This is a genomic window from Ruegeria sp. AH3, from assembly GCF_056536265.1.
The window spans coordinates 1-54,954 of the sequence record NZ_JBQFJL010000003.1; the positions used below are offsets into that span (position 1 = coordinate 1).

The following is a 54,954-nucleotide window of genomic DNA, read 5'->3' on the forward strand; positions in this document are numbered from 1 at the left end:
CAGCCGTTTGATCTACCGCTATTGGGCGGCTCGAAACATCGGAAACAGGGGTGGGGCTTGGTCGGCTTTGATTAGACCCATCTCTTGGAAACCATAGCGCTTATACAGCGATAGATTTGTAGGGTTTGTCGACTCTAAGTAAGCAGGTCTTCCATCTTCATCACAACGTTTGAGGCAGCATTCAAGCAACGCGGACCCCAATCCTTTTCCTTGGCGAATGGATCGACCGCAATAAATGCTAAATGCCAGCAATCCTCATCGGGATGATAATTGTCCATCTGCCCGAAGGTTTCGAACAACGCATCATGCTTTTCTGGTGAGACCGTCTGCTCAAAACAGGCGACAAGCCGTTCTTCGTCAGGGTGAATGCTTGGCGGAAGCCAAAGTGCGCCAGCAGTGAAATCATCGTTCCGAAACGCGCTACCCTGTTCAAATGCACGCCCGCCAAAGAAATCCATTACTCGCGGGAAGTGGGTAAGGAAATCGGCAGGTTCAGGATACAGCCAACGCATGAACGGGTCCGCAGAAAATCCAAGAGCAAGTCCGCTTAACAAACTTTCTGCTTCACTTCGGGTTGATGATCTAAACATGAAATTACCTTTGGTCGTTACACCTCGATTTTCACGTTTCAGCATGTGGGCCGCAAATACTTGTTGTCAAATGCGCAATTTATTGTCCTGCTCAAGCAACGATGGATGGCTACGTCGAGCTCCCAGCAGGCCTCTGAGGCGACGCAGCATCCTGTAATATTGTTTCTCGTCAATGTCGGGTTGTCGTTGTGGGAGGGCATGGCGGATCGGAGGATCAGTCATGGAAACCCAAACATACCTGCCGTTCGCGCGCTTCGCCCAACTGGAACAAAGGACGTATCGTCGGTCAGAAGCGGCCGCCAAAACCCAAGCATGTCTGGGCGACCCGAGTTCGACTTGAACTGGCCGAAAACCACCGCGATTTCGCGTTGTTCAACATGGCATGTCTTACGGGCGAGGGCATCGATGACGATTGACGGCCTGCACATCATCGAAAGCTTTTTCAGTTACTTTTAGATTGTCTCTCCCATAAAGTTCGTTGAAATCAGAGTTGGCGGTGATCGAATGAATGGCGCAGAATCGTTAGTCAAAACCTTTCTTCACAATGGTGTGGATACGGTTTTCGCCAATCCAGCACTTCTGAAATGCACTTTGTTGCGGCTCTTGATAGACATCCCGAGATGAACTGTGTTCTGTGCCTGTTCGAAGGTGGAACGACGGGCGCCGCTGATGGCTATTACCGCATGAAACGGGACGTCGCCGGCACTCTGCTGCATCTTGCACCGGGGCTAGGCAACGCATTTGCCAATCTACACAACGCCCGAAAATCAGGGTCCGGGATCGTGAATGTGGTGGGAGATCACGCAACACATCACCTGCGCTATGAAAGCCCACTCAGAGGCGACATTATTGGCGTAAGTCAGGCCATAAGCCATTGGACACGAGTTTCTGATCAGGCCACAAGCGTCGCATCGGACGGGGCCGCAGCCATCCAGGCCGCCCGATCTCAAAACGGCCAGATCGCCACTCTTGTTCTTCCCGCCGATACTGCTTGGGATGCAGCGACTGGCCCTGCGACGAATAGCATTCTGGCCCAACCACTTCATCGCCCGTCCTTGGAAGGCATCGAGGCCGCAGCCATGCGTCTGAAGACTGCAAACGCGGCTTTGATGATAGGTGGTTCCGCGCTTTTTGGTCCACTTCGTGTACTGGCTGGAAAAATTTCCGTCAAAACCGGATGCCGCCTGTTGGCGGATACTCTAATCCCTCGAATTTCGAAGGGGGCCGGGGCTGCCAAATTGGATCAACTTGTGTATCCAATTGCACCCAAGATCGCTCAGCTTGAACAGACATCGTCAATCACTTTGATCGGCGCCGACCAACCCGTTGCCTTCTTTGCATACCCGGGCAAACCGAGCACACCCGAGCCCGCCGGTTGCACGGTTTCAAGCCTGTGTGCTCCGACGGATGATATTGCCTGGACTCTTCAAACACTGGCAGATGCGGTTGGTGTTTCGAGCAAGACACAGCTGAACACATACGCTCTCGACCTGCCTCCAATCCCAACCGGAGATCTCACCCTAGCGAAAGTCGGCCAAGCGTTAGCGGCCCTCATTCCCGAGAATGCTATCGTTTGCAATGAATCCGTGACGTCCGGGTTTCACGTCATTCCTCCGACTGCAACCGCGCGACCACATGACTTGCTTGGGGGAACCGGTGGTGCGATAGGGCTTTGCCTACCGTGCGCAACCGGCGCAGCAATTGCATGTCCAGATAGAAAAGTAATTGCTCTAACAGGCGATGGATCAGCCATGTATACGTTGCAATCTTTGTGGACGATGGCACGCGAAAGCCTGGACGTTACGGTGATTGTTTTTGCAAACCGCGGCTATCAAATCCTTCGAGATGAGCTGGCAAATGTCGGTGTTGAGAGTTTTGGCAAGAATGCGGAGGCAATGTTTGATGTGGAAAACCCAACGCTTGATTGGGTTGCGCTCGCTAAAGGGCATGGGGTTCCCGGAATACGAATTGAAGACACCGATAGCTTTGCAAAAGCCCTTTCCGCGGGGCTATCACGTGACGGCCCTTCCTTGATCGAAGTCATGTGCCCGCCAGCATCTTGAACACAAATTTTTTGAAACGGGCGGCCCAAAGCCGCCTTTCGTTACCCAAAGCAAAGCTACATTTTGGCACTGAAAGCAGACTGTCACGAGCGCTCAAACAACATGCAAAAAAATGTCATTGGCGTGCCAGAAGAGAACTCATGACAATGTCCTCCACACAGCCAATTTTCGCGATGACCATAATTGCGAAATGATAGTTGGTCGCACCTTAAACGTCACCGATAATCCGGCAGGACGGAAACCGGCTTCACTTCACTACGCCGAAACACGCCGGTGCGCCTGGCTCGCTCCATCGAAATAAAGTTATGTGCCAAAGACCCGGACGCCTTCGCGAAGGGTCAATCAACCCGATATGCCGATCTGTTCTGAGCCGATCAGCAGCGAGCCATGAAGACGGCTCTCCGCCCGCAGCTAAGAGTTTGCGCCAGGGCTGACTGGCGAGTGCATAGATATCCGCGGCTTCGGGGCTGCGCAGATCGAATAACGCACATCGTTCCACCTCGAAGGTCAGCACAACCCGCGGGCGATCATCCTTCCTAACGTCCTGACCAATAGCGACTTTTGCGCTTTCGACATCAGGGCTCAGATACAAAGCGTCCTGCCCCCGGCGATTGAACCGGGCGGGTGGGCGATCCGGTGCGCCGCGCATGAGGTGAACGTCTGGGTCATCGGCCCAAACAATCTTTACGAATTCTCCGGAAACTTCTGTCAGCATAACGGGTGGCACTGATCGTTTGCGCGTCGCGTTATAGGAAAGACGCAAGGCGGCAGTGGTTTTCCTAGAACAGAGAAGACGCATGATATCTTGATTGAAATCACCTACTCATGTTTCCTCGCACTGTGTTGCATTTCCAAAGGCCTCTCGCATGACGGCTCCAAAGATCGCCCTCCTTGGCGCAATTCTCGAGTCAAATCGCTTTGCACCCCCGGCTGATTTGTCAGACTTTAAGTCTCTGACATGGCTTACAAGCGATGCTTTGATGTCTGAAGCCAGATCCGCGACACCAAAGCTGGCAATAGAATTTGCGGCCTTTGTCCGGGCGATGGATGCTACGGGCGACTGGACGCCGGTACCCTGTATCTTGGCAGCCAGCCATCCCGCAGGTCCAGTACGAAAAACCGTGATCGAAGAGATCATGGTGACTTCGGAAGACATGCTTCGCTCAGCTGGCCCTGTCGACGCAGTCTACATCTGCAATCACGGCGCGATGGTTGCCGAGCACGACCACGACCCCGACGGTTTGTTGATGTCACGCATTCGGAGAGTTGTCGGACCGGACGTACCTGTCATCGCGACACTCGATTTGCATGCAAATATCTCACAACGGATGGTCGATGCCTGTGACCTGATCGTCGGCTATCGGACCAATCCTCACGTCGATCAAATAGAACGTGGCGAGGAAGCCGCCTTTTCGCTGCACCGGGTTTTGGCGTCGGGCGTCCGGCCCCAAACCGCGCATGTTAAACTGCCTCTTGTTCCGGCATCCGTGACCCTGCTAAGTGCCGAGCACCCGTATGGCGCGCTGATCGACCATGGTCAGCGACGACAAGCCGAAGGTCGAGGTGAGATTCTAAACGTATCGATCTTCGGTAATTTTCTTTTCTCCGACACGCCCGACAACGGTCTGAGCATCGTTGTCACCGCGCGTGAGGACCAGAAGGCGGCCAATGCACTGGCGGAAGAATTGGCAGACATGGCCTGGTCATTGAGGAAGGATTTCGTTCGGAAACTGACATCCGTGACGGAAGCGATCTCAATTTCCGCTGACCAAGCGCGCACGCCTGTGATTTTCTCCGATGCCGGTGACAATCCTGGTGGCGGCGGCAGTGGCAGGACGACGGAACTGATAGCCGCTCTTCATGCGGCAAAAGTCGAAGAATGCCTATTCGGTTCCTTTTGTGATCCGGAACTTGCGAACGAAGCCCATGGCATCGGTGTCGGCGGCAAATTCAGGGCACGATTCAACCGGTCTTCCGATTCCAGCGCTTTCTGGGCGCAATGGGATGTGCCTTTTGAGGTGGATGCAGAGGTCTTGGGTCTCCATAATGGAGATGTGGTAGGTGAACTGGGCATGACGGCTGGTCGGAGATTGGCCCTAGGGCCATCCGCTGCGCTTCGTATTGGTGGTATCACCGTGGTGGTGATCACCGATCGCACACAGACTGCCGACCCCGTGTTCTTTCATATGTTCGGGCTGGATATTGCGTCTGCCCGGACTGTTGTGAAATCCCGAGGCCACTTTCGGGCCGGGTTTTCCAACTGGTTTGGGCCAAACCAGGTATTTGAGGTCGACACGGGCGGGCTTACGTCGCCAGTTCACGACCGCTGGCCGTTTGCGAATTTGCCACGACCGAACTTTCCGATGGACGTCGACACCTCGTGGTCGGCTAAGATGCTGCGCTAGACGGGCTCTGAGTATTTGTCCTGCGGCGTCGTCAACTTGACAAATCGCATGAACTGGCGGGCAAGCTGAGAAGGTGGCCTGCCTGATGGAAGTACAAAGCTCGTGTCATAAAAAATGGCGGCGTCAAATGGCCTGACGACGACACCTTCCATCCCTGACGACAACAACGGGAAGGGATTGATCAGCGTCACGCCCAAACCCTCGCGGACGAGCTCCAGTGCGGCCATGTTCGTTGCCGTTTCTGCGACTTGTTTCGGCCGAATTCCAGCGCGCGCAAAGATCTTTTCGGTGATCGCTCGCGTCCCCAGCCTTCGCAGAAACTCGATCAGCGCGACGCCTTCAAGGTCGTGCGGCGTCACCACTCGTTTTTCCGATAGCGGATGGTTGCTCGGCATGGCGCAGACCACCTGACTGCGGCGCCAAGGCATGAGATGAACACCCGTTCGTTGGATCATCGCACTCGTCAAACCAAGATCATAGCGGAGGTCGAGAATGCCGGCGACCAGCACGTCCGTGGCCTGAATATCCAATTGAAGCTGCTTTCCTTCATTCTTCTTGAGAAAACTGGCCACCCTGGAGATGACAAAGTGATGTGCCAGAGTCGGCGGCACGATCAGGCGTAACGGCTCGTTATCCGGAGTAGCCCATTCTGCGCCCTCAATGTCCGCCAGCGTCTCGAAAATTGGGTCCAGTTTTTCGTTGAGACGCAAGGCTTCGTCTGTTGGGTCGATACGTCCCGATCGCCGGAGAAAGAGCGATCGCCCAACACGGGCCTCGAGTTGTGACAAGGACCGGCTCACGGCAGACTGCGAAATCCCGAGACGCCGCGCGGCGCCGATGGTTGTCCCAGTCGTGATCACGGCTCTTAGCGACTCGAACTCGCGCAGTCTGTGTCTGTGTTCCGTCATGCTACATTACTCCCCCGGTACGAGCGGCTGAACATCCAAACTCTTGGATTGGTCTATGCAAAGTCGCATAGCAATAAGTATTGGCAATGATTTTTGCGGTAGCTAGTTTTTTTTATAGGGCGCGGGATCGGCCAAAGATTCGCCCATTTACAAGCGCCAAACAAACAGGGAGTCTTTTTGATGAGGAAACTCACATCTGCGACAGCCGTCGCTGTCAGCATTTTGGCTTTCGGCGCCGGTGCTGTTTCGGCCGAAAAACTAACGATCGGCCTCGCTTCGGAGCCGACGTCACTCGATCCGCATTTTCACAACCTGGGTCCGAACAACGCGATGTCCGTGCACATCTTTGACCGGCTGATCGCGCAGGATGAGAAGCAGCGCCTATCGCCGGGTCTTGCCGTGTCATGGGAGCCGATTGATGAATTGACTTGGGAGTTCAAGCTGCGTGAGGGCGTAAAGTTTCACGACGGAAGTGACTTTACGGCGGACGATGTAGTCTGCACCATGGCGCGCGCGCCGGACGTACCGAACTCTCCATCGGGATACGGCACCTATCTAAAGGGTAAGGAAGTCATCAAGATCGATGACTACACGGTGCACTTCAAAACGGCCGCACCTTATCCGTTGATGGGCAATGACATTTCCACGATCCCTGTGATCTCAGAAGTGGGCTGCGAAGCAACGACGGAAGACTTCAACGCGGGTACGGCCGCCATCGGCACAGGGCCGTTCAAGTTCCAAAGTTACACACCGGGTGAAAGCATCGTACTGGTGCGGAACGACGACTACTGGGGTGACGCGCCGATCTGGTCCGAGGTGGAATTCCGCCCAATCACGTCCGGTCCGAGCCGTGTTGCATCGCTTCTTGCCGGTGACGTCGACATGATATCGGGCGTACCAACGACCGATATCACAACACTTCAGGGCAATGATGGTATCCAGCTGAGCCAGGGCGTGTCCAACCGAGTGATCTATCTTCACATGGACCAATTCCGCGAGGATTCACCCTTTGTGAAGGCCAACGGTGGCGGCGATATCAAGAACCCCCTCATGGACGTCCGCGTCCGCAAGGCGATCAGCATGGCGATCAACCGCGATGCAATCGTTGAGCGTGTCATGGAGGGGGTTGCCCTGCCCGCCGGCCAGCTTCTGCCCGAGGGGTTCTTTGGCGTGTCCGACAATCTGGACGTCGTGGCTTATGACCCGGACGGTGCTAAAGCGCTTCTGGCTGAAGCCGGTTATCCCGATGGATTTGAAATGACAATCCATGGGCCGAATGACCGTTACATCAACGACGCCAAAATTGCCGAGGCAATTGCGCAAATGTTGACCCGTGTTGGCATCAAGACAGCCGTCGAAACAATGCCGCGTTCGGTATACTTTGGACGCGCGTCCAAAGGCAGCCCAGAGGGTCTGCCGGAGTTCAGCTTTATCCTCGTCGGATGGGGCGCGGGGTCCGGCGAAGCGTCCTCGCCTCTCAAATCGCTGATCCACACCCATGACAAGGATGCGGGCTTTGGATCATCGAACCGTGGCCGGCACTCGGATGCTGAAACCGACGCACTGATCGAAGAAGCCCTGCGAACAGTCGATGACGCAAAGCGGCAGGAACTGCTCGCCGCGGCGACAGAGCGCGCGATCGAGAACGTGGCGATCATTCCGACGCACTTCCAGGTCAACACCTGGGCGGCCAAAAAAGGTCTGAGCTACATCCCTCGGACCGACGAATACACTCTCGCGACAGGCGTCGTGAAAGAGTAATCGCAATGCATCCGGGCCGCCTTCGCAGCGGCCCGGAGCCTTTGCCGGGAATGTCCTCATGACCGTTTTTGTCATTCGCCGATTGCAGCAAGCAATGCTTGTTGTCTTCCTGATGTCGGTGATTGTCTTTTTCGGCGTCAATATCGTTGGTGACCCGGTCTACATGCTGGTCAGCCCCGACGCGGATCAGGCTGACATCGAAGCTGCAATTCGACGGCTTGGATTGGATCGGCCTATTTGGGAACAGTACTGGTTGTTCCTCAAAGGTGCTGCACAGGGTGACCTCGGCGACAGTTTCGTCTTCGGTGAGCCCGCGCTCAAACTGATCCTGCACCATATGCCTGCCACGATGGAACTGGCCTTCAGTGCACTCTTTCTTGCTATCGTGATCGGTATTCCATTGGGTCTTTATGCCGGGCTCTATCCCGACAGCCCGCTGTCCAAGGGCATTATGGCTGGCTCAATCCTTGGGTTTCGCTGCCGACCTTCTGGGTCGGGCTTATGCTCATCATGCTGTTTGCCGTAGAACTTAGATGGCTCCCAGCGACAGGGCGCGGCGATATCGGCTCGTTTCTTGGGATTCACAGCAGCCTTTTACGCTCGATGGGTTGAGCCACATCTTCCTGCCTGCTCTCAACCTAGCGCTTCTTAAGATTTCACTGGCAATCCGCCTTACCCGAGCGGGTGTCCGGGAAGCGATGGGACAGGATTACGTGAAGTATGCCCGGGCCAAAGGGCTTTCGACCCGACGCATCATTCTGGTGCATGTAATGAAAAACATCATGATCCCGGTAGTGACCGTCATGGGCCTCGAATTCGGTAGTTTGATCGGGTTCTCGGTGGTGACTGAATCAATCTTCGCGTGGCCGGGAATGGGCAAACTGCTGATCGACGCAATACTGCAATTGGATCGGCCTGTCGTCGTCGCCTATCTGATGATCATCGTACTGTTCTTCGTGCTGATCAATCTGATCGTCGACATACTCTACTCGATCCTCGATCCGAGGGTTCGTTTGCAGGATCAGGGCGCATGACCGACACCGTCACAGATCATTCTCTGACCCCCGCCAAGTCCCCTAAAGTCGAGACGCCGTTCCAGCGATTTCGGGCCGAGTTCTTCGAAAGCAGGATCGCAACAGCGGCGCTCGGCATATTCCTGATCATCGTTCTGCTGGCCATCCTGGCACCCTGGATCACGCCGCAGAACCCCTACGATCTTGGCCAGGTCAGCGTCATGGATGGGCGCTTGCCTCCAGGTTCCGAAGCATTCGACGGATACACGATGTGGCTCGGTTCGGACGGGTCTGGACGCGATCTCTACTCGGCAATTCTCTATGGCTTGCGTATTTCTCTGACCGTTGGACTTGCATCTGGGGTGATTGCCCTTCTGATCGGTATGGCGATCGGTCTGGTCGCGGCCTACGCCGGAGGCCGGACCGAAGCGTTCATCATGCGCATCGTGGATCTTCAACTGTCGTTCCCGGCATCGCTTGTTGCGCTGATGATGGTTGCGGCACTTGGTAAGGGTGTCGACAAGATCATCCTCGCCCTCGTGATCGCGCAATGGGCTTATTACGCCCGCACGGTTCGCGCGACCGCGCTTGTCGAGCGTGGCAAGGAATATGTCGAAGCCGCGCAATGCCTTGGAATATCGCGACCCCGGATCGTCTTTCGCCATATCCTTCCGAATTGCATGGCGCCTCTGATCGTCGTTGGCACGGTGCAAACCGCCAGCGCAATCTCATTGGAAGCGACGCTTTCGTTTCTTGGCGTAGGCCTTCCACAGACTGAACCGTCGATTGGGGTGCTGATCGCAAATGGCTTCGAGTACATGCTGTCCGGGCGCTACTGGATATCCGTTTTCCCCGGCATCGCGCTCTTGCTGACGGTCGTGTCCATCAACCTTGTGGGCGACCATTTGCGCGATGTTTTGAACCCGAGGTTGAAGAAATGACGGCAGTACTCGAAGTCAGCGGGCTAAAGACCCACTTCTTCACGCACGCGGGTGTGGTCAAGGCCGTAGATGGTGTGGATTTCACCGTCTCCAAGGGCGAGGTAATGGGTCTGGTGGGTGAGTCCGGGTCGGGCAAGTCGATCACCGGGTTTTCCATCCTTGGGCTGATCGATCCTCCCGGGCGCATCGTCGATGGGTCAATCCGTTTTAATGGTGACGAGATCGCGAACGCACCGGAAGAGCGACTCAAGACCTTGCGTGGCAACCGAATCTCGATGATCTTTCAGGATCCGATGATGACTCTCAACCCGGTCCTGCGCGTCGATACGCAGATGATCGAGGCCATTCTCGCCCATGAAAACGTAAGCCGCCAAACCGCCTGGGAAAGAAGCCGTGATGCGCTTGGTTTGGTTGGCATCCCATCGCCGGAAGAGCGATTGCAAGCCTATCCGCATCAGCTTTCCGGTGGGATGCGGCAGCGCGTGGCGATTGCGACAGCCTTCTTGAACCAGCCGGACCTCATTATTGCCGACGAGCCGACGACAGCGCTCGACGTGACAATTCAGGCGCAGATCATCCACGAGGCACAGAAGCTGACGAAACGCACGGGAACCGCGATGATCTGGATCACGCATGACCTTGCCGTTGTGGCAGGGCTCGCGGACCGGATTTCGGTGATGTACGCAGGACGGATCGTTGAGCAAGGCAGTATCGACGATGTTATCGACCGTCCGTTGCATCCCTATACGGTCGGGCTTCTCGGATCGGTTCCGACGGCGAACCGGCGCGGGCAGCGTTTGTTCCAGATCGAAGGGATGACGCCAAACATGCTCGCCCTGCCTGAAGGATGCGCCTTTGGACCGCGTTGTCAGGCCCGAACGGCAGCGTGTTCCAAGCGCCCCCCGATTAAGGACGTGGATGGCCGCAGCCTTCGCTGTTTCAATCCGCAACGCACCAAGGAGACGACGCTTTGAGTGAGCCGCTCGTTGAAATCCGAGGCGTTTCGAAGCGCTTCACCAAACGTTTGGACGTCGCGGGAAAATCGCACAGCGACTTGGCGCAAACATCCGGGAAGAAACGGTCCATGCTGTCGATAACGTGAACCTGTCGATTCAAAAGGGTGAGGTTCTGGGATTGGTCGGCGAATCCGGCTGCGGCAAGTCCACTTTGGGACGTGTTGTTGCCGCATTCACCCTGCAAGTGACGGACAGATGTTCTACGGAGGCAAAGATGTTGCGACGTTGAACGGCACCGACAAACGCGCGGCGACCCTCGCAATTCAGATGATCTTCCAGGACCCCTTTGCCAGCCTAAATCCGCGAATGCGCGTCGAAGATATCATCGGCGAAGCACCGCGTATGCATGGGATCGTCCGCAAGGCAGAGAGTGCGGAATACGTGGACGACGTGATGCGCAAGGTCGGCCTCGACCCGTCGCTCAAGCGGCGTTACGCGCATCAGTTTTCCGGCGGTCAGAGGCAACGGATTGGAATTGCACGTGCGCTCGCCGTGAAGCCGAAGTTCCTTGTCTGCGACGAAGCCATCGCTGCGCTGGACGTGTCGATCCAGGCGCAGGTTATCAACTTGTTCATGGATCTGCGCGAAGAGCTGGGCCTGACCTATCTGTTCATCAGCCATGACCTGAGCGTCGTCGAACACATCGCCGACCGCGTGGCGATCATGTATCTGGGCCGCATTGTCGAGAGCGCATCGACTGAGGAAATTTTTTCGGACCCACGCCATCCCTACACGAAAGCGCTGCTTGCAGAGGCTCCGCGCCTTGATCAGCGCCGGCGTGAGTTTGCCCCGATTGAGGGGGAAATTCCGTCGCCGCTCGATCCGCCATCTGGATGTACCTTCCACCCGCGTTGCCCGGTGGCGACCGCTGAGTGCCGCACCACTGTTCCTGAACTGAAAGCGGGGCGCGGCGGGCGCGAAACGGCTTGCCTGCTGGAACACGCCGAAACCGTTTGAACGAGAAGCTGGAGAGCCCCTTGAAAAACGCCGATCCGATCTGGGACCACGTCGACCGCCATCGTGATGATTTTATCGCCTTGTCAGATCGAGTCTTTGACACGCCCGAGACGCTTTATGCCGAGTACAAGTCCGTCGCCGAACATGTGCAGATGTTACGCGCTCAGGGCTTCAAGATAACAGAGAACGCAGCTGGCATTCCTACGGCCGTGATTGGCGAAGCAGGAGACGAGGGTCCGGTGATTGCCATCCTCGGCGAGTTCGATGCGCTGCCATATCTGAGCCAGGCGCCAGGTGTGGCTGAACATCAGCCGCTTGAAGAGGGCGGCAACGGGCATGGGTGTGGTCACAATCTTTTAGGGGCCGCCGCACTCTTGGCCGCGACGGCGGTGAAAGACTGGCTGGCCGAAAACGGCATCAAGGGCCGTGTGCGATACTATGGCTGCCCCGCTGAAGAAGGGGGCGCGGCCAAGACATACATGGTGCGCGAAGGACTGTTCGATGATGTCGACGCAGCCATCTCGTGGCATCCAGCGACCTTCACAGGCGTGAATGAGGCCAGATCGCTCGCGAACACCCGGATCGATTTCACTTTTCATGGAAAAGCTGCCCATGCGGCGGGTGCACCGGAATTGGGTAGGTCGGCGCTTGATGCGGTTGAACTGATGAACATCGGTGTAAATTACCTGCGCGAGCACATGCCCGACAGCGCCCGGGTTCACTACGCCTATCTCGATGCAGGTGGTGTTGCGCCGAACGTGGTGCAGGCCAAGGCCACAGTGCGCCAACTCGTCCGCGCCAGCTCGCTACCGGACCTCGCCGATTTGGTTACGCGCGTCCGAAAGATTGCGGACGGCGCGGCGCTGATGACAGGAACGCAAGTTACCAGCCAGGTCTTTTCCGGCGTTTCAAACCTGCTTGGCAACCGTCCTTTGGAAGAAACCATGCAGCACGAGCTAGAGAAACTTGGACCCGTCGCCTTTGACGAGGCAGATCTCAGTTTTGCCCGCGACATTCAGACCACATTAACCGCCGCTGACATCAATACGACCTTCAAGCGGATCGGTGCTAAGCCCAAAAAAAATCTCGCACTCTGCGACTTCATCGCACCTCTTGATCGCCACAGCGATGGCGGCGAAGGCTCGACAGATGTTGGCGACGTGAGTTGGGCAGTCCCAACCGTTCAGGCACGAGTTGCCACCTGTGCTATAGGAACGCCGTTTCATACGTGGCAAACAGTGGCACAAGGCAAGGCGCCCGCGGCTCACAAAGGCATGGTCTACGCGGCAAAAGCAATGGCCGCGACAGCTTGTCGACTGGTTGAGGATCCCTCGCGCATCGAAGCTGCATGCGCGACGCATCAAGACCATCTGGGCCAAACACCTTACACATGTCCGATCCCGGACGACGTGCGTCCACCTGTCTGAGGCAAAACAACCGTGACCCGCGCCTCTGCAATAGACAACGCCGCCCAGTTTTTCGACACCGGTCAATTTGCAACAGAACTTAGCGAACTGGTTGCCCATGAGACGGAGAGCCAGACACAAGAAAAAGCCGCGGAGCTTCCGCGCTATCTTGAGGAAGCCCTCGTTCCGCGCCTGAGCAGACTCGGGTTCTCCTGTGAAATCTACCCGAACCCTGTGCACGATGCCGGACCGATCTTGGTTGCAGAGCGCATCGAGGACGACACGCGTCCGACAATCCTGTCCTACGGGCATGGCGACGTGATCCGCGCGCAAACGGATCAATGGCGCGACGGGCTTCACCCATTTCGACTGGTTGATGAGTGCGACCGCCTCTATGGACGCGGAACAGCCGACAATAAGGGGCAGCATCTCATCAATTTGGCGGCGCTGAGCGCTGTCATTGAGGCCCGTGGAGCGCTCGGCTTCAACATGCGCATTCTCATTGAAATGGGCGAAGAAATGGGATCACCGGGGTTGTCGGAGTTTTGCGCCAAGCACAAGGACAACCTAGCCGCAGACGTCCTGATCGCATCGGACGGGCCGCGCCTTCAGTCCGACACGCCCACGTTGTTCATGGGGGCAAGGGGCGGCAATTCGTTCGACCTCATCGTTGATCTAAGAGACGGCGCGCACCATTCGGGTAACTGGGGCGGTTTGCTTGCCGACCCCGCGATGATCCTTGCACAAGCCCTCTCGACGATCACCGATGTGCGGGGCCAAATCCAAATACCAGAATGGCGGCCGACCAGCCTGACTGAAGACATCCGGGACACCCTGCGCAACTTGCCGGTTGGCGGGGATGGTGGTCCGAAGATTGACGAGAATTGGGGAGAGGAAGGCCTGACACCGGCCGAACGCGTCTTCGGCTGGAACAGTTTTGCGGTCCTCGCAATGAAAAGCGGTGTCCCCGAGGCACCGGTCAACGCGATCTCGGGATTTGCCATAGCCGCCTGCCAGCTCCGCTTCGTTGTTGGCACTAACCAATCCGATATCCTGCCCGCCCTTCGACGCCACCTTGATGCGAGAGGTTTTGAGATCGTTCAGATCAAGCCTCATGACCGCAGCTTCTTTGATGCAACGCGAACGTCGCCCAACCATCCGTGGGTGTCTTTTGTCGCGCGTTCGCTTGAAAAAACGTGTGGGAAGCCACCCCATGTCCTGCCAAATCTCGCCGGTTCCTTGCCCAACGAGGTCTTTTCCGATTTGCTCGGTCTCCCAACGGTTTGGGTGCCGCACTCCTATCGCGGCTGTTCGCAGCACGCGCCAAACGAGCACGTGTTAAAGTCAGTTTCGCGTGATGCATTGCGCGCAATGGCCGGGCTTTTTTGGGATATTGGCGACCTTGCCAGGTCGCTCTGATCCCGCGCCACAAAGGACTTCATCCGTACCTGGATCGGGCGTGTATCGCATATCTGACTGTAAATGACCGCTTTCACAGATTGGTAGAGTTGCTCTCGCATATGCAGCGAAAGTCAGCTGTCCGCCCTCTGTGCAGAAGCTAGAGGTCGAATAGCAGAATAAGTTCGATTTCTTACCCCCTACGCTGCCTGGCTGATGCCGCCAGTTTAGACTCCGGGTTTTAATAGTCTGCGCCCTGCCGGGTATCCCAGAGACGCAGAATTTCTATCTGAGTGGGCATTACACGATAGATTAGCGTAAATGGGGTTCGCGGTACTGAAAGCTCCCGTACGTCTTGGCGTGTGTCACTTGGGTGACCTGCATACGGGTTTGCTGCAAGAGTAAGCTGAATGGCTTTGAGCTGTGCTCGTGCCTTTTCGCTGCCTTCAGGAAAAACAGACGTGTAGTAGTAGCGGAACCATTGAATGTCCCGGGCCGTATCTTCGAGAAATACAATTTTCATTGGCTATTGGATTGCCCGCTTGCGACCGGAGCAGAGAGCTCATTCTCGGTATCCCAGCTGTCTATCCAGGCATTCATTTCGTCTGCCGTGATGAACTTACCTAGATCTGCTTTTTCGACAGCTGCATCAATGGCTGCTCGCTTTGCGGCCTTGGATTCCAACATCATTCTAATTGCTCGTACAGCGAGTTGCGCAGGCGGCCGATCTTCTATCGCAGCTTCTCGTTCCAGAGACTTTCTCAAGTCTTCATCAAGACGGATTGAATATGGGCTGGTTCTCATCGCAATCACCTGTTTCCGCTGTGTAGTACAATGTAATACATCCGCATTCTATTCACAATAGATCGATGGGATGAACTTCATCTGTTGCTCTGAACTCATAAGCGAGATGGGAATTCATAAGTACAGCCTGCTCGTCCGCGGTTATTTCGAGTTTTGCGCCAACAATGCGGTTGGCTGCATGTCTCCCCGATCGATCTTTGACATCAGAGAAATCAGATAAGCCCCTGGAGACTGTATGTTCTCAGCACGCTGAAAGATGTACCCGAGAACGATGAAGCGAATAGCTGGGCCAAACGTTGATTTCATTGCATACCAGGTTTGGCCAAGCCGTAGATACTCGGCGATATCATCCATAAGCCGATCACAGTGGTGCTGATCTTTTGCAAAGCGTAGCTCTGAGCATAGCCGTGGAAAACTGCGCTCCATTTGGTCTGGAGAAACTTGAATCTGATAAAGTTTTTCTTTCTTAACTTCCGGATTCAAAGAGTCCTCTTTGTGCCCCTCAATTTCATTGTCACTGTCCCTCAAATTTTCTGTATCTGTCTGTGTTACTTCTGAGATTTCCACAGAGATTTCTGCCAATAGCTCGCAGAGTACATTCGCATCTGGTTTGCGACGCAGAGCATTGCGGACGGTGGTCATCAAATCAGAGATCGCGGTGTCATTTGCTACGAGGTCCCTAAGGCGCGCCAGAGCGGCGGAAACCTTGTCGCGGAGTACAGTGAACTCGAGAACGCGATCAGCATGCCGCTGGGCTTCTTGGATGAACTCAGCGTGCCGTTCACACAAAGGCATTAAGGAGAGCCCAGTTGCAGTGACCACCCTGCCCTGTCGATCCCGGCGCGCCCATCTCTTGCCGTTTGCGCTCATTACGCGGCGGATAAGTCCAAGCTCAACCAGCGTCGAGATATGACGCTCAACTGTCTGCACGCTGACATGGGTTCGTTTGGCGATCGCCGCGTTGGAAGCGAAGCAGATGTGATGATCATCTTGGTCCGCAGTAATCTGATCACCGCCCACAAAAGAAATCATGGCTCTCAGGACATTGAGAGTTGTGGATTTCAACCCAAGAGGTTCTCTGGCCTCTTCAACGGCGCGAAGAAGTATCCATTTTTTGGGCGTACTACTCCCCTGCCCTGCCGTCCCCGACAAGTTTGCTCCATTTGGAGCCAATGCTGCTACTGTTTTCATGATTATCTATCGGCAGACAAAAATTACCCGTTCGCTCAAGAGCGTTTTTTCTTGTGTGGCGATTCGGGTGCTGCTAGATTCTAGGTGTCTAATCTAAGAATTGCGCTTTGCGCAGCAGCCCTCGAAGCTCCGGTTTCGGGGGTTTTGTTTGTTTGCCTTCCTCCTTTCTGCTCGTCCTCAGTTCTTTTTCTCGGCGTTTACAGCTGCAAACTCAGCGTGTGAGCGCTTGATGATTTCAGCCATGTTTTTGTCCAACCAGCTAGCGAAGTCAGCGTTAGCTCCGGTCCTTTTGACCGAAACAGTTAGTGATCCGTTGGTGGATTTGATTGTAACTCCTTCAATTGGGCTGACTTCGGCTGCACTTTCTCTTTGTCGTGCACCACGTTTGGCAGCTGCTTTTAGGAGCATTTCCAGCCGATCATCTGACGACATTGATGGCTCAATGGTTGCAAGCAGGTTTGCCGCTTCATCTCCCGCCAGCTTGCCTGCAACGAAGTGTTCTGCAAGCATGGTCCATTTTGGGCGGCCTGATTTTGGGGCTGCGCCGATCATGTCACCAATCTTTGCAGGAACATGTTGCGTAACTTTTGTCAGGTGAGACAGCCCTGATTTCGAAAGGTTCAATACTTGCCGCACCGTTGCAGAGTCATGCCCGGAAGTCAGGATCGCCTCGGCGAAACGTGCTTTCTCGTAGAAGGAAAGATTGCGCCTCGCAGCATTCTCAAGCCCCTTGGCGAGTAGCGCCGAGGCATCGTCGATATCCTGAACATTGGCGCGGACCTTAATGCCAAGTTCACGACAGGCTTTCAGCCGCCTCCTCCCATAGATTGCCTCGTATCGACCGTCGGATTTCGATTTTCTGACAAGAATGGGAACTTGTTGGCCGCCGTCTCGGATACTCGATATCAAGCTTTCAAAGCTATCGTCTTCTTCGTCAGTGTTTACAGCTGTAAACTCACCAAGCCTATCGGCTGGCCCCCAATCGTCGATCAGGGCAGGGTCAATTTCCCTGATTGCAGCCAGAGAGCCTTGAAGCGCACCAAGTGCAGGGGCATTGGGTTTTGGGGTTTTGTCGATGGCCTTGGGGCTAGAGCGCGCGATGGTGTTTGCGATCCCTGACATCTCCTGAAGCGATTTTCTAGCCATTAGCTGCGTCCCCACGCTTGATGGATCATTTGCTCTACCTCGGAGCCGATCGCATCCATTGAGTTCTTTGCCCGATCATAAGTTGCGCGTGTCATTTCCGACCGCACGACCTCGTAAATTGATTGTTTGAGCATTGTGGCGTCACTGATTGCAGTGCTTTTGAGGGCCGTAGCTGACATAACGCGATCCTGAAACAGTGCTCGCATGAACGAAGCCAGTTGTTGAGACGGCACGTCTGTCGGCTCGTCACGCGTTATCAGGAACTTGAAGTTATCGTATTCGAGCGTAGCGCCAGCATCTTCAATGACTGCCATGTAAGCACCAGCGAGTTCGAGGAATTGAGCCGTCGAAGACACGTCCAGCATCGAAGGTGTCAGTGGCACAAGCAATGAACTAGCGGCGGCCATCCCGGCTATTGTCAAGAATCCGAGTTGAGGTGGGCTATCAATCAGAACTAGGTCAAAATCGCCTTCTACCTGGGCCAAGGCATTCCGTATTCTCGTAAAGAACGGATGGTCCGGGTTGGAGTGAACGGCAGATTCTGTCTCAAACTCGGAAAGAACAAGCCGAGACGGTGCCACAGACAGACCGGGGAAGTATGTCGGAAGCACAACGTCCGCCATATCTACCGGATCTTCATACCGAATAGCATCGTAGATCGTCAGTCCGTCAAACTCAATTTCCGGGCTGATGCCGCACATGGATGTAAGCGAGCCTTGTGGATCCAGGTCAACGGCCAATACACGGTAACCGCGAAGCGCAAAATAATGGGCCAGGTGAATTGTTGTGGTGCTTTTGCTGCTGCCACCTTTGAAGTTCATCAACTGCCAGACTTGGAGTTTCTCTCCTTCAGTCCGACGAGGGATATAGCGCCCCTTTTTGCGAGAGGTTTTCTCAAGCGTTTCGCGAGCCTCCCAAAGCTCATGGGCGGTATAGTAGCGTCGACCGCTTCGCACGTCTTTTGGTTCAGGAATCGTTCCTTCTGCGTGGACCTTACGCATGAATTGACCTGAGACACCTAAGAGTTCGGCCGCTTCTGGGGCTGCAAAGTTGCGTAGTGATTTGGTGTTGTCAGGGGCAAATGCCGCAAGAAGATGTTCCCGGATGGCCGAGTTTAATCTCTCAGAAATTTCCGTGGCGAGAGCCGATGGTCGTTCTGCCGTAAGTGGTGTCACGGGAATCATGTAGTTGCCTCAAATTAAAGAATGTGGTCATTTTTGCGCCACTTGAGACAAACAGGCGTGATTCATTGTCCTAAGTCAAGGATTTTCGCTTATATTGTGGGTTCTACAAAGCTGTGAACTACATACGCTTTGCATCAAAGCAAAGTGGTTTACAGCTGTAAACCTCGTTGAAGCGGTTCCCGGGCTTTTATAGCTGATGAAGTTCTGCTGTGCAAAAAGTAGGCATACACACAAAACTCTTCCGAATGCTCCGCCTCGAGTTGAGCTTTTCATAACGAGCAGTTGGCACAAAAGAAGAAACGGCTTGCGCACCAAGACAAGAAATAGGGAAGGGCAGGGGGCCAATTGAGCTGATTGCGTATTTCCTCACCCCAACAGGTCCGTTGCCGGGTTTTCTGCGATATCGACGTCGTCATAGTACTTCTGCGCCTGGGCCATGGAGCGGTGTAGCGAGAGGCGCATGGCAGCTTGGATTGGTGCGCCGTCCAGTGCGGCTTGGGTTAGGAACCCAGAACGCAGACCGTGCGGCGAGGCGAAGTCCTCCGGCAACCCCGCCAACTGGAGGCGATGTTTGACGATCTGATAGATAGCGTCCGGCGAAAGCCGACGTTTCAGCACACGATCCGCTTTTGAGACTGGTCTGAACAGTGGCCCGTTCTTAATCTGTCCAACCTCCATCCAATGGACCAGCGCCTGGGCCGCGCGGCCTTTCAGCACCAGCCGCGGCGTTTCACCTTTGGTTGTCGTCTTGGTCTCCAGAAGTGAAATCCAAACCAGGCTTTTCTCGTCGAACTCCTTCAGCGAGACGTCTTCAAACATCAACCCGGTGATCTCCGAGCGCCGTCTACCACCAGAAGCCCAACCCAGCATCAAGATGGCGCGGTCGCGGCAATCCCGCCGGGACCCCCGACAGGTGGACAGCAACTGCTCGAGCACATCGCGGGTAATCGGGTGCTGCGATTTTGGGGCAGGGGGCCGGGCTGCAGCCCGGCGCGCCTTGGCACGGGCCTGCTTCACCTGCGGCGCCCCGAAAGGGCTGGTCAGGTTCTTCATTCGATGAAAGGCAAGCCAGGAGGCGATGCGCCGGTCCAGCGTCGAAGGGGCAGGGCAGGCGAGGGACTTGCGCAGCCCCTGAGCAATTAGCGCTTCTGCGGTTTCGCGCGCCACATCCGTTTCTGGTGCGTCATTCAGATCGCGGGCGTGATCGAGAATGAAGGCGAGGGCGGTGGCCTCAGATTCTGGCCAGTCCAGCGTCGCTGCGAACCGCGCGGACTTCCAGGCGGTGACATAAAGCAGATCCCGTTCATATGCCCGCAGCGTGTTTTCCGGTGTGCCGCGCATATAAAGATCAGTGAGCGCCTCTTGATCTGTGTCCGAGAGGGCAGGAGCGGCGGCGGGGAGGTACGGGGCAGGGGGCTTCATGTACCCATTCTGTGTCAATTTGGGTCAGATTTCAAATAACATGATAAGGGATACTTATCGGATATAATTTGCCTCCGGAGATCTCCGAAAGGTAAAATGCAAAACTAACACTTTATGCGCACTGTGGGCGCACCGGCTCGAATACCTGGCACACTTGGATATATGCAGAACTCCGGCTACGCTGAATGAAAATTCAGAGGTACAGCGTGCGGCGATTCATCCTTCAGATAGCAGCGATCCTGATTTTCGCCGGGGAGCTTCATGCCGAGAAGCAGGATTACCTTGAGCTTGCCCGGCGCGGCTGGGGATACGAGCTTCGCGCCACGATGCTGGGTCGCGACATGGCCATTCCGGTACATATCAATGGGCGGGACCTTGCCGGAGCCTCGTTGTGCGTGGTCGGGGAACGGCCGCATCCGCAGACGCTGGCGGTACTGAACACCTTTCGGGACCTGCTGAAGCACAGCTATGGCCATCCCACGCCGATGCGTTATGCGGGGCGGTCCGCCAGCAATTGCGGCACCGGGCGGACTGTGGTTCTGCGCTTGTACTCGGGATATCCTCCGGAACGGGAACTGTCTTCGGATCTGGACTGGCTGAGCGAGACCCATCAACTTGGCCTGCCTGCCGGGCGCAGATATCTGGTGACATCTCCGGCGATGGCGCAAACCTTCTTTGGCCATCGCGGTCAGGGGACACATATCGTGGTCAGGCAACCGGCGCGCGGCCGGCCCGACCTGTTGGAGACCGCGTTCCACAAGTCGATCCTGCTGGAAGAGCTTTTCCAGTCTTACACGTTCGGAATGGACATTCTGCTGAGCGACAGGACAGCCGGGTTTTTGTCGAAGCTGCAGGAAACGCCGGTGAACCTGCACCGGTTTCCATGGAACTCGCACGCTTTCATGCGGGCATTGCTGAATTCCAACCCCGGCGGGCTATGCGCCTTTGATGTGTTCATGCTGCACGCGGTAGCTCAGTCGCCGGTGGATCAGACCATAGATCCGGGGTTCATCGAATATATCGACGACGAATATGATCGCCTTTGGGCGCAAACCGACAAAACGTTGACGGACCCGCAGTTTGCGTCTCTGTTCGACGAGGGCTGCACCCGCGCCGTTCAGGTTTCCAGGTAATACCATCGGGTGTATTTTGCGGGGCAGGGGACTCCGGTTAGCCTGTATTTGGGTCCAGTACCATCGGAACCCAGGGGAGGTCATATGGACACACGGCCTGAAAACCCGCCGCGCGCGATTGCGGGGGTATCGGGGTATCTGTCGCAAGGGCTTGTCGGGCACGCGCATCTGGTCGAAAGCCTGCTAATTGCGCTGCTCGAAGGGGGCCACCTGTTGGTCGAGGGCGCACCCGGTCTGGCCAAGACCCGCGCTGTCAAATGGTTGGCGAACGCTGTCGAAGGCAGCTTTGCCCGCATACAATGCACACCCGACCTGATGCCATCCGACGTGACCGGGACGCCGGTCTATCAGCCGCAGGAGGGCCGGTTCGAATTTGTTCCCGGGCCGGTTTTTCACACTCTGGTGCTGGTCGATGAGATCAACCGGGCCCCGCCCAAGGTCCAGTCCGCTTTGCTGGAGTCGATGGCAGAACATCAGGTGACCGTCGGGAATGAAACCCACGCTTTGCCCGATCCGTTTCTGGTCATAGCCACCCAGAACCCGATCGAACATGATGGGACTTTTCCCTTGCCCGAGGCGCAGTTGGACAGGTTCCTGCTGCATGTGGTCCTGTCGCTTCCGGATGTGGAGACCGAGCGGCAGATACTTGATCTGGTCATCTCCGAAACGCAGGACGGCCCGCCCGGCGTGCAGCGCATGACGCTTGAGGAATTGCGGGCCGCACGGGCCGAGGCGCGCGCGGTGCACGTGGCCCCGGAATTGCGCGACTACATCGTGCGCCTTGTATCCGCAACACGCCAGGGGCCACTGGCCGAACACATAGAACATGCGGTCTCGCCGCGCGGCTCGCTGGCGCTGGCGTCGGCGGCACGGGCGCGCGCCTATCTGCGCGGCCGTGACTTTGCCTTGCCCGAGGACGTGACGGCAGTGGCCCCTGACGCGCTGGCCCATCGGATGGTTCTGACCTGGCGCGCGGTTGCGGATGGTCGCAAGCCGCGCGGATTGGTTGCGGATATTCTGAACACGGTCGAACCGTTGTGACCGCCGTTCTGTCTCATGCCGGTGTGACTTTGACCTCGGACGCATTGATCGCATTGCGGCGCGTGGCTTTGACGACCCAGGCCGATCCGCCTGTGGTTGCCTTGCCCGGAGGGTTCCTGACGCGAAAGCGCGGGCAGGGCGTTGAGGTGGCAGATGCGCGGGAATACGTGGCCGGTGACGACATCCGCCATCTGGACCGGGGCACAACCGCGCGCACCGGGCGGCTGCATGTGCGCCAGTTTCAGGAAGAACGCGACCGGGTCTCACTGCTGGTGGCCGATTTTCGGGCGCCGATGTTCTGGGGGTTACGGCGGGCCTTTCTATCTGTTGCCGCCGCCGAGGCGCTGGTTCTGATCGGCTGGCACCTGATTGAAAGCGGCGGGCGCGTTGGTCTGTTGGCCATTACGGCCGGGGCGCCGGTCATCATTCCGCCGCGCGGCAGAACGCGCGGCATGCTGGATGTGATCGGCGGACTGGTGCAGGCCCATGGGCGCAGCCTGACAGCGCTACAAAGCGCTCGGGATGACGCGCGATCACTGGAACAGGCGCTGGAAGGTGTGGAACGCCTGACCCGATCCGGGTCAGAGGTCATTATCGCCTCGGGCTTTGATACGCCGGATGCCGCTTTGGCGGATCGGCTGGACCGGATCGCCCATCGGCGCAGCCTGCGGCTTATTCTGATCACCGAAAGCAAGACCCATGACATGCCGCGCGGCTGGTATCCCATGCGCCTGCCCGACGGGCGACAGAAACGCGTCTATCTGACCGGAACCGAAACCGGGGGTGATCTGCTGTATCAGAACATCGGCACCCATCAGGCGCTTGTTCTGAACGCAAGCGATCCGGTGGAAGAGACCGGTCAACGCATTGCGATTGCGTTTTCGGAAAGGATTGCCGCATGAGCGAAACGGTGATGTCCGACAGCACAATGCTGGCCAGCCTGCGGGACATACGTTTGCCTGCGGAAGCCGCAGGTGGCGTTTGGGCGGACTATGCGGTGGTCATGGGCCTGTCGGCCCTTACTGCCATCTGCGTCGTATTTGTGTTGCGGGTGTTAAGCACCCGGCGGCCCGCGACCCGGGTGGGCCGCGAGGTTGAAGACGTCACAGGCTGGTCGGAAGACCGGCTCAGGGTGGCGCTGCTGCACCAGCTTCGCGAGCAGAACCCCCAACGATATTCGGAACTCTCAGAGGGTCTCTATCGCCCGGACGGCGGGCCAAGTCTAGCAACCTTGAAGGATGAGGTGGCGCGCTGTGTTTGAGCTTGCCGATCCTTGGGTGTTGCTTCTACTGCCTGCCCCGTTGCTGATCGCGCGTGTTCTCAACTCGCGGCCCATGCTGGATCGCGGCTTCCCGGTTCCCGAACGTATCGGCGCGATGCTTGATGCTGCAAACGCAGGCGATGATCCCGGCAGGCACAGGTTCGCAGATCAGGCGGTATTGTGGGCCATCTGGGTCCTGCTGGTTTTTGGGCTATCCGGCCCGCGTGAACTGACACCGGTGAGCGCGCTGAAAGTCTCGGGCCGTGATCTTGCGATTGTTCTGGATCTGTCCGGATCAATGGTGCGGGACGATTTTTTTTTGGATGACCGTCAGATCACACGGCTTGAGGCGGTCACGACTGTGGGTGCCGATTTCGCCAGACGTCGGGCAGGGGACCGGGTCGCGCTGATTGTCTTTGGGTCCGAGGCGTATTTCGCCACCCCGTTCACCTTCGATACCGAAGCTGTGGCCAACCGGATCGAAGCAGCCAGCATTGGCATTTCGGGGCGGGCGACGAACATCTCGGACGGTCTTGGACTGGCGTTGAAACGGCTGGCAGACAGTCAGGCGGCATCTCGGGTCGTCATTCTGCTGTCGGACGGCGTGAACAATGCCGGTGCCACCAATCCGCGCGGTGTCGCGGAACTGGCCGCCGGGATGGGGGTGCGTGTCCACACCATTGCCTTGGGGCCGAAAGATCTGGAAAGCGCTGCAGTAGGTGAGCGGGGCGTTGTCGACGCGGCAACCTTGCGCGCCATTGCGCAGGTGTCGGGCGGAGAAAGCTTTCGCGTCAAAACCACCGATGATCTGATTGAGGTCACACAGGCGCTGGATCGACTGGAAGCCACCGACAGCGCGGGCCTGACCGCCGAGGTCTATCGAGACTACTGGACCTGGCCCGCCGCGCTGGCCGCAGCCTTGGCGCTTTTGGCAGCGTGGAGGCAGTCGGGATGACGGAAACGGATTTCAGTCTGCTCAGACCATATTGGATGCTCGCTGTTCCGGTTGTCGCGGGCCTGGCCTGGTGGGTGCTGTCAAGCGCCCGTGGATTTGGCACGTGGGACAAGGTCGCTGACGCCGCGTTGATGCAGGCGATGGCGGTTATTGGCCGGATCGAAGGGGCGTCCATGCCCCTGACGCGGATGGCGCAGCTTTCGGTTGCCGGGCTCTGCGTGATTGCCCTGACCAGCCCGGCGGTCGAACGGCGCGGCGCCGAGACCTATCGAAACCTGGACGGGGTTTTGTTTCTGGTCGATGCGTCGGCAAGTGTGTCAGGCAACGCCGGCTGGCCGCAAATGCTGACCATGGGGCGATTTGGCGTCAGTGCGCTGGAGTCACGGCCCGGCGGGATCATCGTTTTTGCCGGCGACGCCTATGTCGCGACCGACATGACAACCGATCACCGGCAATTGGGCCAGACCTTTTCTCTGATTGATGCCGATACCGTGCCGGACAAAGGCTCGCGTCCCGAACGCGCGCTGGCATTGGCTGCGCAACGGATGGATGAGGCCGGTATTCTGGCCGGTGATGTGGTTCTGTTCACCGATGGCGAAGGTCTGGGGTTGGCTTCGCTGCAGGCCGCCGCAGCGCTGGCTGATCGCGGTGTCAGAGTGTCCGTGGTTTCGCTAGAGGAGCCCTCTGCGCAGATTCAGACCCATGCCAGCGTCGGCAGCGGCGCGGTTTTCACATTGGATCAGACCGATGATCTGGGGGGGTGGTTGTCGGAAGACGCTGCGACACGGCTCGAGAAGTCGGATTTCCCCGTGCTCTTCTGGCACGATCTGGGGCGGTATCTGCTGTTCCTCGCGCTGTTCCCGATGCTGCTGCTGTTCTGGAGGGAACGGGCATGAAGTGGCTCGCGGTCTTCAGTGCGGCCCTTATTGCCTTTGCGATTGCACTGGGTGGCGCGGCCCCGTTTGGCCGGGTCGCCTTGGCGCTTGGGATGAATACGGTTGCCGCCCGGCTGTTTGAAGACCCGGATTGGCAGGGTGTGGCCTTGTACCGGGCGGGCGAATTCGATGCGGCGGCGCAGGCCTTTGAGGATGCGGGGTCGTTGTATAACCTCGGGAATGCTCAGGTTCATGGCGGTCGCATTGCCGCCGCGCTGGAGGCTTATGATCAGGCGATTGTGACGGGCGATGCGGATGCGCAGGCCAATTTCGATGTTGTCGCCGCCTTTTATGCAGGTCTGCAGATCGACCCCGAAGCGCTTGGCCTGTTTCCCGAGCGAAAAACCGGGCCTCAGGCGGACAGCTTCATAGCGCGCGGTGATGCGCGTGCGGCAGGCACCGGCAGCGAGGTCACCAATTCCAACACGATGCTCGGGCTGGCGGAACTGGACAGTCGCGGGCGACTTGGGGTGCGGCGTATCTTTGACGACAAGTTCATGGTGGCGGATGAACGGTGGCTCAACCAATTGTCCGACGTCCCGGGGGAATTTATGGCCGCCCGGATCGCGCAGGAACACAAACGCCGCGGAAAACTGGGGCTTTCACCGCCGGAACCGGAGGACCCGCAATGAAGTGGTTGGTTCTTGTCTGGCTGTTTTTCCCTTTTCCGGCCCTGGCGCAATCGAAAACCGTGTTGCCATCGGAACTGTCGATTGAGGTGACGGTCGAGGACAGCAGCGTTGTGCCGTTCACACGCGAAATGATCCTGATTACCATTCGTGGAGTGTATCGGCGTCATATTACGCGGGAAAAGCTGATACAGCCGGATTTCGATGGTTTCAGCTGGGCGCAGCTTGGACCGGATCACTGGACCGAGGAACGGATCAACGGGCGAAACTTCAAGGTTTTCACCCGGCGCATGGCGGTCTACCCGGTCAGGTCCGGTGAACTGACCATTGGCCGGTTCACCCATAGTCTGACGCTGACGGATGAAAGTGACGACTGGTTCGAACATGACATCCAGTCCGAACCGCTGACCATCGAGGTCGCCGAAGCGCCGGTCGTGGCGGACTGGTGGTTTCCTGTGCGTAACCTGCAAATCTCGGACCAATGGTCGAACGCACCGGATCAGCTGTCGCCGGGTGAGGGCGTTCTGCGTGTGATCCGGATTGAGGCGCTGGGGGCGACGCCCGAGATGGTCCCCCCTATGCCCGACCTGCGCTCGCCTTCCGCCATGATCTTTGCCCATCCGGAAAAACGGCTGGTGGAACTGACACCGGAAGGTCCGGTGACCTATGCCTTCTGGCGCTGGACCATTCGGCCCGGCAACGACACGTCGGGCATCGTGGAACCCCTGCAACTCAGTTACTTTGACACCGTCGCGCGCAAGGCGCGCGAAGTCACAATCTCGGCGCAGCGTGTGGCCTATGGTGTCGTCGCAAACAGTGGAAACGCGGAGGCACCCCTCCTGCTCCCACCGCCGCCCGGTTGCCAGGTTGGCCGGCGCTTGTTCTGGCTTTAATCGTGTTCGCAGCCGCTGTGGGGGTGGGCATGTCTGGTCACAAGCTGACCGGTTTACAGGCGTTGCAGCGCTTTGCGGCCTTTGATCCTCTGGCGCGGGATCTCAGGGCCTGTGCCAGAAACGGAAGTGCCCATGGTGTGCGTCAGGCTGCGGCTTCAATCCTGCGACGCGATGGGCCGTCACCGGCGCGGGTTGCGCAGTTGCAGGACTTTGACCATTGCTGTTTTGATCCAAAATCTCCTGCGCCCGATTTGCAGGGGTTTGCCGGGAAGTTCCTGCGCAATTGACTGTGATGAACAGCAAGGTTCTGTTTATTGGTGCATTTTTTCCAGTATCATTCTGAAACAGTTGAACTGATCCGGATTTGCTGTACCTTTCCCAGCGGAGGAGAGATAATGCATACGGTGGGGTACCCCAAAGCGGTGGACCAGGTGTCCAACGTTTTAATTGTGGATGATCATCCGCTTTTTAGTGATGCGCTGGCTGCAGCATTGCAGCTGAGTTTCGACGACTGCAGTATCAAAAAAGCAAGCACGCTGAAACAGACGTTCGAGGTGCTCGGCGGCGGCTTCAAAGCCGACCTGATCATGTTCGACCTGAAGCTGCCGGATGTGACTGGAATTTCGGGGTTCCAGCAGTTGCGCGCCCGGTGGCCCTCGGCTCCGGTTCTGGTGATCTCGGCGCTTGCGTCGGGCGAACTTGTCCGGTCTCTGCTGGACTATGGAGCCATGGGGTTTCTGCCCAAAGACACCTCGGCGCAGACGCTGAAATTCGCCATTCAGGAAGTTGCCGCAGGTCGCAGATACATTCCGGCAGAGTACAACCTTGCGGAAGAACCGAAATCGCCGGAAAGCTCGGTGTATCAGTCAAGCCCCGAACTTTCGACGCTGACGCCGCAACAGGTGCGCATTCTCAAGCTCATCTGCGTTGGCAAATCGAACAAGCAGATCGCATATGAACTGTCGCTGGCCGAAGCCACCGTCAAGGCGCATATCACGGCATTGCTGCGCCGTCTGGGTGTCCGTAACCGCACGCAGGCCGCTGTTCTGGTCGACTCTGTCATGGCCCGGCAAACACGGCATCAGCCGGAGGTAAAATCGTTTCTGCAATACTGAGGATCTCAAATGCGGGACATGAAGCTGGGACCAAACTTCATCGCGATTGGCCGGTCGCTTGCCTCGGATCCACATGCCGCCGTTGAAGAGGCATGTGCGGAAATCGACAGCCAGAAATCCTGCTTTGTGCTGGCTTTTATTCCAAACGGGTTGGACCCGTTCGAGGTGTCGCGCAGCCTGAACCGAAAACTGTCCGGCGTGCCGGTTTTGGGTGCACCACCGCCGGGCAGATAACCGAGCTTGGGTATGAATCCAACGCCCTGCTTCTGCTGTCCTTTCCAAAATCGAACTTCCGCTGCTCGTCCATTCTGTTCGAAGAACTCAGACCGCTGAACTCCACGGAAATCGCCGCTGTTGCGCAACGCCAGGCCGAGCGTTTCCGGCACACTGCAGGCTGGAACAGGCTGGCGCTGGTGTTTTCAGACGGGCTGTCAAAACAGGAGGACCTGCTGGTCTCGACGCTTGAGGCCGTTATGGATGGCCTGCCGATTTTTGGCGGATCGGCGGGCGACGGTCTGCAATATGAAGAAACGTTTGTTCTGCACAGCGGCAGGGCTTACAGCAATGCCGCTGTCCTGCTGCTGATTGAAACCAACCTTAGTTTCCAGGGCATTGGGTTTGATCACTTTCTGCCTATAGGGTCTGAGATTATCATAACCGATGCCGACCCGGACGAACGCGTGGTTTATGAAATAAACGGCGCACCTGCGGCGCAGGAATATGCTCGGCTGGTCGGGTGTGCGGCGTCGAATCTGTCACCGCTGGTTTTCGCCGAAAACCCGCTCTTGCTGCGGCAGGACCTGAACTATTATGTCCGCGCCATACGCGAGGCGACGGATGCGCAGGCCCTGTCATTTCTGGCGGCCATTGACGATGGCCTTATCATGACACTGGGACGCGGCAAAGAGATCATCAAGACGCTGGAAGCTGGGTTGGACATTCGCGACAACGCGGGAAACGCACCGGATTTCATCCTTGGGTTCGATTGCGTCCTGCGCAAACTGGAAATCGAACAAAAACAACTGGGCAAACAGGTCTCGGACGTGTTGCAAACCCGTCGGGTGGTTGGATTCAACACCTATGGGGAGCAACAGTCCGGTGTACATATGAACCAAACCTTCGTGGGTGTGGCCTTTTTCAAACCCGAGAAACGTGAACTGAGCTGACCATGCTGAACCCCGACGATCCGCTGGAACTTCAGGTCGTCAAGCAGGCGAAAATCATCGATGCGCTGATGCGCCGCGCCAATCGCCAGAAGGATGTGGGCCCATCTGCATTCCGCGCCTTTCAGTCCGCGATCGAGCTTCAGCAACGTGTGGTCGAGCAAAGCCGGGATCTGGAACGCGCAACCACCGAACTGGAAAGCGCCCGGTACGAGCGTGAACAGACGCGAAAAACGCTGGTCAAAGCCCTGTCTTCGATGGAAGAAGGGTTTGCCCTGTTCACCGATGGTGAGTTGAACCTGTGTAACGAGCTGTTTCAGGCCGTGTTTCTGGATGTGTCCGAACTTGTCAGACCGGGACTTCGCCTAAGGCGGTTCTTTTCGCTGGTGAAGGACAGCGAGCAGTTTGTTTCCTCGGACCGGGGCGTGTCGAACATGATGGATACGCTGGAGCGAAATTCTCATTCCGGCATGGTATCCAGTGAGGTGATCGAACTGCGTGGGGACCGCTGGTACAAGCTGAGCGCGCAATATACCTCACCCGAGAATGTGGTCATTCTGCTGACCGATATCACGTCGGTTGTGCGCCGAAATCGCGACGAAAAAGAAACCCTCATCGACCGGCAGGAGGATTATCTTCAGGCGGTTTTTCAGAACATGAGTTCGGGCGTGTGCACATTTTCGGCCAACGGCGACATCATGATGCACAACGCGCGGTTTCGGGACCTTCTGAATGTGCCAAGCTCGCTGCTGCAGGGCAATGTGCCGGTGCAGACACTTTTGGATTTGTTGCGCGCGCGCGGGCTGATCAGAGCCGATGATCAACTGAAGATCGCAAGGTGGCAGCTTGAGCTGAACAGCCGGGGCTGGCTGCGCAAACGCGTGCGCGACGGGGCGGACCGGGTTCTGGACATTCAGGCCAACCAGTTGCCGGATGGCGGGTTCCTGGTTGAACTCAAGGACGTGACGCTTGAGGCGCGCGCCACAGAGATGCTGGAAAACCGCGTCATGGAACGCACCGCCGAACTGACCCGCGCCAATGAAAAACTAACCCGCGAATATGAAGAAAAGGCCAATGTAGAAGAGGCGCTGCGGATCGCCAAAGAACGCGCCGAGGCTGCGGTGTCGTCCAAGACCCGTTTTCTGGCGGCCGCCAGCCATGACCTTCTGCAGCCAATCAATGCCGCCAAGCTGATGATTTCGACCCTGACCGAAATTTCACGCAACACCGAGCTTTACGAGATGGTCGAGCGTCTGGACGGTGCCTTTGGATCAGCCGAGCAGCTGCTGCATTCGCTGCTCGATATCTCGCGGCTTGAAACGGCCGATCCGGACACGGTGTCGCCAACCAACGTCAGTCTGGCGTCGGTCATTGCCGGTATTCAGGGCGATCAGTCGCTGGTGGCCGAGAACAAGAACATCCGGCTGGACGTGGTGACTTGTTCGGGCTTTGTGTATTCCGACCCGGTCTATCTGTTGCGGTCGATCCAGAATCTGGTCGTAAATGCCATTCAGTACACCGAACCTGGCGGCAGGGTTTTGGTGGGGTGCCGCAACCGCGGTGACAAAATCGTGCTGCAGGTGTGGGACACCGGGATAGGCATCGCGCGAAAGGATCAGGCGCGCGTGTTCGAGGAATTCGCCCGGGCGGACAACGTGCCTTTGGGCTCGGGCATGGGTCTGGGTCTGTCCGTGGTCGACCGGGCCTGCCGCCTGTTGGGGCACAAATTATCCCTGCGGTCCAAGCCGGGCGTCGGTTCGGTGTTCAGCATCGAAATGGACCGGGTCGAGGCGGAGCGCGGTGCAAGCGAGCCCCTTGATTTGCTGCCAAACTCCGGGGACGTGCCGCTGGATTACATCGCGCTTGTCATCGAGAATGATCGCGATGTTCTTTTTGGCACAACCCAGTGGCTGGAACAGAATGGTGCCAGCGTCCTGCCCGCCGGATCTCCGCAAGAAGCCATTCAGTTTGTCACCGATATCGGGATGCCGCCCGACATCATACTGGCGGATTATCAGCTTGATGACGGCGAAACCGGCGTGGACGCGATCCGTCAGATCCGCGAAATGAGCCAAACGCGCGTTCCCGCCATTCTGATCACCGCAGATCGCAGCGAAGCCGTGCGCAAAGCCGGTCTGCGGCATGAGATCTCGGTGATGACGAAACCGGTGAAACTGTCGCGATTGCGGCCATTGATTATATGGAAAATCCAGCGCAGCGCGGTGACCCAGGCGCTGGACACCGACAAAAGTCGGCAATGACACGACAGCTGAAGGCCATACTCTCAACTGTGGGAGGAGATTGACTCATGAGGATGATTTTATTCGGGCTGGCGATGGTCGGCCTAAGTTTCAATCCGGCCCATGCGGCACCTGTTGAGGCGGAGCAGGCCTATGATCTTCTGTTTCAGGGGGGTGTTCTGGATACGATCGGCCGGGACAAAGAGCTTGTTTACCAGCGCACTGTGACAAACCGGCTGAAACCCGAAGCCGCCGAGCGCGATACCGGGGACATCGCGCTTAGTTTCACCGAGGACGGAACAGAGATGGCTCAGCTGGAGTTCCGTCAGGACGAAAAGCACCGTGCGATGGGGGTTTTTCCGGCCAGTGTCGGCAACCCAATGATCATGGTGTTCTATGAAAGCACCATCCGGGACATGGCGGAATCCGCCGGTGGCAGCCCGTTCTACATTCGCAACCGGGTCAAGGACGCCTTGGTGCAACCGGCCGAAATGGTTGAAGGCGAGGCTGTTGTCGACGGCAAAACCGTGCCCGTCCAGACCATTCGAATGCGCCCCTTTGCACAGGACCCGAACAGGGATCGGATGCAAGGGTTTGGGGATCTGGTCCTTAGCGTCACTGTTTCGGAGGAAGTGCCGGGGTGGTATCTGCGACTTGTAGCCGAGACCGAACCCGCAGACGGCAGCAACACGGTTTACCGGTCGGAAATGCAGTTCGAAGGGGTGCAGGAGGGGCGGCAATGATCACAACAGTGCGGCCAGCAGCTTTTGCCGCTGCGCTCTGCGCCGCGATCCCATCCGTATCCGGGGCGCAAAGCGTTGCGGAGCGGTTGAACGACTATCCCACCGCTGCGCGGGCCGATTATGTGTTCGCCTGTATGGTCACGAATGGTCAGTCCCGCGAAATGCTGGACCGGTGTTCGTGTTCGATTGATCTGATTGCGTCGATTTTGCCCTATGAGAGATACGAACAGGCCGAAACGGTCCTGTCGATGCGCCGGGTTGGCGGCGAGCGCATGGCGTTTTTCAAAAGCGCGGTTATGGCAGAAACGATGGTGGCCGACCTGCGCCGGGCACAGGCTGAAGCCGAAGTGGTCTGTTTCTGAACCCGGCCCGCCCGCTGATTAACTAGACGTAGATTTCGGCAGGTCGGCTTGGAAACTGTTGCCTTCAGTATCGGTTGCCTTGACCGTCAGCGTGGTTGTTCCGTTGTCGTTATACGCAAAGCGGAAGGCCGGGTTTTCCGAAATGGAAATGCCGCCTTCCATGGTGAACAGCAACTCGTCGCCCTGCCAGACCTCCAGATGATCAATGAAATGCGCCGGGATAAACAGCTGGGTGATCTGATCGCGTTGCAGACCGGAATAGTTCGGATGCCGGATCATGATCTGGGCTTCGCGGCGCGGGGTCGAGATTTGGGCCTGTTCCCCAAAGCTGCGCAGCTTCATCTTGCCCATCGACGCCAGCGCCACCTCGGGGTCGCGGCTGGCCGGAGCGGAACATCCACCAGATGCTTTTACAAAGCGGCCCGACATATGCAGACCCTCTTGCGTCTCGGCAATCACGCGGATGTTCGAATACTGGTCAACGCGCACCCGCATTTCGAAATCCAGCTCCCCCATGGCCGGGGAAAAGGTGAAAACTCCGGCAATCGGGGCTGGGTTTTCATCAATCACGACGGTCGCGGATTTGATTTGCGCGTTTGGATCGAGCTGTTTCAACAGGATTGGAACCGTGGCCGCATCATGGGCGCGGTAGGGCGCGTTCACGGACAGAAACGTGTCGGCACTGCCAAGCTCGGCATCACCGACAACATCGTAGCGCAAATCCTGCCAGGTCTCGCTTTGGACCAGCGGATTCTTGGCGGATTGTTCGGCCCAAACAGGCAGCGACAGTGCAAGCGAAAGGACCATTGATGGTCCGATAAGTCTGGCCATGTTGTCTCCTCCGGCAACCGGTGTCGCAAATTATGCCATAAAACCCCAATAAAATATACGCCGACAAAAGGCTGTGTGGCTTCCACGGCGAGTTGTGCGAAAGTTCCGGGCGGAGGATTGCAATGTTTGAAGCTGTTTTCATTTTGTGTCTGGAAGCGTCAGACGGGCTGTGCCGAAATCAGCTTCTGCCGGGATACGAAGCCTCATCTCAGGAGGCGTGCGAGCAAATGCTGGCCGCGGACCCTCCATTTGACGATCCCGAACAGAATGCGGACGCCTTTTGCCAACCCGTTGGCATTTCGCTGGAATTTGACGAGATTGCGCCCGGTCTGTTTGTCCATCGCGGTCGGATCGAAGAACCGAATGCCGACAATCTTGGGGACGTGTCCAATATCGGATTTGTCATCGGTGAGGACAGTGTCGCTGTGGTGGACACCGGCACCGCCCCCTGGATGGGAGAGGCCATCTGGCGCGCCATTCGGCAGCGAACGGACAAACCCGTCAGTCACGTAATTTTGACCCATATGCACCCGGATCACGTCCTTGGAACCGCGCCTTTGGCGCGATCCGGCGCGCAAGTGGTGGCCCATGCCGGGTTGGAAAGGGCGCTGTTGGACAGGCAAACCAACTATGTCGAAAGCCTGAGCACCTTGATCGGCCCTACGCAATACATCGGTGCCGATCCGATAGTGGTCGATATGCCAGTCAGCGGGGACGGCGAGATTGATCTGGGGAAACGCAAACTGGCCCTGCGCGGCTGGCCGTCTGCGCATACCAACAACGATCTGACGGTGTTGGATCAAGGGTCGGGCATTCTGTTCACCGGTGATCTGGTTTTCCACATGCACACGCCAGCGCTGGATGGGCGGCTGGTCGGGTGGCGGCGTGTGTTGAATGAGTTGTCAGATATGGAAGTCACCCGGATCGTGCCGGGGCATGGCGGTCCGGTGCTGGCATGGCCCGAGGGTGGGGAAGCTATGCAGCGGTATCTGGACGTGCTGGAAACCGACACGCGGGCCGCGATTGACAGCGGCCAGCGGCTTGGCGAAGCGGTGGAAACCATTGCGCAGGGTGAGGCCGGAAAATGGGAGTTGTTCGAGGCCTATAACCCCCGCAATGCAACCGTCGCCTTTACCGAGCTTGAATGGGAATAATCCCGCTCAGCCCTGATCCGACTCGAGTTGCTGCAACATCTGGGAAATGGCGAACAGGCGGCGTTCGATGATCTGCGGGGTTTCGCACAGATAGGTGATCGAGCGCTGGCGGTCGGAATAGATCAACTGATCCCAGTCCAACTGCTCTTCCAGCGCATCGACCCTGTCATAGTCCGGGGGATCGGCGGTCAAGGCCTGATCCATATCGGCGCGGGCCAGATCGATCTTGTTTGCCAGATCGATCTGTTTAAGCGAGAACTCTCCGATGCCACCGATGATACGGGCACGCCGCTTGGACAGCGTGTCAAACACCCGCTGAAAGACCCGGCCCAGCACATCCGTATCGCCGTTGTGGCGCGCGGCGAAGGCTGCGACGCTGGGCTGCAGCTCTTCCAACTCGATGCGCCGCAAGGCCAGAAGGCCTGCCAGTTCGTCGATCTCGGGCTGAAGGTCGGTTGCCGCGTCATCAATCTGATGCGGCCACATCAGGCCCAGTGACAGGTTTTCGACCTTGCGTTGAATGCAGGGCCAGGTCGGGTCGGAAAAGTCCGCCGCAAAACCGGGGCCCGCCACACCGATCAAGGCCAGGGCCGCCATGGTCTGCTTGTTCAACATCGCAGGTCTCCTTCCCCCGGACACTATGCCCGAAGCCTGCGCGCTGAGTCTACCAAACCCAATACACACCATTGTCTTAATTGTTTGAGTGACATGCCAGCCGTCATACTCGAACCAAGCACCCGGTGTCTGAATGATTCCGGTGCAAGGGAGGACAGACACATATGAGAACGCGCGCGGCAGTTGCTTTGGCGGCAGGTCAGCCTTTGGAAATCATGGAGGTTGAGCTTGCTGGCCCCAAGGCGGGCGAAGTTCTGATCGAGGTCAAGGCAACGGGGCTTTGCCACACCGATGAATTCACCCGGTCCGGTGACGATCCCGAGGGTATCTTTCCGGCCATCCTCGGCCACGAGGGCGCGGGCGTTGTTCTGGAGGTGGGCGAAGGCGTCACCAGCCTGGAAGTCGGCGATCACGTGATCCCGCTTTACACGCCCGAATGCCGTGAATGCGAGTATTGCCTGAACCCCAAAACAAACCTCTGCCAGAAAGTGCGGGCCACGCAGGGGGCGGGCTTGCTGCCGGATTGCACCACCCGATTCAGCATGCTGGATGGAACGCCGATCCATCACTACATGGGCTGCTCGACCTTTGCCAATCATACGGTGGTGCCCGAGATTGCACTGGCCAAGGTCCGCAAGGACGCCCCGTTCGACAAGATTTGTTATATCGGCTGCGGCGTCACCACCGGCATCGGCGCGGTGATCAACACCGCCAAGGTCGAGATCGGGTCTCGCGGCGTTGTGTTCGGCCTGGGCGGTATAGGACTGAACGTGATCCAGGGTCTGCGCATGGCGGGTGCGGATCAGATCGTTGGTGTCGATCTGAATGACGGCAAGGCTGAAATGGCAACGCATTTCGGCATGACCGACTTCGTGAACCCGTCGAAAGTCAGCGGCGATTTGGTGGCGCATCTGGTCGACCTGACCGGCGGCGGCGCGGATTACACCTTTGACGCAACGGGCAATGTGGGCGTGATGCGGACCGCGCTGGAATGCGCGCACAAAGGGTGGGGCGAAAGCATCATCATCGGCGTGGCCCCTGCGGGTGCAGAAATCTCGACCCGCCCGTTCCAGCTGGTCACGGGCCGGTCGTGGCGCGGAACGGCGTTTGGCGGTGCAAAGGGCCGCACCGATGTGCCCAAAATCGTCGACTGGTACATGGACGGAAAGATCGAGATCGACCCGATGATCACCCACAAGCTTAAGCTTGAAGAGATCAATCACGGGTTCGATCTGATGCACGAAGGCAAATCGATCCGGGCGGTAGTGGAGTACTGACATGGATCTCAAGGTCATCTCACAAAACCGCAGTTTCGGAGGGGAGCAGACAGTCTATTCCCACCAGTCCGAAACCTGCGATTGTGAGATGACCTTTGCAGTTTATCTGCCACCTCAATCGAGGACCGGTCCGGTCCCGGTTTTGTGGTATCTGTCCGGACTGACCTGCACCCATGAAAACGCGATGACCAAAGGCGGGTTTCAGGAGGCGGCGGCGGACTATGGTGTCGCTGTGGTGTTTCCCGATACGTCTCCGCGTGGCGACAACGTCGCGGATGATGACGCCTATGATCTGGGGCAGGGGGCAGGGTTTTATGTCAACGCCACCCGCGATCCGTGGCGGTCGCATTTCAGGATGTATGATTACATCGTAGACGAGTTGCGCGACATTGTGGTCAAGAACTTCCCGGTTCAGGATCGTCATGGGATAACAGGCCATTCCATGGGGGGCCACGGCGCGATTACGATCGCGATACGGAACGCCGACAAATTCGGATCTCTTTCAGCATTTGCGCCGATTGCGCACCCGACGCGCTCGGATTGGGGGCGAAAACAGCTCAGCAGCTATCTGGGTGACGACGAGAACACCTGGGTCGAGCATGACGCGACATTGCTTCTTGAGGAGCACGGCTGGAAAGGCGATCTGCTGATTGATCAGGGCGCGGATGATCAGTTTCTCGACCTGCTCAAACCCGAAGCTCTGGCCAACATGATGGCCAAGCGGCGCCAGCCCGGACAGATCAGAATTCAGCAGGGGTATGACCACTCGTACTTCTTCGTGAACAGCTTTGCGCGGGACCATGTGGAATGGCACGCCGAGCGGCTCAGCCAATGAAAACAGCAAGGAAAGATCAGTAGTGTTCAGAACAGTGATATCAGCGGCCTGCCTCATGATTGTGCCGATTGTTGCAAGCGCCGAAGGCGACCCGGATGCAGGGGCCAAGGTGTTCCGCAAGTGCAAGGCCTGCCATGCGGTCGGCGAGGGGGCGGAAAACAAGGTCGGTCCGGCGCTGAACGGCATTGTTGGCCGACAGGCCGCCACGGTCGCGGATTTCGGCTATTCCCCCGCCCTGATCGAACTGTCCGAGGGCGGTCTGGTCTGGTCGCCCGAGGAGCTGGACGCGTTCCTGACCAAGCCGCGTGACTATGCCAAGGGCATCAAGATGACATTTGCTGGTCTGCGCAAGGAAGAGGACCGGGTCAACATCATCGCCTATCTTGCGACCTTCCCCGACGAAGGATCGTAGGACGCGAAATCGCTCGCCCCCCGAACTTGGCCAGAGAAGAGGCCGCCCGGGTGAGCAAACTACGGCACCGTAGTCCAACCTGGGTGAGGTGTTTCATTGCAGCGGTATCGCTGCACATAAGGGAGGAGATTTAATGAAAAAGTTATCGCTTTGGACCTCCGGGATTGCCATTGCCATGGCCAGCACGGCTTATGCCAATGACGACCTGATTGCCCAGATGGATAACCCGAAACAATGGGCGATCCAGACGGGTGACTACAAGAACCAGCGCTATTCGGAACTGGATCAGATTACTGCGGACAATGTTGGTGATCTGCAGGTTGCGTGGACATTCTCGACCGGCGTTCTGCGCGGGCACGAAGGTTCCCCGCTGGTTATCGGCGATATGATGTATGTCCACACGCCGTTCCCCAATATCGTTTACGCGCTGGATCTGGCCAACGAGGGCAAGATCGTCTGGAAGTACGAGCCCAAGCAGGACCCGGACGTCATTCCGGTGATGTGCTGTGACACCGTGAACCGCGGTGTGGCTTATGCGGACGGTAAGATCTTCCTGCATCAGGCGGACACCAAGGTTGTGGCGCTGGACGCCAAATCCGGTGACGTGGTCTGGGAAGTGCAAAACGGCGACCCGGCGATTGGTGAAACCAACACGGCCACTGTGCTGCCGGTCAAGGACAAGGTCATTGTCGGCATTTCGGGTGGCGAGTTCGGTGTGCGCGGGTCGGTTACGGCCTATGACATGAACACGGGCGAGCAAGTCTGGCGCGCCTATTCCATGGGACCGGATTCCGACATTCTGGCCGATCCGGAAAAGACCACCCATCTGGGTAAACCGGTCGGCGCGGACTCGGGCACCAATACCTGGGAAGGCGATCAGTGGAAGATCGGTGGCGGCACCACTTGGGGCTGGTACTCGGTCGATCTGGACGAGAACCTGATGTACTACGGCACCGGGAACCCGTCGACATGGAACCCGGCGCAGCGCCCGGGCGACAACCGCTGGTCGATGACCATCATGGCCCGCGATATCGACACCGGTATGGCACGCTGGTTCTACCAGATGACACCGCATGACGAATGGGATTATGACGGCATCAATGAAATGATCCTGACGGAGCAGGAAATTGATGGTACCGAGCGCAAGTTGTTGACCCATTTCGACCGCAACGGTCTTGGATACACGATGGACCGTATCACGGGTGAACTGCTGGTGGCCGAAAAGTTCGACCCGGTTGTAAACTGGACAACGGGCGTCGACATGGACCCCAACAGCGAAACCTATGGTCGTCCGGCTGTGGTTGCCCAGTATTCAACGGAACAGAACGGTGAGGACGTAAACTCGACCGGTATCTGCCCGGCGGCTCTGGGCACCAAAGACCAACAGCCTGCAGCCTATTCGCCGAAGACCCAGCTGATGTACGTGCCGACCAACCACGTCTGCATGGACTATGAGCCGTTCCGTGTGTCCTACACCGCTGGTCAGCCATATGTGGGTGCGACTCTGGCGATGTATCCGGCACCGGATAGCCATGGTGGCATGGGTAACTTCATCGCGTGGGACAACACCGACGGAAGCATCAAGTGGTCTCTGCCCGAGCAGTTCTCGGTCTGGTCCGGTGCTCTGGCAACTGCGGGTGACGTCGTGTTCTACGGCACGCTTGAAGGGTATCTGAAGGCTGTTCATGCTGAAACAGGTGAAGAACTTTACAAGTTCAAGACACCCTCTGGCATCATCGGCAATGTGATGACCTATGAGCAAGGTGGCAAGCAGTACATCGGCATCTTGTCGGGTGTTGGTGGCTGGGCCGGTATCGGTCTGGCGGCTGGTCTGACCAACCCGAATGACGGTCTGGGTGCCGTGGGTGGCTATGCCGCGCTCAGCGACTATACCGCGCTGGGTGGCCAGCTGACGGTGTTCGCCCTGCCGAACTAAGCCAAGGATCCGACCGGCGCGACCCAAACGGACCGCGCCGGTTTTCACCTGCAAAGAAACGAGCTTTCCATGAACCACTCTGTACGTCTTCTGGCATCTGTTCTTTTGTCCTGCCTTCCCGTGACTGCGATTGCCGACAATCTGGCGGTCTCGTATTCCGAGGATGGGCGGTACTACACCGAAGACGATATCCCGACGTTCAACATCGCCGAAGACGGAACGGTGGACTGGATGACATTCTCGGGCTTTCGGCGCTATCACGCGGAATGCCATGTCTGTCACGGCCCGGATGGTGAGGGATCAACCTATGCGCCCGCTTTGAAAGAGTCGGCGCTGGATATGGATTATTACGACTTTGTCGACATCGTTACCAACGGTCGCCAAGTGGTGAACGCTGCCGAAAATTCGGTGATGCCGGGATTTGGCGACAACCCGAATGTGATGTGCTTTCTGGATGACATTTATGTATACCTGAAAGCGCATGGATCGGGCGCGATCCCGCGTGGTCGCCCGCCGAAGAAAGAGGCGAAATCCGACGTGATCCGCGAGGATGAAGATGCGTGTATGGGTTAAGGCCTGTCTTGCTGTGACGGGGCTTGTTATCTGGCTTGGTCAGGCTCTGCCCGCGCTGGCGCAAACGTCTGATCTAGTCTCCAAGACAGCCTTTCGCGTTTGTGCAGATCCTGCCAACTTTCCCATGTCGTCCGAGGATGGATCGGGATTTGAGAACCAGCTTGCCGAGTTGATTGCCGCCAAACTGGAGCTTCCCGTGCAATATGTCTGGTTCCCTCAAGCGACGGGTTTCATTCGCAACACGCTGACCGCCAAGCGCTGTGATGTCGTGATCGGATATGCGCAGGGTCACGAGTTGGTGCAGAACACCAATCACTACTATACCTCGGCCTATGCGCTGATCGTGCCCAATGACAGTGACCTGGCCCAGGTCGATACGCTGGCCGATCCGGCGCTTCAGGGGCGGAAGATCGGCGTCGTGGCCGGCACCCCGCCGGCGGCCCATATGGCGCGTAATGGCCTGATCGGAAAAGCCAAGCCCTACAACCTTTTTGTTGACCGCCGTGTGGAAAGCCCCGCCATCGATATGCTGGACGACCTGCAATCCAGCGAGATCGACGCCGCGATCCTGTGGGGTCCTTTGGGCGGTCCTCTGGTCAAAGTGGATTATCCAGACTTAAAGGTGATCCCTCTGGTCAAGGAAGACCTGCCGCCGCGTTTGTTCTACCGCATCACCATGGGCGTCCGCCAGGGCGAGAAAGTGTGGCAGCGGCAGCTGAATTCACTGATCCGGCGCAATCAGGATGAGATCAACGCGGTTCTGGCCGAAGCAGGTGTTCCGCTGGTTAACGATCTGGGAACCGAGGTGCTGGAGCTGTCGCAATGATCCGCGCCCTTGTGGCGTTTGTGGTATGCGCAAGCGCTGCGGCGGCCCAAACCGTTCCTGAGCCACCCGACTATCGCACGGATCATTACCGGGCACCGGTGCCGGACTGGATCACCGGCGGCATCACCATAGGTCCGGAAGAGGCGCACGCGCTGTGGCAGGACAAGAGCGCGGCTTTCATTGACGTGCTCCCCCAGGCCCCCAAGCCCGCCAATCTGCCCAAGGGCACGATCTGGCGCGACAAGCCGCGCAACAGCATTCCCGGCGCGGTCTGGCTGCCCAATGTGGGCTACGGTGCCATTGCCGACGTCACGGCGGATTATTTTCGCAGCGGGCTGGAAACGGCCACGTCAGGGAACGCTGAACAGGCCGTTGTTTTCTTCTGCCTTGAAGATTGCTGGATGAGCTGGAACGCCGCCCGCCGTGCCATCGAGTGGGGATATACCAACGTCTATTGGTTCCCCGAAGGCACCGACGGCTGGGCGCTTTGGGACTACCCGATGGAACGGGTCAAACCGGCCCCCGGTCAGCCCGTTACCGGAGACGGTTAAGCTAGAAGCCCGCCAGTTTCTTGTGCAGATGGCTTACCGTGCCGTCGGTATCCGTCATGGTCACATCAACCGCTTGCGCACGGCTGGGAACTGAGATTCCGACCCTTGGATTCTCGGACAGGGAAATCGAGCCGGTCATTTGAATGTAACCTGCGCCGTCGAGGTCGATATCCACGGTTTCCACATAGCGCATCGGGATGAACAGAAGCGAAATCTGATCCATCTGCATCCCGGAATGCGACGGGTGGTCGATGTTAAGATCCATCTTGTTTGCGCGACCCGTACCGAGTTGGGACAACCGGGTCAGTGTGTTCAACGCCGGAACGCGACCGACCAGTTCGGCCTCCATCGTTCCCAGGTTTTCAAGGGCCAGTTTCGGGTCGGTTCCCGGTGGCGCGGCGCATGCACCGAGGCCCGAGGTTTTGACATAGGTCTCCGAAACCCAAAGGCGTCCGTCCGTCATTTCCGCGATCACATGCATGGGCGTGGGCCCGTTCACCCGCACGGTCACATCGAAATAGAAGCTGGGCAGCGGTTCCTCTAGTTCGAACACGGCAGACACCGGCATCGGGTTTTCATCCAGCACCAACGTCACTTTTGCGACTTCGGTTCCCTGTGGCGCAACCACCTGCGCGGCCAGTTCCGCCCGCGCATCGTCAGGGGTCCGATAGGGGGCATCAATGGCGATCAACGCGTCCCCGTTCTGCATGGGGCGATCACCGTAAAGCAAGGCGCGCACGTTTTCCCAGGCTTCGCTAGCCGCCATGACCGGGGCCGCTGACACCCAGATCAAAGCTGCCACTAGGTGAGAAGTCTTCATTGCATTCCTCCTCCCAGAAACCTGCCGAAGGCGCGCGGGCCGTCACAGGTTTCCAAAGTTTCTACCACAGTCAAAGTCTCGGGGTCCACGATGCTGACTGTGTTGTCGAACCAGTTTGCAACAACCAAAAGGTCCTGTTCTGCGGTCGCGTCGATGCCTTCGGGGTATTCCCCAACGTCGATCAGGGCTTGCGGTTCGAGGGTCTCAAGCGAAATCACGCTGAGTGTATTTGCATATTGGTTTGTCACAAATACCCGTCCTTGGGCGAAAGCAATGCCGTAAGGGCGTTCGCCGACCGGAACGGTTGCGGTGACGGCAGCAGCATCAAGGTCGACAACGCTGACATCATTGCTTCCGACATTGCCGACAAACAGCCGCCCGTCCGGCGCAAAGCGCAGTCCAAAAGGGCGTGTGCCAACCGGAATGTGGTGCAGGGATTGCAGGGTTTCGGCGTCAAATACCGAGACCTGATTGGCATCCTTGTCCGCCGACGCCACAAATCGCCCATCATCTGATACCGCAATGCCCGCCGGTGCCAGCCCTGTTGGCAGGTGGGCCTGAACCGACAAGGTTTTGCTGTCCAAAACCCAAATGCGGGCATTGTACCAATCGGTGACAAACACCCGCCCGCGCTTTGGGTCCAATGCGATCCCGATCGGGCCACCATCCAGCGTGATCTGAGCAATCGTTTCCCCTGTCTCCGCCGAAATTCGCCGCACGTGTTTGCTGTCGGGGGAGACTGTGAACACAACTCCGTCCCCGCCGACCGCCACACCGGCGGGTTTGCCGGGCAGGGGCCAACGGGCGGTTTCGCGCAGGTCCGTAAGCTCGATCCGGCTGAGTTCTGCGCCATTCTGACAGGTGACAAAGGCCGTTTCGGCCGAAACGGGAGCAGCAAGCAGGGACATCAGCAGGATCAGCCCGCGATCAGCTCGCCGCACCGAAGCGCTCGACCAGTGCATCCAAACCTGCCTGATACACACCGGTCACAGCGGCAATCGCGGCCTCGTCGTTCAGTTCAGGCGGGGGATCATTGTTCGGATAGCCGCGATAAAACGCACCGCGCCATTCGACAATCGACCCGCCCCCATCGCGCGGTTTAACTGTCAGGTGCGACGAGTAGTTGGTGACCGGCAAAACCTCGACCGCAACCTCGGTGATCCGGTAGGAATAGCTCATCTTCTCGTTGCTGAACTTATACAGGACCTCGGCAATGGTCGGCCCGCCCTCTTGCCCAAGGGTCAGCAGGCGGGTGGCGTCGATTGCATTGCCGCCATTTCCTTCGGTCGAGAACACCGCCGGGTGCCAGGACATATCGTCGAAATTGCCGATGGCGGCCCAGACCTCGTCCGGCGGGGCTGCAACTTCGGTGGTCAGGGCTACTTTTTGCCGGGTCGGGCCGTGGGCCCGGACAACGGCCGGAACCACAGCGGCGGCGGTTGCCGCAAGAAAGGTTCGTCGCTTCATTCGGTATCCTCCCTAGCTGCGCTGATGGCTGGCCCAGGCGGGTTGCACAGTCAGCGCGGATCGGCACACAACCAGACCTGCTCTGCCCTTCCCGAATACCGGTCGTTTTGACGAGCGCGGCGGGAAACAGAAGCAAGTTCAATCGCATACGTGCATTCTTATAAAATAAGAATCGAGGTTAATGATGAAGCTGATAGGCTTGAGATCACAACACGGCCAAAAGTATCGGTTCCGTTTTGCTGCGCATCGCGCTGAAGAATAAGAGCCTGCCAAAAAACCTGGCAGGGACCGGGAGGACATCTTGAACATGAACGTGCTGCCGCTTTTTGCGGCACTCTTTTGGTGTGTTTCTGCGATGGACGCAGTGGCGATTGATGTGAAAGCAGCGGTCCTGAGGATCGACTATCCCAGCCTGCTGCCGATCTCTCGCTACGATTTGAAACCCGATGATCTGGGCTTTGCCGGTGCATCGCTTGGGACCGAAGACAACAGCACCACAGGTGGCTTTCTGGGCCACACATACGAAACGACCACGGTGGCCGCTCTGCCCGAACAGGCCGACGAAGCGATGGATCAGATTCTGGCCGATGGGGCCAGGCTGATCATCCTTCTGGCCGATGCGCCGGATGTCCTGCGCCTGACGGACAAGGCGGCCGAGGCCGGTGCTCTTGTGTTCAACGCCTCGGCTCCGGATGTCGATCTGCGGGATGCGAACTGCCGTGGCAACCTGCTGCATATCGCGCCATCGCGGGCGATGAAGGCGGACGCGGTTGCGCAGTTTGCGGTCTGGAAGAAATGGGGCGATTGGTTCCTGCTGGCAGGGTCAAACCCCGACGATACGAAGCTGGCCGATGCCTATCGCCGCGCCGCGACCAAATTCGGCGCGAAGCTTGTCGAGGATCGCGTTTTTGAGGATACCGGCGGCTCTCGTCGCACGGATTCGGGGCATGTTCTTGTGCAGCGGCAATTGCCCTTGGACACGCAGGACGTTCGGGACCATGACGTGGTGATCGCTGCGGATGAAAGCGATTATTTCGGGCGCTATCTGTCCTATCACCTCTGGACCCCGCGCCCGGTGATGGGGTCGGGCGGTCTGCGCCCGGTGACGATCCATGGCGCGCACGAGGCCTGGGGTGCCACGCAGTTCCAGACCCGTTTCGAAGACCTGACCGGGCGCTATGTGCGACCCGAGGATTACAATGTCTGGCTTGCCCTGCGCGTTATCGGCGAAGCGGTTACACGCGCGAACACCGCCGAACCCGACGGGGTTCGGGACTATGCCCTGTCGGATGAGTTCGAACTGGCGGCGTTCAAGGGCCAGAAGGTGACATTTCGTGACTGGAACGGACAACTGCGCCAGCCGATCCTTCTGTATGACGGCTCGATCACCGTCAGCGTCAGCCCGCAGGACGGGTTCCTGCATCAGACATCGCCGCTCGACACGATGGGATTGGACCGCCCGGAATCCAACTGTCAGGCATTTGAGTAACCGGAGGATTTGATGAAACGATTATTGCTGACCGCTGCTCTTGCCGCCCTGACTGCAGGCCCCGCGCTGGCCGGTAAGGCCTTTGTGTCGAACGAGCGGAGCAACACCATCACCGTGGTCGACACCGAGACATGGGAGGTGTTGACCGAGTTTCCCGGTGGCAACCGGCCGCGCGGCATCACCGTCAGCCCGGATGGCAAAATGCTTTATGTCTGCGCCTCGGATGACAACATCATCCGGGTTTTTGATACGACGACCTACGAAGAACTGCCCAGCCTGCCCTCTGGCCCGGACCCGGAACTGTTCATCCTGGAACCTTCGGGCAAACGGCTCTACATCGCCAATGAGGACGACAATCTGGTGACGGTCACGGATACCGAAACCCGCACAATTCTGGCCGAGGTTCCCGTAGGGGTCGAGCCCGAAGGCATGGGAATGAGCCCGGATGCCAAATTCGTGGTCAACACGTCCGAGACCACCAATATGGCCCATTTCATCTCGACCGAGGATTATACAATCAAGCACAACGTGCTGGTCGATCAGCGCCCGCGCTACGCGCAATATACGGCAGACGGGACGCGGCTGTTCGTGACTTCGGAAATCGGCGGCACGGTGTCGGTGATGGATATTGCCGAAGACGGCACCCCCACGGTTGTCGGCAAGTTCGGGTTCGAAGTGCCCGGCGTTCAGCCCGAATGGCTGCAACCGGTGGGGGCCAAGGTTACCTCGGATGGCAAGCGTCTGTTTGTTGCGCTTGGACCGGCAAACCGGGTTGCGGTTGTGGATGCACAAAGCCTTGAGGTGCTGGATTACATCCTTGTGGGACAGCGTGTCTGGCAGTTGGATTTCACGCCGGATGAAAAATACCTGCTGACCACAAACGGCAATTCCAACGACATCACGATCATCGACGTGGCTGCAGAAAAGGCCATCAAATCGGTTCAGGTCGGCCAGCAGCCTTGGGGCGTGGTGACAATCGACTGAGGTTCTGGGAGGGACGGGAATGAAAAAACTGGCAATCGCAGCGATGGTTGCAATGTTGGGCGGACCGGTGACCGCAGCTCCGCTCTGCGACGACCTTGGGTTCGCCGGGCTATTAGCCAAGTGCAATCGCGGCGACACCATCAAGCTGACGCTGGCCTCTGGCCAGCCTCTGGGCGAGGATGTGGTGCTGCAATCCGGTGCCTATTACAAGCTTGAGATCACGGCGGACGGCTCGGCGGAACTGGCGATCGAGGGGCCCTCCTTCTTTCGGGCAATCTGGATGAACGAGATTGTCATCAACAAGATCGAAATCCGCCCCATGGCCGTGGACAGTATCGAGTTTGACAAGGCAGGCGTCGCCGAACTGTCCTTCATCGCCATCAAACCCGGCAGCCATGAAATACGCATTCCAGGCTCCACCGGAGAGTCGCAACGCATCACGGTCAGCATTCAATAACGAAAGGACAGAAGATGAAGAAACTTGGCATAGTGGTTTTCGCCGGTTTTCTAGCGACCCCGGCGTTGGCAGAAAAGTTGGATGCCGAAATCGTAAGCAAGATCGAAGCCTATCTGGCGTCGATTGAATGTCAGATGGACCCTGATGACATCGAGGTTGAGGATGACGGCTACGATCTGGATGATGTGATCTGCAAAGGCGGCAATCAGTTCGACATCAAGCTGGACAAGGACCTGAACGAGGTCAGCCGCAGGGCTGAGTGACGCGGGGGCGTGATGACAAAGCTGTTCGCGATCTGCGCTGCGCTGGTTCTGATGTCGGGGACGGCTTTGGCCGAAACCCTGCCGACCATTCGCGCCGCCGTCCTGAAGATCGGCACCGTGAATTGGGAGCTTGAGACCATCCGGCAAAATGGTCTGGACAGGAAACACGGTTTTGTCCTCGACGTGCAGCCCTTTGCCGACAACGGCGCGACCCGCATCGCCGTGGAAGGGGATGAGGCCGATCTGGCCGTGGCAGACTGGATCTGGGTGGCCCGGCAACGGGCCGCTGGCAAGGATTACGTGTTTATCCCCTATTCCAAAGCTGTCGGCGGTGTGGTCGTGCCAGCCGACAGCCCTGCGCGAACTCTCAAGGACCTGTCTGGGGGCAAGATCGGAATTGCCGGTGGGCCGCTGGACAAATCCTGGTTGATCCTGCGCGCCTATGCGGCGCAGGAATACGGCATGGATCTGAAAGCTGACACCGAACAGGTTTTTGGTGCGCCGCCGCTGATCTTCAAATCCGCACTTGGCGGCGACTATGCAGGCGCGATCAACTTCTGGCATTTTCTGGCCAAGATGAAAGCGTCTGGCATGCGGGAACTGATTTCCGTTGAAGACGCGGGGCAGGCGCTTGGTCTGGATACCGATACGCCTTTGCTGGGGTATTATCTGAAAGAAAGCTTTCTGGCAGATCATCCCGATCTGGCACAGAGCCTGTTTTCAGCCAGCCGCGAGGCCAAGGACTTGCTCGCAACCTCTCCTGACGCGTGGGAGGCGATCAGGCCACGCATGAACGCCAAATCGGATACGCAATTCGAACAGCTGAGATCCGATTGGATTGCGGGCATTCCCAACCGGGGCCCGGTGGACACCGAAGCGGCCAACAGGATGCTGGCGTTGATGGCAGAACTGGGCGGTGCTGAACTGGTGGGTGACGCCACAGCGGTACCACAGGGCCTGTTTGCGGACGTGGACTAGCCATCAATGCCGGACCCGCGCCTCGCACCGCTGCTGTCTATCGGGTGTCTGGTGCTGCTCTGGGTAGCCGCCGCCTTTCTGACCGCGGAACCGCAAATACTGCCACAACCCTGGGATCTGATCCCCCGGTTCCAACAGGAACTTGCCACCGGAGAGTTGCAGCGCAGTATCGGGGCGACCCTGCTGCGCGTGATCTGGGCCTTTGCGCTGGCCATGGTTTTGGGCGGTCTCATCGGCGTTTCCATGGGCCGGTCGCCCGCCGTCAACCGCTGGCTGGATCCATGGCTGGTGATTTTTCTGAACCTGCCTGCACTGGTTCTGATCGTGCTGTGTTACCTGTGGATCGGGCTGACCGAGGCCGCTGCGATCACGGCAGTGACGCTGAACAAAGTTCCCAATGTCGCAACCATCCTGCGCGAAGGGGGCCGGGCGCTGAACCCGGACCTCGACGCGATGGCGCAGGTCTACCGGGTGCCAAGGTGGACACGTCTGCGGCACGTGATCCTGCCGCAGCTTGCGCCCTTCATCGCCGCCGCCGCCCGGTCGGGCCTGTCGCTGATCTGGAAAATCGTGCTGGTGGTCGAGTTTCTGGGGCGCTCGTCCGGCGTCGGGTTCCAGATACATCTCTATTTTCAACTCTTCGATGTCGCGATGGTGTTGGTCTACGCGTTTTCCTTCATTGCGGTGATGTTGCTTGTGGAATGGCTGATCCTTCAACCATGGGAGCGCAGCGCCCGCAGGTGGAGAGCTGCATGATCCGCATCGACATCCGGCAGAAACGGTTTGGCGCAGACCCGGTTTTGGGACCCATAACGTTCGAGATCAACGCAGGTGAAACGGTCGCCCTCATCGGTCCGTCGGGCATTGGCAAGACGACGTTGCTGCGCCTAGTGGCCGGTATTGATCCGGATTTTGACGGGCGGATTGAACGCCCTGAGCAAACCGCAATCGTGTTTCAGGAACCCACCTTGCTGCCATGGCGCAGCGCATTGGACAATCTGAGAATCATCCATCCCGGCCTGTCCCGAACCGAGGCCGAGGCCGCGCTCGGTTCGGTTGCGTTGAGCGAAAAGGGTGACCTGTTTCCGGGTCAACTGTCGCTGGGACAGCAGCGGCGCCTGTCGCTAGCGCGGGCCTTTGTCGGCCAGCCGGAACTGTTGATCATGGATGAACCCTTTGTTTCGCTGGATGCCGAAACAGCCGACGCGATGCTGACGCTGACCGAACAACTGATGGCGCGGCACCGCCCGGCGACGCTGTTCGTCACCCATTCGGGGGCCGAGGCGGAACGGCTTGCAGATCGGGTCCTTAAGTTGAAAGCCACCCCACAAGGTGCAGTTTTGGCCTAGCGGGTCATTCAGTTGTTTTGGCCACCGCACCGGGTGCCACGCGATAGACGAACGGCGCGTCAATGCTGGCCGCGTGCTGGTTGGCCTGATCCTGCAATGCCCGGTGATGCGGAGATTTGACACAGACCGGGTCGGTTGTGCTGGCATCTCCGACCAGCGCCATGGCCTGACAGCGGCACCCCCCGAAGTCGATCGTCTTGCGATCGCAGCTTTGGCAGGGTTCCGGCATCCAGTCGGTGCCCCGATAGGCGTTGAACGCAGCGCTGTGATACCAGATGTCCGACAGCGGCTTATCCTGCACCCGGTCAAAAGACAGATGCGGGATGGATTGGGCCGCGTGGCAGGGCAGCACCTGCCCATCGGGTGTTACGTTCAGGCCGCTTGTTCCCCAGCCTCCCATGCAGCGTTTCGGGAAGTTCTCGTGATAGTCTGCGGGCACATAGTCGATCACAAGCGCCCCCTTCAGGGCATGTCTCGCCTCATCAACCTGCTGCGTGACCAACTGCGCCTGCTCCCGTGTCGGCATCAGCGCATCCCGGTTCTTCAGCGCCCAGCCGTGAAACTGAACCGTTGCAACTTCGATCCTGCGTGCGCCCATCTCCTGCGCCATCTCAAGCGCTCGGGGCAATTGGTGGGCGTTGTGGCGATGCAGGACAAAGTTCAATGTCAGGGGGAACCCTATGCTCCTGATCCATTCGACAGCTTTCATCTTGCGGTCGAACCCGCCACGATAGCCGCCCACGTTGTCCGCCATTGCCACATCGGTGCCTTGCAGAGACAGTTGGATATGGTCCAGCCCGGCGCGATCCAATTCGTTCAAGCGGCGTTCTGTCAGCCCGATGGCCGAGGTGATCAGGTTGGTGTAAAGCCCGGCGTCCCGTGCCGCAGTCACCAGTTCCACCAGATCGCGGCGCGACGCCGGTTCGCCGCCGGACAGGTGCAATTGCAACACCCCTAACGCGGCGGCTTCCTGAAACACGCGCGCCCAGGTGTCCGTGTCCATCTCGCTGTCCTGTTTGGCCATTTCGACGGGGTTCGAGCAATAGGGGCAGGACAGGGGACAGCGATGGGTCAGCTCGGCGAGCATGGCGATAGGGGGTGCGGTTTTGACCATTACCATACGTCCAGAAAACGCCGGGCGCGCAGGGCATCAAGAAAGCCCGAACTGTCCTCGGCGATCTGATCTACCGGGGCATTGTATTTTTCGGACAACGCAGTCGTGATCTGTTCGAAACTTCTCTGGCCATCCACCTCGTTCAGAATGGCATGTCCGATCTGATCCAGCGTCACGGCCCGTTCCGGGGCCAACAGCACCCAGTTATCCCGCACCTTGTCAAAATGCAGGCGTACGCCTCGGGGCAGGGTGGGGATGTCTGCGGCCTGCATCACGACGCCTGCCGCATCAGCAGCCCGGTGCCGGGCTGCCACGCACCGGGGGGGATACGTGCGGGTTCCACATACGCCCCCCAAAGAGCATCCAGTTGCGACCACAGTATATCCGTCTTGAAGATCAGCGCCTTGGCCGCCGCGTCCTGTTTTTCGGCCGTATCCGCGTTATCCAGAACCCAGGCCAGGCCAAATGCCACATCCTTGGGCGCTTCCTTCAGACGGTTCCTGAAATAGGACAGGGAACTGTCATCGGCAAAATCGTAGTGCTGCAGCAGACCTTCAATTCTGTTGGCGTGGATCTTGGGGGCAAACAGTTCGGTTAACGAGGCGGCAACGGCCTCGAGCAGAGTTTTCTCGCGGACATAGCGAACATAGGCATCCACGGCGAATTTCGTCGCAGGCAAGACACCCTCGCACGAGGCGACATAGTCGGGATCAAGACCCACGGCTTCGGCCAGACGCAACCAGCGCCTGATGCCGCCTTCGTTTTCTTCGGTGCCGTCATGATCCTCGATTCGGGACCGCCAGGCGCGCCGCAGTTTCGGGTCCTCGACGCGGGACATGAAAGCGGCATCCTTCATCGGGATCGAATGCTGATAGTAGTACCGGTTGATAACCCAGGCGCGCACCTCGTCCGGCGTGCAGTGCCCGCCGTGCAGACGGTCATGAAAGGGGTGCAGATCATGGTAGCGTTCCGCGCCGATCTGGCGCAGGCGGGCTTCGAAGTCTTCGCGGCTTTGGGTCATAGTGCGATCTCCATCCCGTCCTGTCCAATTGTCCAGCCTGCGGCCTCGGCCGCCGCTTTTTCCGCGCTGTCGGGGCGCAGAACGGGGTTGGTGTTGTTCATATGGACGAAAATTTTCCGCCCGATCTTCATATCGGCAAAGCCGGCAATGGACCCGTCGCTGCCATCCATCGACATGTGGCCCATGCGTTTGCCGGTTTTCTGACCCAGACCCGCGCGCACCATTTCATCATCCTGCCAGAGGGTTCCGTCAAAAAACAGTAAATCCGCACCCTCAAGCGTGGCCCGCAGGTCCGGCGTCAATGCGGCACAGCCCGGAATGTAATAGGCGGTTTTGCCGCCCGCTTTCAGGGCTACGCCCACGGTTTGTTCGCCCACCAGATCGGTTTGCACATGCTCGCCTTCCAGGTACAAGGGCACCTTGCCGGGAACGGGGAACAGTGTGGCCTGCAGGCCAGCCACCATCTCGAATGGCTGGTTCAGAGAGATCGAAGTACGGTCCACGAGCGACGCGTTCAGCGCGTCGAAAATCGGGTTCTGCGCGATCACGTCCTGAATGCTCTGCGTCGCGAACAGATTGAAGGGCTGCATCTCGCGAAGTGTCAGCAGCCCGGCGACATGATCGATATCGCCGTTTGTGACCAGAACCGAATGAACGGGCAGCTCACGCAACCCTGTGGGAAAAAGAGGTTTCGTGTTGCTCAGTTGGAGTCTTATGTCCGGTGACGCGTTCAAGACGGCCCAGTTCTGACCGTCAGGAGACACAGCAAGCGACGACTGTGTTTGAGCAGGTATTTTTCCGGCTCTGGCGAGAACGCAGTTCTTACATCCACAATTCCATTGCGGCAGGCCGCCGCCAGCAGCGGCCCCAAGTATTATCGCGCGCAACGTCATCTAGTGTTGGCGCCGGGCCTGCAATCAGATTAGGCCGCCGCCGCGCTCATCGTCATGATCCGGGCCGTACATGTTGATTTCCATGCCGCACTCGATCTCGCGGATAATCGGTTTACTCCATGCCATGACGGGCTCCTCCTCTTGGAATGTCCTTTCAAGCAATCTGGCAGGTAATGGGGGGCAGAGCGAATCTTAATTTGTAAGAACAGGGTAGACTTTGGTAGGTATTCACCTGTCGTCGGGCAGCGGCGCGCGACCCTGCAGGCAGAAGCCCTGATTGCGTAGTGTTTTGATTTCAAAACCGAAATCATCCGCACCAAGCTTTTTGCGCAGATATCCAATATAGACATCGACCACGTTTTCGTTACTGGACCCTTCCTGCGACCAGAGCGTGTCAAACAGCTCTCCCCGCGAGATGGGCGATCCCGCCTTGCTGTTGAGCAGGGCCAGCAGATCGAACTCGCGTTCCGTCAGGGCAACAGATGTGTCGCGGATGGTTATGGTCCTGTTCTGCGGCGATATCCGGGCCGGGTCGGGGTGTTGGGACTGCGCGCGATGTTCCTGCACCTGCAACCGCGCGACAAGCTCGCCGAAGCTGAACGGTTTGACAACATAGTCGTCCGCTCCGGCGTCAAGACCGGCGGCCCGGTGGTCGACATCGGACAGGGCCGACAGCATCAGAATAGGGATCGAGACCCCGATCTCGCGCGCGGACCTGACCAGTTCGATCCCGCTATCCTCGCCCAGCATGACATCGACAATCGCGCCAGAGTAAGCGCCGCTCTGCAATCGCTCCAACCCCTTGTCGGCGCGGTTTTCGAACTCGGCATCATAGCCGTGCAGCGACAGGCCCCGCACAAGGGCCGAGGCGATCTTGGGGTCGTCATCTATGATTAGTAGTTTGGACGCCATGCGGATATCCTATGCCTTTGCCCGGGGTAATCGAATGCAGACATTTGTACCGGGCGCGGAACCCATCGCCTGATCTTTCGGCACCGGGCTGGTCAGCGTGATCGTCCCCTCATGGGCCTCGACAACCCAGGCCGCGAGGGCAAGACCGACGCCAAAGCCCTGCCGATTGGCCGCCCCCCCCTGAACGAACCTCTCAAAGACCCGGCCTTGTGCCGCCTGCGGGATGCCGGGGCCGTTATCCGTCAGCGAAATCTCGACCACTGTATCGGATTGCGTGGAGTGCACGGAAATCACCCTTCCGGTCCGGGCGTGACGGATGGCATTGCGGATCAGGTTCAACAGCACTTGCCGCATCCAGTTTGGATCGCAGTTCAACACGCAGACCGGGGTTTCACCGGCATCCAGCCGCATGTTGGCGCTGTCGATTTCCGGTTGAATGTCCTGAACAACCGTTTGCATCAATTCCGGCAGGGCAACCCTGCGCGGGTCCAGCGCCAGTTCGCCGCTTTCCGACCGCGCCACCCGCAGCAGGTCATCAATGCGCTGGTTCAGTTTCGCCGCACTGCTTTCAATGGTTGCCAAGGCACCTGGTGCGCTTTCAGCGTCCTGCTGGCCGATCTGGGATTCCATCATGATCACGGTCAGCGGCGTGCGCAATTCGTGACTGATATCGGCAAAAAACCGACGGCGATTTTCATCTATTCTGGACAGGGTCTTGTTGGCCGCGCTCAGTTCTTCGGTGCGCCTTTCAATGGTTTCGTTCAGGCGGTCCCATTCGGCCTCGATCTCGGTCTGGCGGTGTTTCAAGGCGGCGGCCATCCGGTTTGTCTCACCATAAAGCTGGCCGATCTCGTCGTTGCGAGTGTCCGGCAAGGCCACCGAAAACTCGGCCTTGCCGACCTGCTCGGCAGCCGCGCGCAGTCGGTCCAAACGGGTGAACTGGGGGCGGATCAGGCCAAAATAGAACCAGATCGTACTGAGGATGGCAAAACCGGCAAACCCAAGCGCAATCCATGTCAGGGTCAGGCGGGTTTGTTCGATACCGGCGAGGATAGTGTTGCGAAACAGGACCTCGGTGTTCACGGCCTGGCTGAGCAGCGGATCGAACCCCGAGGCGAAGGAGTCGATATAGGCCCGCAGATGCGCCTGATCCGCATTGGGGTCGCTCAGACCTTCGAGCGTGTTGCTCAGCAGCGCCTCCATCCGCGCCAGGCCTAGCGATTGTGTGCCATAGCGGGATTGTTCATCCAGCCCCAGTTTCTCGACCGCGGCCACCGCATCTTCGACATCCCCGCGTAGCTGTTCAAAGGTTGCGCCAATCTGGCCCCGGATCGGCTGCAGCCGTTCAAGCCGGATTTCGGCGGGCTGACCGGTCTGAACGGCCTCGGTCGCGATCACCAGAAATGTGGCCGCGCGGGTCGACAATGCCGCGTACCGCGCCATGCGGGTTTCCGAGGCCAGCGCAGTGTCCAGCCGATTGGCGACCGTTTGCATCCCCAGATACAGAACTGCCGCCGTCAGC

At 58.1% G+C, this 54,954-nt stretch carries 61 protein-coding genes and 2 pseudogenes (1 of these 63 only partly in view); 41 read left to right on the forward strand and 22 right to left on the reverse strand.

From position 1 onward, the window contains the following. Positions 1 to 18 precede the first annotated feature (18 nt). Both ACR3EM_RS21295 and ACR3EM_RS21300 read right to left on the reverse strand, forming a co-directional pair. The gene (locus tag ACR3EM_RS21295) at positions 19 to 201 is read right to left on the reverse strand and encodes a GNAT family N-acetyltransferase (protein WP_480472928.1); all 183 of its coding nucleotides are present in this window, start codon (positions 199 to 201) and stop codon (positions 19 to 21) included. Then, the gene (locus ACR3EM_RS21300) at positions 135 to 635 is read right to left on the reverse strand and encodes a hypothetical protein (protein ID WP_480472930.1); all 501 of its coding nucleotides are present in this window, start codon (positions 633 to 635) and stop codon (positions 135 to 137) included. The genes ACR3EM_RS21295 and ACR3EM_RS21300 overlap by 67 nt, the downstream gene beginning before the upstream one ends. Positions 636 to 788: 153 nt before the next feature. On the opposite strand from ACR3EM_RS21300, the pseudogene ACR3EM_RS21305 reads away from it, so the two are divergent. Together ACR3EM_RS21305 and ACR3EM_RS21310 are read left to right on the forward strand one after the other, a co-directional pair. Continuing rightward, a pseudogene (locus tag ACR3EM_RS21305) lies at positions 789 to 973 on the forward strand (hypothetical protein); the annotation flags it as partial. Positions 974 to 1,174: 201 nt separating this feature from the next. After that, positions 1,175 to 2,653 (forward strand): acetolactate synthase large subunit, encoded by a 1,479-nt coding sequence (locus tag ACR3EM_RS21310; protein WP_480472932.1) that lies wholly within the window; start codon positions 1,175 to 1,177, stop codon positions 2,651 to 2,653. Positions 2,654 to 2,900: 247 nt separating this feature from the next. Here ACR3EM_RS21310 and ACR3EM_RS21315 read toward each other — a convergent pair whose 3' ends face one another. After that, positions 2,901 to 3,368, reverse strand: coding sequence for an RES family NAD+ phosphorylase (locus tag ACR3EM_RS21315; RefSeq protein WP_480472934.1), 468 nt, complete (start codon positions 3,366 to 3,368; stop codon positions 2,901 to 2,903). A gap of 151 nt (positions 3,369 to 3,519) precedes the next feature. Between ACR3EM_RS21315 and ACR3EM_RS21320 the strand changes: the two genes are divergently transcribed. Next, positions 3,520 to 5,058: a M81 family metallopeptidase gene (locus ACR3EM_RS21320; protein WP_480472936.1), complete on the forward strand. Its 1,539-nt coding sequence runs from the start codon at positions 3,520 to 3,522 to the stop codon at positions 5,056 to 5,058. On the opposite strand, the gene ACR3EM_RS21325 is transcribed toward ACR3EM_RS21320, so the two are convergent. Then, complete coding sequence (locus ACR3EM_RS21325; RefSeq protein WP_480472938.1) at positions 5,055 to 5,966, reverse strand: LysR family transcriptional regulator; 912 nt, start codon at positions 5,964 to 5,966, stop codon at positions 5,055 to 5,057. The genes ACR3EM_RS21320 and ACR3EM_RS21325 overlap by 4 nt on opposite strands. 180 nt (positions 5,967 to 6,146) lie before the next feature. Between ACR3EM_RS21325 and ACR3EM_RS21330 the strand changes: the two genes are divergently transcribed. From ACR3EM_RS21330 to ACR3EM_RS21370, 9 genes and pseudogenes are all read left to right on the forward strand, one after another. After that, positions 6,147 to 7,727 (forward strand): ABC transporter substrate-binding protein, encoded by a 1,581-nt coding sequence (locus tag ACR3EM_RS21330; RefSeq protein ID WP_480472940.1) that lies wholly within the window; start codon positions 6,147 to 6,149, stop codon positions 7,725 to 7,727. 58 nt (positions 7,728 to 7,785) lie between these two features. After that, positions 7,786 to 8,253, forward strand: coding sequence for an ABC transporter permease (locus ACR3EM_RS21335; protein ID WP_480472942.1), 468 nt, complete (start codon positions 7,786 to 7,788; stop codon positions 8,251 to 8,253). 7 nt (positions 8,254 to 8,260) lie between these two features. After that, positions 8,261 to 8,761, forward strand: a complete 501-nt coding sequence (locus ACR3EM_RS21340; protein ID WP_480472944.1) for an ABC transporter permease — start codon at positions 8,261 to 8,263, stop codon at positions 8,759 to 8,761. After that, the gene (locus ACR3EM_RS21345; protein ID WP_480472946.1) at positions 8,758 to 9,681 is read left to right on the forward strand and encodes an ABC transporter permease; all 924 of its coding nucleotides are present in this window, start codon (positions 8,758 to 8,760) and stop codon (positions 9,679 to 9,681) included. The genes ACR3EM_RS21340 and ACR3EM_RS21345 overlap by 4 nt, the downstream gene beginning before the upstream one ends. Continuing rightward, the gene (locus tag ACR3EM_RS21350; protein ID WP_480472948.1) at positions 9,678 to 10,655 is read left to right on the forward strand and encodes an ABC transporter ATP-binding protein; all 978 of its coding nucleotides are present in this window, start codon (positions 9,678 to 9,680) and stop codon (positions 10,653 to 10,655) included. Before ACR3EM_RS21345 ends, ACR3EM_RS21350 begins: the two co-directional genes overlap by 4 nt. A gap of 124 nt (positions 10,656 to 10,779) precedes the next feature. After that, positions 10,780 to 11,165: pseudogene (locus tag ACR3EM_RS21355) on the forward strand (ATP-binding cassette domain-containing protein); the annotation flags it as partial. A 195-nt stretch (positions 11,166 to 11,360) separates the two neighbouring features. Continuing rightward, positions 11,361 to 11,654: an oligopeptide/dipeptide ABC transporter ATP-binding protein gene (locus tag ACR3EM_RS21360; protein ID WP_480473334.1), complete on the forward strand. Its 294-nt coding sequence runs from the start codon at positions 11,361 to 11,363 to the stop codon at positions 11,652 to 11,654. Between the two features lie 20 nt (positions 11,655 to 11,674). Further along, positions 11,675 to 13,081, forward strand: a complete 1,407-nt coding sequence (locus ACR3EM_RS21365) for an amidohydrolase (protein WP_480472950.1) — start codon at positions 11,675 to 11,677, stop codon at positions 13,079 to 13,081. A gap of 12 nt (positions 13,082 to 13,093) precedes the next feature. Further along, a complete protein-coding gene (locus ACR3EM_RS21370) occupies positions 13,094 to 14,479 on the forward strand; it encodes a M20 family metallopeptidase (RefSeq protein ID WP_480472952.1) in 1,386 nt (461 codons plus the stop codon). Between the two features lie 220 nt (positions 14,480 to 14,699). Here the strand turns inward: ACR3EM_RS21370 and ACR3EM_RS21375 are convergent, their stop codons facing one another. The 6 genes from ACR3EM_RS21375 to ACR3EM_RS21400 form a co-directional block, all read right to left on the reverse strand. Further along, entirely contained in the window at positions 14,700 to 14,981 is a 282-nt protein-coding gene (locus ACR3EM_RS21375; protein ID WP_170724935.1) for a type II toxin-antitoxin system RelE/ParE family toxin, read from the reverse strand. Beyond that, positions 14,978 to 15,262 (reverse strand): CopG family ribbon-helix-helix protein, encoded by a 285-nt coding sequence (locus ACR3EM_RS21380; protein ID WP_480472954.1) that lies wholly within the window; start codon positions 15,260 to 15,262, stop codon positions 14,978 to 14,980. The genes ACR3EM_RS21375 and ACR3EM_RS21380 overlap by 4 nt, the downstream gene beginning before the upstream one ends. 141 nt (positions 15,263 to 15,403) lie before the next feature. After that, positions 15,404 to 16,453, reverse strand: a complete 1,050-nt coding sequence (locus tag ACR3EM_RS21385; RefSeq protein WP_170724938.1) for a helix-turn-helix domain-containing protein — start codon at positions 16,451 to 16,453, stop codon at positions 15,404 to 15,406. Between the two features lie 177 nt (positions 16,454 to 16,630). Continuing rightward, entirely contained in the window at positions 16,631 to 17,599 is a 969-nt protein-coding gene (gene repB / locus ACR3EM_RS21390; protein WP_480472956.1) for a plasmid partitioning protein RepB, read from the reverse strand. Beyond that, positions 17,599 to 18,783 carry a plasmid partitioning protein RepA gene (gene repA / locus ACR3EM_RS21395; RefSeq protein ID WP_170724940.1) on the reverse strand — a complete coding sequence of 395 codons (1,185 nt, stop codon included), beginning with the start codon at positions 18,781 to 18,783 and terminating at the stop codon, positions 17,599 to 17,601. Before repA ends, repB begins: the two co-directional genes overlap by 1 nt. Positions 18,784 to 19,149: 366 nt before the next feature. Then, positions 19,150 to 20,205: a tyrosine-type recombinase/integrase gene (locus ACR3EM_RS21400; protein WP_480472958.1), complete on the reverse strand. Its 1,056-nt coding sequence runs from the start codon at positions 20,203 to 20,205 to the stop codon at positions 19,150 to 19,152. 206 nt (positions 20,206 to 20,411) lie between these two features. Here ACR3EM_RS21400 and ACR3EM_RS21405 point away from each other — a divergent pair, with 206 nt between their 5' ends. From ACR3EM_RS21405 to ACR3EM_RS21470, 14 genes are all read left to right on the forward strand, one after another. After that, positions 20,412 to 21,338, forward strand: coding sequence for a hypothetical protein (locus ACR3EM_RS21405; protein ID WP_480472960.1), 927 nt, complete (start codon positions 20,412 to 20,414; stop codon positions 21,336 to 21,338). Positions 21,339 to 21,422: 84 nt separating this feature from the next. Beyond that, the gene (locus ACR3EM_RS21410) at positions 21,423 to 22,379 is read left to right on the forward strand and encodes an AAA family ATPase (RefSeq protein ID WP_480472963.1); all 957 of its coding nucleotides are present in this window, start codon (positions 21,423 to 21,425) and stop codon (positions 22,377 to 22,379) included. Continuing rightward, positions 22,376 to 23,281 carry a DUF58 domain-containing protein gene (locus ACR3EM_RS21415; RefSeq protein WP_480472965.1) on the forward strand — a complete coding sequence of 302 codons (906 nt, stop codon included), beginning with the start codon at positions 22,376 to 22,378 and terminating at the stop codon, positions 23,279 to 23,281. The genes ACR3EM_RS21410 and ACR3EM_RS21415 overlap by 4 nt, the downstream gene beginning before the upstream one ends. Then, complete coding sequence (locus ACR3EM_RS21420; RefSeq protein WP_480472967.1) at positions 23,278 to 23,640, forward strand: hypothetical protein; 363 nt, start codon at positions 23,278 to 23,280, stop codon at positions 23,638 to 23,640. The genes ACR3EM_RS21415 and ACR3EM_RS21420 overlap by 4 nt, the downstream gene beginning before the upstream one ends. Then, positions 23,633 to 24,595 carry a VWA domain-containing protein gene (locus tag ACR3EM_RS21425; RefSeq protein ID WP_480472969.1) on the forward strand — a complete coding sequence of 321 codons (963 nt, stop codon included), beginning with the start codon at positions 23,633 to 23,635 and terminating at the stop codon, positions 24,593 to 24,595. The genes ACR3EM_RS21420 and ACR3EM_RS21425 overlap by 8 nt, the downstream gene beginning before the upstream one ends. Continuing rightward, the gene (locus ACR3EM_RS21430; protein WP_480472971.1) at positions 24,592 to 25,491 is read left to right on the forward strand and encodes a VWA domain-containing protein; all 900 of its coding nucleotides are present in this window, start codon (positions 24,592 to 24,594) and stop codon (positions 25,489 to 25,491) included. The genes ACR3EM_RS21425 and ACR3EM_RS21430 overlap by 4 nt, the downstream gene beginning before the upstream one ends. Beyond that, positions 25,488 to 26,162, forward strand: coding sequence for a hypothetical protein (locus ACR3EM_RS21435; protein WP_480472973.1), 675 nt, complete (start codon positions 25,488 to 25,490; stop codon positions 26,160 to 26,162). Before ACR3EM_RS21430 ends, ACR3EM_RS21435 begins: the two co-directional genes overlap by 4 nt. Then, positions 26,159 to 27,052: a hypothetical protein gene (locus ACR3EM_RS21440; protein ID WP_480472975.1), complete on the forward strand. Its 894-nt coding sequence runs from the start codon at positions 26,159 to 26,161 to the stop codon at positions 27,050 to 27,052. The genes ACR3EM_RS21435 and ACR3EM_RS21440 overlap by 4 nt, the downstream gene beginning before the upstream one ends. A 2-nt stretch (positions 27,053 to 27,054) precedes the next feature. Further along, positions 27,055 to 27,339 carry a hypothetical protein gene (locus ACR3EM_RS21445; RefSeq protein ID WP_480472977.1) on the forward strand — a complete coding sequence of 95 codons (285 nt, stop codon included), beginning with the start codon at positions 27,055 to 27,057 and terminating at the stop codon, positions 27,337 to 27,339. A 144-nt stretch (positions 27,340 to 27,483) separates the two neighbouring features. After that, complete coding sequence (locus ACR3EM_RS21450; protein ID WP_480472979.1) at positions 27,484 to 28,167, forward strand: response regulator; 684 nt, start codon at positions 27,484 to 27,486, stop codon at positions 28,165 to 28,167. Between the two features lie 92 nt (positions 28,168 to 28,259). Further along, entirely contained in the window at positions 28,260 to 29,333 is a 1,074-nt protein-coding gene (locus tag ACR3EM_RS21455; protein ID WP_480472981.1) for an FIST N-terminal domain-containing protein, read from the forward strand. A gap of 2 nt (positions 29,334 to 29,335) precedes the next feature. Continuing rightward, positions 29,336 to 31,591, forward strand: a complete 2,256-nt coding sequence (locus tag ACR3EM_RS21460) for an ATP-binding response regulator (protein ID WP_480472983.1) — start codon at positions 29,336 to 29,338, stop codon at positions 31,589 to 31,591. Positions 31,592 to 31,638: 47 nt separating this feature from the next. Beyond that, positions 31,639 to 32,313, forward strand: a complete 675-nt coding sequence (locus ACR3EM_RS21465; protein WP_480472985.1) for a hypothetical protein — start codon at positions 31,639 to 31,641, stop codon at positions 32,311 to 32,313. Further along, positions 32,310 to 32,675: a hypothetical protein gene (locus ACR3EM_RS21470; RefSeq protein ID WP_480472987.1), complete on the forward strand. Its 366-nt coding sequence runs from the start codon at positions 32,310 to 32,312 to the stop codon at positions 32,673 to 32,675. Before ACR3EM_RS21465 ends, ACR3EM_RS21470 begins: the two co-directional genes overlap by 4 nt. 18 nt (positions 32,676 to 32,693) lie before the next feature. On the opposite strand, the gene ACR3EM_RS21475 is transcribed toward ACR3EM_RS21470, so the two are convergent. Beyond that, the gene (locus tag ACR3EM_RS21475; protein ID WP_480472989.1) at positions 32,694 to 33,506 is read right to left on the reverse strand and encodes a quinoprotein dehydrogenase-associated SoxYZ-like carrier; all 813 of its coding nucleotides are present in this window, start codon (positions 33,504 to 33,506) and stop codon (positions 32,694 to 32,696) included. Positions 33,507 to 33,628: 122 nt separating this feature from the next. Between ACR3EM_RS21475 and ACR3EM_RS21480 the strand changes: the two genes are divergently transcribed. After that, complete coding sequence (locus tag ACR3EM_RS21480) at positions 33,629 to 34,660, forward strand: quinoprotein relay system zinc metallohydrolase 2 (RefSeq protein WP_480472991.1); 1,032 nt, start codon at positions 33,629 to 33,631, stop codon at positions 34,658 to 34,660. A 6-nt stretch (positions 34,661 to 34,666) separates the two neighbouring features. On the opposite strand, the gene ACR3EM_RS21485 is transcribed toward ACR3EM_RS21480, so the two are convergent. Next, positions 34,667 to 35,275, reverse strand: coding sequence for a hypothetical protein (locus ACR3EM_RS21485; RefSeq protein WP_480472993.1), 609 nt, complete (start codon positions 35,273 to 35,275; stop codon positions 34,667 to 34,669). 164 nt (positions 35,276 to 35,439) lie between these two features. On the opposite strand from ACR3EM_RS21485, the gene ACR3EM_RS21490 reads away from it, so the two are divergent. The 7 genes from ACR3EM_RS21490 (at position 35,440) to ACR3EM_RS21520 (ending at position 41,685) form a co-directional block, all read left to right on the forward strand. Next, the gene (locus ACR3EM_RS21490) at positions 35,440 to 36,552 is read left to right on the forward strand and encodes an S-(hydroxymethyl)glutathione dehydrogenase/class III alcohol dehydrogenase (RefSeq protein ID WP_480472995.1); all 1,113 of its coding nucleotides are present in this window, start codon (positions 35,440 to 35,442) and stop codon (positions 36,550 to 36,552) included. A 1-nt stretch (position 36,553) separates the two neighbouring features. Then, complete coding sequence (gene fghA, locus ACR3EM_RS21495) at positions 36,554 to 37,387, forward strand: S-formylglutathione hydrolase (RefSeq protein WP_480472997.1); 834 nt, start codon at positions 36,554 to 36,556, stop codon at positions 37,385 to 37,387. A 55-nt stretch (positions 37,388 to 37,442) separates the two neighbouring features. Next, a complete protein-coding gene (locus ACR3EM_RS21500; RefSeq protein WP_480472999.1) occupies positions 37,443 to 37,799 on the forward strand; it encodes a c-type cytochrome in 357 nt (118 codons plus the stop codon). Positions 37,800 to 37,932: 133 nt separating this feature from the next. Continuing rightward, positions 37,933 to 39,735: a lanthanide-dependent methanol dehydrogenase XoxF5 gene (gene xoxF5 / locus ACR3EM_RS21505; RefSeq protein ID WP_480473001.1), complete on the forward strand. Its 1,803-nt coding sequence runs from the start codon at positions 37,933 to 37,935 to the stop codon at positions 39,733 to 39,735. Between the two features lie 69 nt (positions 39,736 to 39,804). Next, on the forward strand, positions 39,805 to 40,308 hold the full coding sequence (locus ACR3EM_RS21510) for a c-type cytochrome, methanol metabolism-related (RefSeq protein ID WP_480473003.1): 504 nt from the start codon (positions 39,805 to 39,807) through the stop codon (positions 40,306 to 40,308). Continuing rightward, a complete protein-coding gene (locus ACR3EM_RS21515) occupies positions 40,292 to 41,134 on the forward strand; it encodes a substrate-binding domain-containing protein (RefSeq protein WP_480473005.1) in 843 nt (280 codons plus the stop codon). The genes ACR3EM_RS21510 and ACR3EM_RS21515 overlap by 17 nt, the downstream gene beginning before the upstream one ends. Next, positions 41,131 to 41,685, forward strand: a complete 555-nt coding sequence (locus ACR3EM_RS21520) for a PQQ-dependent catabolism-associated CXXCW motif protein (protein WP_480473007.1) — start codon at positions 41,131 to 41,133, stop codon at positions 41,683 to 41,685. The genes ACR3EM_RS21515 and ACR3EM_RS21520 overlap by 4 nt, the downstream gene beginning before the upstream one ends. A 1-nt stretch (position 41,686) precedes the next feature. Here ACR3EM_RS21520 and ACR3EM_RS21525 read toward each other — a convergent pair whose 3' ends face one another. The 3 genes from ACR3EM_RS21525 to ACR3EM_RS21535 are packed head-to-tail and all read right to left on the reverse strand — an operon-like array spanning position 41,687 to position 43,972. After that, positions 41,687 to 42,505 (reverse strand): quinoprotein dehydrogenase-associated SoxYZ-like carrier, encoded by an 819-nt coding sequence (locus ACR3EM_RS21525; protein WP_480473009.1) that lies wholly within the window; start codon positions 42,503 to 42,505, stop codon positions 41,687 to 41,689. Then, positions 42,502 to 43,467: a YncE family protein gene (locus ACR3EM_RS21530; RefSeq protein WP_480473011.1), complete on the reverse strand. Its 966-nt coding sequence runs from the start codon at positions 43,465 to 43,467 to the stop codon at positions 42,502 to 42,504. The genes ACR3EM_RS21525 and ACR3EM_RS21530 overlap by 4 nt, the downstream gene beginning before the upstream one ends. Then, positions 43,433 to 43,972: an SRPBCC family protein gene (locus ACR3EM_RS21535; protein WP_480473013.1), complete on the reverse strand. Its 540-nt coding sequence runs from the start codon at positions 43,970 to 43,972 to the stop codon at positions 43,433 to 43,435. Before ACR3EM_RS21535 ends, ACR3EM_RS21530 begins: the two co-directional genes overlap by 35 nt. A 307-nt stretch (positions 43,973 to 44,279) precedes the next feature. Here ACR3EM_RS21535 and ACR3EM_RS21540 point away from each other — a divergent pair, with 307 nt between their 5' ends. Genes ACR3EM_RS21540 through ACR3EM_RS21570 form a run of 7 tightly spaced genes read left to right on the forward strand, consistent with a single transcriptional unit; the run spans position 44,280 to position 49,492 of the window. After that, positions 44,280 to 45,461 (forward strand): ABC transporter substrate-binding protein, encoded by a 1,182-nt coding sequence (locus ACR3EM_RS21540; protein WP_480473015.1) that lies wholly within the window; start codon positions 44,280 to 44,282, stop codon positions 45,459 to 45,461. 12 nt (positions 45,462 to 45,473) lie between these two features. Beyond that, entirely contained in the window at positions 45,474 to 46,445 is a 972-nt protein-coding gene (locus ACR3EM_RS21545) for a YVTN family beta-propeller repeat protein (RefSeq protein ID WP_480473017.1), read from the forward strand. Between the two features lie 19 nt (positions 46,446 to 46,464). Next, positions 46,465 to 46,902, forward strand: coding sequence for a cupredoxin domain-containing protein (locus ACR3EM_RS21550; protein WP_480473019.1), 438 nt, complete (start codon positions 46,465 to 46,467; stop codon positions 46,900 to 46,902). A 14-nt stretch (positions 46,903 to 46,916) separates the two neighbouring features. Then, positions 46,917 to 47,165, forward strand: a complete 249-nt coding sequence (locus ACR3EM_RS21555) for a PepSY domain-containing protein (protein ID WP_480473021.1) — start codon at positions 46,917 to 46,919, stop codon at positions 47,163 to 47,165. Positions 47,166 to 47,177: 12 nt separating this feature from the next. Further along, entirely contained in the window at positions 47,178 to 48,143 is a 966-nt protein-coding gene (locus ACR3EM_RS21560; RefSeq protein ID WP_480473023.1) for an ABC transporter substrate-binding protein, read from the forward strand. 6 nt (positions 48,144 to 48,149) lie between these two features. Continuing rightward, entirely contained in the window at positions 48,150 to 48,899 is a 750-nt protein-coding gene (locus ACR3EM_RS21565; protein WP_480473025.1) for an ABC transporter permease, read from the forward strand. After that, positions 48,896 to 49,492 carry an ABC transporter ATP-binding protein gene (locus tag ACR3EM_RS21570; RefSeq protein WP_480473027.1) on the forward strand — a complete coding sequence of 199 codons (597 nt, stop codon included), beginning with the start codon at positions 48,896 to 48,898 and terminating at the stop codon, positions 49,490 to 49,492. The genes ACR3EM_RS21565 and ACR3EM_RS21570 overlap by 4 nt, the downstream gene beginning before the upstream one ends. A 4-nt stretch (positions 49,493 to 49,496) precedes the next feature. On the opposite strand, the gene pqqE is transcribed toward ACR3EM_RS21570, so the two are convergent. The 7 genes from pqqE to ACR3EM_RS21605 all read right to left on the reverse strand — a co-directional run. Continuing rightward, positions 49,497 to 50,606 carry a pyrroloquinoline quinone biosynthesis protein PqqE gene (pqqE, locus tag ACR3EM_RS21575; protein ID WP_480473029.1) on the reverse strand — a complete coding sequence of 370 codons (1,110 nt, stop codon included), beginning with the start codon at positions 50,604 to 50,606 and terminating at the stop codon, positions 49,497 to 49,499. Continuing rightward, entirely contained in the window at positions 50,606 to 50,878 is a 273-nt protein-coding gene (gene pqqD / locus ACR3EM_RS21580) for a pyrroloquinoline quinone biosynthesis peptide chaperone PqqD (RefSeq protein ID WP_480473031.1), read from the reverse strand. The genes pqqE and pqqD overlap by 1 nt, the downstream gene beginning before the upstream one ends. Further along, positions 50,878 to 51,627: a pyrroloquinoline-quinone synthase PqqC gene (gene pqqC / locus ACR3EM_RS21585; protein ID WP_480473033.1), complete on the reverse strand. Its 750-nt coding sequence runs from the start codon at positions 51,625 to 51,627 to the stop codon at positions 50,878 to 50,880. Before pqqC ends, pqqD begins: the two co-directional genes overlap by 1 nt. Beyond that, a complete protein-coding gene (gene pqqB / locus ACR3EM_RS21590) occupies positions 51,624 to 52,520 on the reverse strand; it encodes a pyrroloquinoline quinone biosynthesis protein PqqB (RefSeq protein ID WP_480473035.1) in 897 nt (298 codons plus the stop codon). Before pqqB ends, pqqC begins: the two co-directional genes overlap by 4 nt. Positions 52,521 to 52,544: 24 nt before the next feature. Continuing rightward, the gene (pqqA, locus tag ACR3EM_RS21595; protein WP_480473037.1) at positions 52,545 to 52,646 is read right to left on the reverse strand and encodes a pyrroloquinoline quinone precursor peptide PqqA; all 102 of its coding nucleotides are present in this window, start codon (positions 52,644 to 52,646) and stop codon (positions 52,545 to 52,547) included. A 102-nt stretch (positions 52,647 to 52,748) separates the two neighbouring features. Continuing rightward, the gene (locus ACR3EM_RS21600; protein ID WP_480473039.1) at positions 52,749 to 53,432 is read right to left on the reverse strand and encodes a response regulator transcription factor; all 684 of its coding nucleotides are present in this window, start codon (positions 53,430 to 53,432) and stop codon (positions 52,749 to 52,751) included. A 9-nt stretch (positions 53,433 to 53,441) separates the two neighbouring features. Continuing rightward, positions 53,442 to 54,954, reverse strand: partial view of a sensor histidine kinase gene (locus tag ACR3EM_RS21605; protein WP_480473041.1) — the 3' portion only. It continues 89 nt past the right edge of the window; 1,513 of the gene's 1,602 nt are visible here — the last part of the coding sequence; the start codon falls outside the window, past its right edge; the stop codon is at positions 53,442 to 53,444.

Coding starts and splice junctions, on each gene's coding strand:
- ACR3EM_RS21300 (WP_480472930.1), bottom strand. CDS start 635: ATGCTGAAACGTGAAAATCGAGGTGTAACGACCAAAGGTAATTTCATG.
- ACR3EM_RS21310 (WP_480472932.1), top strand. CDS start 1,175: ATGCACTTTGTTGCGGCTCTTGATAGACATCCCGAGATGAACTGTGTT.
- ACR3EM_RS21315 (WP_480472934.1), bottom strand. CDS start 3,368: ATGCTGACAGAAGTTTCCGGAGAATTCGTAAAGATTGTTTGGGCCGAT.
- ACR3EM_RS21320 (WP_480472936.1), top strand. CDS start 3,520: ATGACGGCTCCAAAGATCGCCCTCCTTGGCGCAATTCTCGAGTCAAAT.
- ACR3EM_RS21325 (WP_480472938.1), bottom strand. CDS start 5,966: ATGACGGAACACAGACACAGACTGCGCGAGTTCGAGTCGCTAAGAGCC.
- ACR3EM_RS21330 (WP_480472940.1), top strand. CDS start 6,147: ATGAGGAAACTCACATCTGCGACAGCCGTCGCTGTCAGCATTTTGGCT.
- ACR3EM_RS21335 (WP_480472942.1), top strand. CDS start 7,786: ATGACCGTTTTTGTCATTCGCCGATTGCAGCAAGCAATGCTTGTTGTC.
- ACR3EM_RS21340 (WP_480472944.1), top strand. CDS start 8,261: ATGGCTCCCAGCGACAGGGCGCGGCGATATCGGCTCGTTTCTTGGGAT.
- ACR3EM_RS21345 (WP_480472946.1), top strand. CDS start 8,758: ATGACCGACACCGTCACAGATCATTCTCTGACCCCCGCCAAGTCCCCT.
- ACR3EM_RS21350 (WP_480472948.1), top strand. CDS start 9,678: ATGACGGCAGTACTCGAAGTCAGCGGGCTAAAGACCCACTTCTTCACG.
- ACR3EM_RS21360 (WP_480473334.1), top strand. CDS start 11,361: ATGTATCTGGGCCGCATTGTCGAGAGCGCATCGACTGAGGAAATTTTT.
- ACR3EM_RS21375 (WP_170724935.1), bottom strand. CDS start 14,981: ATGAAAATTGTATTTCTCGAAGATACGGCCCGGGACATTCAATGGTTC.
- ACR3EM_RS21380 (WP_480472954.1), bottom strand. CDS start 15,262: ATGAGAACCAGCCCATATTCAATCCGTCTTGATGAAGACTTGAGAAAG.
- ACR3EM_RS21385 (WP_170724938.1), bottom strand. CDS start 16,453: ATGAAAACAGTAGCAGCATTGGCTCCAAATGGAGCAAACTTGTCGGGG.
- repB (WP_480472956.1), bottom strand. CDS start 17,599: ATGGCTAGAAAATCGCTTCAGGAGATGTCAGGGATCGCAAACACCATC.
- repA (WP_170724940.1), bottom strand. CDS start 18,783: ATGATTCCCGTGACACCACTTACGGCAGAACGACCATCGGCTCTCGCC.
- ACR3EM_RS21400 (WP_480472958.1), bottom strand. CDS start 20,205: ATGAAGCCCCCTGCCCCGTACCTCCCCGCCGCCGCTCCTGCCCTCTCG.
- ACR3EM_RS21410 (WP_480472963.1), top strand. CDS start 21,423: ATGGACACACGGCCTGAAAACCCGCCGCGCGCGATTGCGGGGGTATCG.
- ACR3EM_RS21420 (WP_480472967.1), top strand. CDS start 23,278: ATGAGCGAAACGGTGATGTCCGACAGCACAATGCTGGCCAGCCTGCGG.
- ACR3EM_RS21430 (WP_480472971.1), top strand. CDS start 24,592: ATGACGGAAACGGATTTCAGTCTGCTCAGACCATATTGGATGCTCGCT.
- ACR3EM_RS21435 (WP_480472973.1), top strand. CDS start 25,488: ATGAAGTGGCTCGCGGTCTTCAGTGCGGCCCTTATTGCCTTTGCGATT.
- ACR3EM_RS21440 (WP_480472975.1), top strand. CDS start 26,159: ATGAAGTGGTTGGTTCTTGTCTGGCTGTTTTTCCCTTTTCCGGCCCTG.
- ACR3EM_RS21455 (WP_480472981.1), top strand. CDS start 28,260: ATGTGCGGAAATCGACAGCCAGAAATCCTGCTTTGTGCTGGCTTTTAT.
- ACR3EM_RS21460 (WP_480472983.1), top strand. CDS start 29,336: ATGCTGAACCCCGACGATCCGCTGGAACTTCAGGTCGTCAAGCAGGCG.
- ACR3EM_RS21465 (WP_480472985.1), top strand. CDS start 31,639: ATGAGGATGATTTTATTCGGGCTGGCGATGGTCGGCCTAAGTTTCAAT.
- ACR3EM_RS21470 (WP_480472987.1), top strand. CDS start 32,310: ATGATCACAACAGTGCGGCCAGCAGCTTTTGCCGCTGCGCTCTGCGCC.
- ACR3EM_RS21475 (WP_480472989.1), bottom strand. CDS start 33,506: ATGGCCAGACTTATCGGACCATCAATGGTCCTTTCGCTTGCACTGTCG.
- ACR3EM_RS21480 (WP_480472991.1), top strand. CDS start 33,629: ATGTTTGAAGCTGTTTTCATTTTGTGTCTGGAAGCGTCAGACGGGCTG.
- ACR3EM_RS21485 (WP_480472993.1), bottom strand. CDS start 35,275: ATGTTGAACAAGCAGACCATGGCGGCCCTGGCCTTGATCGGTGTGGCG.
- ACR3EM_RS21490 (WP_480472995.1), top strand. CDS start 35,440: ATGAGAACGCGCGCGGCAGTTGCTTTGGCGGCAGGTCAGCCTTTGGAA.
- fghA (WP_480472997.1), top strand. CDS start 36,554: ATGGATCTCAAGGTCATCTCACAAAACCGCAGTTTCGGAGGGGAGCAG.
- ACR3EM_RS21500 (WP_480472999.1), top strand. CDS start 37,443: ATGATTGTGCCGATTGTTGCAAGCGCCGAAGGCGACCCGGATGCAGGG.
- xoxF5 (WP_480473001.1), top strand. CDS start 37,933: ATGAAAAAGTTATCGCTTTGGACCTCCGGGATTGCCATTGCCATGGCC.
- ACR3EM_RS21510 (WP_480473003.1), top strand. CDS start 39,805: ATGAACCACTCTGTACGTCTTCTGGCATCTGTTCTTTTGTCCTGCCTT.
- ACR3EM_RS21515 (WP_480473005.1), top strand. CDS start 40,292: ATGCGTGTATGGGTTAAGGCCTGTCTTGCTGTGACGGGGCTTGTTATC.
- ACR3EM_RS21520 (WP_480473007.1), top strand. CDS start 41,131: ATGATCCGCGCCCTTGTGGCGTTTGTGGTATGCGCAAGCGCTGCGGCG.
- ACR3EM_RS21525 (WP_480473009.1), bottom strand. CDS start 42,505: ATGAAGACTTCTCACCTAGTGGCAGCTTTGATCTGGGTGTCAGCGGCC.
- ACR3EM_RS21530 (WP_480473011.1), bottom strand. CDS start 43,467: ATGCACTGGTCGAGCGCTTCGGTGCGGCGAGCTGATCGCGGGCTGATC.
- ACR3EM_RS21535 (WP_480473013.1), bottom strand. CDS start 43,972: ATGAAGCGACGAACCTTTCTTGCGGCAACCGCCGCCGCTGTGGTTCCG.
- ACR3EM_RS21540 (WP_480473015.1), top strand. CDS start 44,280: ATGAACGTGCTGCCGCTTTTTGCGGCACTCTTTTGGTGTGTTTCTGCG.
- ACR3EM_RS21545 (WP_480473017.1), top strand. CDS start 45,474: ATGAAACGATTATTGCTGACCGCTGCTCTTGCCGCCCTGACTGCAGGC.
- ACR3EM_RS21550 (WP_480473019.1), top strand. CDS start 46,465: ATGAAAAAACTGGCAATCGCAGCGATGGTTGCAATGTTGGGCGGACCG.
- ACR3EM_RS21555 (WP_480473021.1), top strand. CDS start 46,917: ATGAAGAAACTTGGCATAGTGGTTTTCGCCGGTTTTCTAGCGACCCCG.
- ACR3EM_RS21560 (WP_480473023.1), top strand. CDS start 47,178: ATGACAAAGCTGTTCGCGATCTGCGCTGCGCTGGTTCTGATGTCGGGG.
- ACR3EM_RS21565 (WP_480473025.1), top strand. CDS start 48,150: ATGCCGGACCCGCGCCTCGCACCGCTGCTGTCTATCGGGTGTCTGGTG.
- ACR3EM_RS21570 (WP_480473027.1), top strand. CDS start 48,896: ATGATCCGCATCGACATCCGGCAGAAACGGTTTGGCGCAGACCCGGTT.
- pqqE (WP_480473029.1), bottom strand. CDS start 50,606: ATGGTCAAAACCGCACCCCCTATCGCCATGCTCGCCGAGCTGACCCAT.
- pqqD (WP_480473031.1), bottom strand. CDS start 50,878: ATGCAGGCCGCAGACATCCCCACCCTGCCCCGAGGCGTACGCCTGCAT.
- pqqC (WP_480473033.1), bottom strand. CDS start 51,627: ATGACCCAAAGCCGCGAAGACTTCGAAGCCCGCCTGCGCCAGATCGGC.
- pqqB (WP_480473035.1), bottom strand. CDS start 52,520: ATGACGTTGCGCGCGATAATACTTGGGGCCGCTGCTGGCGGCGGCCTG.
- pqqA (WP_480473037.1), bottom strand. CDS start 52,646: ATGGCATGGAGTAAACCGATTATCCGCGAGATCGAGTGCGGCATGGAA.
- ACR3EM_RS21600 (WP_480473039.1), bottom strand. CDS start 53,432: ATGGCGTCCAAACTACTAATCATAGATGACGACCCCAAGATCGCCTCG.